The sequence below is a fragment of the Citrobacter sp. MGH110 genome (assembly GCF_001037515.1).
Taxonomy (GTDB): Bacteria; Pseudomonadota; Gammaproteobacteria; order Enterobacterales; family Enterobacteriaceae; genus Citrobacter; species Citrobacter portucalensis.
Genome location: NZ_KQ089830.1, coordinates 2406127 through 2463797, shown reverse-complemented (window position 1 = coordinate 2463797; position 57671 = coordinate 2406127). Strand labels below are relative to the sequence as shown.

Annotated in this window: 55 protein-coding genes and 1 other annotated feature (2 of these 56 only partly in view); of the genes, 25 read left to right on the top strand and 30 right to left on the bottom strand. The window is 53.9% G+C overall.

Features of this window, described 5'->3' with window-relative positions:
- Together acrR and mscK are read left to right on the top strand one after the other, a co-directional pair.
- Nucleotides 1–380 carry the 3' portion of a multidrug efflux transporter transcriptional repressor AcrR gene (acrR, locus tag SK38_RS11725; RefSeq protein ID WP_048235964.1) on the top strand. The gene continues 271 nt to the left of window position 1, outside the view, so the window shows 380 of its 651 coding nt (coding positions 272–651); the start codon falls outside the window, past its left edge; it ends in the stop codon at nt 378–380.
- A gap of 128 nt (nt 381–508) precedes the next feature.
- Nucleotides 509–3874, top strand: coding sequence for a mechanosensitive channel MscK (mscK, locus tag SK38_RS11720; RefSeq protein WP_048235963.1), 3366 nt, complete (start codon nt 509–511; stop codon nt 3872–3874).
- Nucleotides 3875–3949: 75 nt separating this feature from the next.
- On the opposite strand, the gene rsmS is transcribed toward mscK, so the two are convergent.
- Nucleotides 3950–4111, bottom strand: a complete 162-nt coding sequence (gene rsmS, locus SK38_RS24010) for a pleiotropic regulatory protein RsmS (RefSeq protein ID WP_008783967.1) — start codon at nt 4109–4111, stop codon at nt 3950–3952.
- Nucleotides 4112–4125: 14 nt separating this feature from the next.
- A complete protein-coding gene (priC, locus tag SK38_RS11715; protein ID WP_048235962.1) occupies nt 4126–4653 on the bottom strand; it encodes a primosomal replication protein N'' in 528 nt (175 codons plus the stop codon).
- A 69-nt stretch (nt 4654–4722) separates the two neighbouring features.
- On the opposite strand from priC, the gene SK38_RS11710 reads away from it, so the two are divergent.
- The 8 genes from SK38_RS11710 to hemH all read left to right on the top strand — a co-directional run bounded on the left by SK38_RS11710 (nt 4723) and on the right by hemH (nt 12963).
- Nucleotides 4723–5100 (top strand): DUF454 family protein, encoded by a 378-nt coding sequence (locus SK38_RS11710; protein ID WP_008783969.1) that lies wholly within the window; start codon nt 4723–4725, stop codon nt 5098–5100.
- A 193-nt stretch (nt 5101–5293) separates the two neighbouring features.
- Complete coding sequence (gene apt / locus SK38_RS11705) at nt 5294–5845, top strand: adenine phosphoribosyltransferase (RefSeq protein WP_003021759.1); 552 nt, start codon at nt 5294–5296, stop codon at nt 5843–5845.
- A 210-nt stretch (nt 5846–6055) separates the two neighbouring features.
- Nucleotides 6056–7984, top strand: a complete 1929-nt coding sequence (gene dnaX / locus SK38_RS11700; protein ID WP_003831049.1) for a DNA polymerase III subunit gamma/tau — start codon at nt 6056–6058, stop codon at nt 7982–7984.
- Nucleotides 7317–7381, top strand: a sequence feature (DnaX frameshifting element). Its footprint overlaps the gene before it by 65 nt.
- A 57-nt stretch (nt 7985–8041) precedes the next feature.
- Nucleotides 8042–8371 carry a YbaB/EbfC family nucleoid-associated protein gene (locus SK38_RS11695; RefSeq protein WP_003021764.1) on the top strand — a complete coding sequence of 110 codons (330 nt, stop codon included), beginning with the start codon at nt 8042–8044 and terminating at the stop codon, nt 8369–8371.
- Complete coding sequence (recR, locus tag SK38_RS11690; RefSeq protein WP_032942553.1) at nt 8371–8976, top strand: recombination mediator RecR; 606 nt, start codon at nt 8371–8373, stop codon at nt 8974–8976. The genes SK38_RS11695 and recR overlap by 1 nt, the downstream gene beginning before the upstream one ends.
- Before the next feature lie 110 nt (nt 8977–9086).
- Entirely contained in the window at nt 9087–10961 is a 1875-nt protein-coding gene (gene htpG, locus SK38_RS11685) for a molecular chaperone HtpG (protein ID WP_032942554.1), read from the top strand.
- Nucleotides 10962–11192: 231 nt separating this feature from the next.
- Nucleotides 11193–11837 (top strand): adenylate kinase, encoded by a 645-nt coding sequence (adk, locus tag SK38_RS11680; RefSeq protein WP_003021773.1) that lies wholly within the window; start codon nt 11193–11195, stop codon nt 11835–11837.
- 163 nt (nt 11838–12000) lie between these two features.
- Entirely contained in the window at nt 12001–12963 is a 963-nt protein-coding gene (gene hemH / locus SK38_RS11675) for a ferrochelatase (protein ID WP_003831052.1), read from the top strand.
- Here the strand turns inward: hemH and aes are convergent.
- Nucleotides 12960–13919, bottom strand: coding sequence for an acetyl esterase (aes, locus tag SK38_RS11670; protein WP_003831053.1), 960 nt, complete (start codon nt 13917–13919; stop codon nt 12960–12962). The genes hemH and aes overlap by 4 nt on opposite strands.
- 152 nt (nt 13920–14071) lie before the next feature.
- Between aes and gsk the strand changes: the two genes are divergently transcribed.
- Nucleotides 14072–15376 carry an inosine/guanosine kinase gene (gene gsk, locus SK38_RS11665; RefSeq protein WP_003021781.1) on the top strand — a complete coding sequence of 435 codons (1305 nt, stop codon included), beginning with the start codon at nt 14072–14074 and terminating at the stop codon, nt 15374–15376.
- Between the two features lie 45 nt (nt 15377–15421).
- On the opposite strand, the gene ybaL is transcribed toward gsk, so the two are convergent.
- Both ybaL and fsr read right to left on the bottom strand, forming a co-directional pair.
- Nucleotides 15422–17101, bottom strand: coding sequence for a YbaL family putative K(+) efflux transporter (gene ybaL / locus SK38_RS11660; protein ID WP_003021783.1), 1680 nt, complete (start codon nt 17099–17101; stop codon nt 15422–15424).
- A 225-nt stretch (nt 17102–17326) separates the two neighbouring features.
- The gene (fsr, locus tag SK38_RS11655) at nt 17327–18547 is read right to left on the bottom strand and encodes a fosmidomycin MFS transporter (protein ID WP_003021788.1); all 1221 of its coding nucleotides are present in this window, start codon (nt 18545–18547) and stop codon (nt 17327–17329) included.
- 174 nt (nt 18548–18721) lie between these two features.
- Between fsr and ushA the strand changes: the two genes are divergently transcribed.
- Nucleotides 18722–20374, top strand: a complete 1653-nt coding sequence (gene ushA / locus SK38_RS11650; RefSeq protein WP_048235961.1) for a bifunctional UDP-sugar hydrolase/5'-nucleotidase UshA — start codon at nt 18722–18724, stop codon at nt 20372–20374.
- 107 nt (nt 20375–20481) lie between these two features.
- Here the strand turns inward: ushA and ybaK are convergent, their stop codons facing one another.
- From ybaK to SK38_RS11600, 10 genes are all read right to left on the bottom strand, one after another.
- The gene (gene ybaK / locus SK38_RS11645) at nt 20482–20961 is read right to left on the bottom strand and encodes a Cys-tRNA(Pro)/Cys-tRNA(Cys) deacylase YbaK (protein ID WP_003831056.1); all 480 of its coding nucleotides are present in this window, start codon (nt 20959–20961) and stop codon (nt 20482–20484) included.
- A gap of 201 nt (nt 20962–21162) precedes the next feature.
- On the bottom strand, nt 21163–21957 hold the full coding sequence (locus tag SK38_RS11640) for a TraB/GumN family protein (protein ID WP_048235960.1): 795 nt from the start codon (nt 21955–21957) through the stop codon (nt 21163–21165).
- A 153-nt stretch (nt 21958–22110) separates the two neighbouring features.
- Nucleotides 22111–24612, bottom strand: a complete 2502-nt coding sequence (copA, locus tag SK38_RS11635) for a copper-exporting P-type ATPase CopA (protein ID WP_032942557.1) — start codon at nt 24610–24612, stop codon at nt 22111–22113.
- Nucleotides 24613–24759: 147 nt separating this feature from the next.
- Nucleotides 24760–25530 (bottom strand): heme ABC transporter ATP-binding protein, encoded by a 771-nt coding sequence (locus SK38_RS11630; protein ID WP_048235959.1) that lies wholly within the window; start codon nt 25528–25530, stop codon nt 24760–24762.
- A complete protein-coding gene (locus tag SK38_RS11625; RefSeq protein WP_048235958.1) occupies nt 25527–26519 on the bottom strand; it encodes a FecCD family ABC transporter permease in 993 nt (330 codons plus the stop codon). The genes SK38_RS11630 and SK38_RS11625 overlap by 4 nt, the downstream gene beginning before the upstream one ends.
- A gap of 51 nt (nt 26520–26570) precedes the next feature.
- Complete coding sequence (gene chuY, locus SK38_RS11620) at nt 26571–27194, bottom strand: anaerobilin reductase (RefSeq protein WP_048235957.1); 624 nt, start codon at nt 27192–27194, stop codon at nt 26571–26573.
- Nucleotides 27194–27688, bottom strand: a complete 495-nt coding sequence (gene hutX / locus SK38_RS11615) for a heme utilization cystosolic carrier protein HutX (protein WP_032942563.1) — start codon at nt 27686–27688, stop codon at nt 27194–27196. The genes chuY and hutX overlap by 1 nt, the downstream gene beginning before the upstream one ends.
- A gap of 12 nt (nt 27689–27700) precedes the next feature.
- Entirely contained in the window at nt 27701–29038 is a 1338-nt protein-coding gene (gene hutW, locus SK38_RS11610) for a heme anaerobic degradation radical SAM methyltransferase ChuW/HutW (RefSeq protein WP_048235956.1), read from the bottom strand.
- A gap of 18 nt (nt 29039–29056) precedes the next feature.
- Nucleotides 29057–29881, bottom strand: a complete 825-nt coding sequence (locus SK38_RS11605) for a heme/hemin ABC transporter substrate-binding protein (protein WP_048235955.1) — start codon at nt 29879–29881, stop codon at nt 29057–29059.
- A gap of 2 nt (nt 29882–29883) precedes the next feature.
- Nucleotides 29884–32028 carry a TonB-dependent receptor plug domain-containing protein gene (locus SK38_RS11600; RefSeq protein WP_048235954.1) on the bottom strand — a complete coding sequence of 715 codons (2145 nt, stop codon included), beginning with the start codon at nt 32026–32028 and terminating at the stop codon, nt 29884–29886.
- Between the two features lie 290 nt (nt 32029–32318).
- Here SK38_RS11600 and cueR point away from each other — a divergent pair, with 290 nt between their 5' ends.
- Nucleotides 32319–32729, top strand: coding sequence for a Cu(I)-responsive transcriptional regulator (cueR, locus tag SK38_RS11595; protein WP_008783984.1), 411 nt, complete (start codon nt 32319–32321; stop codon nt 32727–32729).
- Here the strand turns inward: cueR and SK38_RS11590 are convergent.
- From SK38_RS11590 to SK38_RS11575, 4 genes are read right to left on the bottom strand one after another with little or no spacing between them, the layout of a single operon-like run.
- The gene (locus SK38_RS11590) at nt 32726–33442 is read right to left on the bottom strand and encodes a DUF3142 domain-containing protein (RefSeq protein ID WP_048235953.1); all 717 of its coding nucleotides are present in this window, start codon (nt 33440–33442) and stop codon (nt 32726–32728) included. The genes cueR and SK38_RS11590 overlap by 4 nt on opposite strands.
- Nucleotides 33412–35556, bottom strand: coding sequence for a PA5441 family protein (locus tag SK38_RS11585; RefSeq protein ID WP_048235952.1), 2145 nt, complete (start codon nt 35554–35556; stop codon nt 33412–33414). The genes SK38_RS11590 and SK38_RS11585 overlap by 31 nt, the downstream gene beginning before the upstream one ends.
- Nucleotides 35557–35575: 19 nt before the next feature.
- Nucleotides 35576–36034: an NfeD family protein gene (locus SK38_RS11580; RefSeq protein WP_048235951.1), complete on the bottom strand. Its 459-nt coding sequence runs from the start codon at nt 36032–36034 to the stop codon at nt 35576–35578.
- Nucleotides 36031–36948 (bottom strand): SPFH domain-containing protein, encoded by a 918-nt coding sequence (locus SK38_RS11575; RefSeq protein WP_003831073.1) that lies wholly within the window; start codon nt 36946–36948, stop codon nt 36031–36033. Before SK38_RS11575 ends, SK38_RS11580 begins: the two co-directional genes overlap by 4 nt.
- 133 nt (nt 36949–37081) lie before the next feature.
- On the opposite strand from SK38_RS11575, the gene fetA reads away from it, so the two are divergent.
- Nucleotides 37082–37759, top strand: coding sequence for an iron efflux ABC transporter ATP-binding subunit FetA (fetA, locus tag SK38_RS11570; RefSeq protein ID WP_048235950.1), 678 nt, complete (start codon nt 37082–37084; stop codon nt 37757–37759).
- Nucleotides 37746–38525: an iron efflux ABC transporter permease subunit FetB gene (fetB, locus tag SK38_RS11565; protein WP_003831075.1), complete on the top strand. Its 780-nt coding sequence runs from the start codon at nt 37746–37748 to the stop codon at nt 38523–38525. Before fetA ends, fetB begins: the two co-directional genes overlap by 14 nt.
- Before the next feature lie 105 nt (nt 38526–38630).
- Here fetB and SK38_RS11560 read toward each other — a convergent pair whose 3' ends face one another.
- The 3 genes from SK38_RS11560 to tesA are packed head-to-tail and all read right to left on the bottom strand — an operon-like array spanning nt 38631 to nt 40969.
- Nucleotides 38631–39485: a co-chaperone YbbN gene (locus SK38_RS11560; RefSeq protein ID WP_032942575.1), complete on the bottom strand. Its 855-nt coding sequence runs from the start codon at nt 39483–39485 to the stop codon at nt 38631–38633.
- 58 nt (nt 39486–39543) lie between these two features.
- Nucleotides 39544–40314 (bottom strand): SDR family oxidoreductase, encoded by a 771-nt coding sequence (locus SK38_RS11555; RefSeq protein ID WP_044699402.1) that lies wholly within the window; start codon nt 40312–40314, stop codon nt 39544–39546.
- A 28-nt stretch (nt 40315–40342) separates the two neighbouring features.
- Nucleotides 40343–40969 carry a multifunctional acyl-CoA thioesterase I/protease I/lysophospholipase L1 gene (gene tesA / locus SK38_RS11550; RefSeq protein ID WP_003021850.1) on the bottom strand — a complete coding sequence of 209 codons (627 nt, stop codon included), beginning with the start codon at nt 40967–40969 and terminating at the stop codon, nt 40343–40345.
- On the opposite strand from tesA, the gene ybbA reads away from it, so the two are divergent.
- From ybbA to SK38_RS11520, 6 genes are all read left to right on the top strand, one after another.
- Nucleotides 40937–41623 (top strand): putative ABC transporter ATP-binding protein YbbA, encoded by a 687-nt coding sequence (gene ybbA, locus SK38_RS11545; protein WP_008783992.1) that lies wholly within the window; start codon nt 40937–40939, stop codon nt 41621–41623. The two genes, tesA and ybbA, sit on opposite strands and share 33 nt — an antisense overlap.
- Nucleotides 41620–44034 carry a putative ABC transporter permease subunit YbbP gene (gene ybbP, locus SK38_RS11540; RefSeq protein WP_048235949.1) on the top strand — a complete coding sequence of 805 codons (2415 nt, stop codon included), beginning with the start codon at nt 41620–41622 and terminating at the stop codon, nt 44032–44034. The genes ybbA and ybbP overlap by 4 nt, the downstream gene beginning before the upstream one ends.
- A 186-nt stretch (nt 44035–44220) precedes the next feature.
- The gene (locus tag SK38_RS11535; protein WP_008783995.1) at nt 44221–45354 is read left to right on the top strand and encodes a porin; all 1134 of its coding nucleotides are present in this window, start codon (nt 44221–44223) and stop codon (nt 45352–45354) included.
- A gap of 260 nt (nt 45355–45614) precedes the next feature.
- Nucleotides 45615–46445, top strand: a complete 831-nt coding sequence (locus tag SK38_RS11530) for a MetQ/NlpA family ABC transporter substrate-binding protein (RefSeq protein WP_048214765.1) — start codon at nt 45615–45617, stop codon at nt 46443–46445.
- Between the two features lie 63 nt (nt 46446–46508).
- Entirely contained in the window at nt 46509–47525 is a 1017-nt protein-coding gene (gene sfbB / locus SK38_RS11525; protein WP_032942581.1) for a virulence-associated ABC transporter ATP-binding protein SfbB, read from the top strand.
- Nucleotides 47518–48177: a methionine ABC transporter permease gene (locus SK38_RS11520; protein WP_003831085.1), complete on the top strand. Its 660-nt coding sequence runs from the start codon at nt 47518–47520 to the stop codon at nt 48175–48177. Before sfbB ends, SK38_RS11520 begins: the two co-directional genes overlap by 8 nt.
- Here the strand turns inward: SK38_RS11520 and mnmH are convergent, their stop codons facing one another.
- The 5 genes from mnmH to ppiB all read right to left on the bottom strand — a co-directional run bounded on the left by mnmH (nt 48178) and on the right by ppiB (nt 52391).
- Nucleotides 48178–49263: a tRNA 2-selenouridine(34) synthase MnmH gene (gene mnmH, locus SK38_RS11515; protein WP_048235948.1), complete on the bottom strand. Its 1086-nt coding sequence runs from the start codon at nt 49261–49263 to the stop codon at nt 48178–48180.
- Nucleotides 49264–49359: 96 nt separating this feature from the next.
- A complete protein-coding gene (gene purK, locus SK38_RS11510; protein WP_048235947.1) occupies nt 49360–50427 on the bottom strand; it encodes a 5-(carboxyamino)imidazole ribonucleotide synthase in 1068 nt (355 codons plus the stop codon).
- Complete coding sequence (gene purE / locus SK38_RS11505; RefSeq protein ID WP_003831107.1) at nt 50424–50933, bottom strand: 5-(carboxyamino)imidazole ribonucleotide mutase; 510 nt, start codon at nt 50931–50933, stop codon at nt 50424–50426. The genes purK and purE overlap by 4 nt, the downstream gene beginning before the upstream one ends.
- A gap of 238 nt (nt 50934–51171) precedes the next feature.
- On the bottom strand, nt 51172–51894 hold the full coding sequence (gene lpxH, locus SK38_RS11500; protein WP_048235946.1) for a UDP-2,3-diacylglucosamine diphosphatase: 723 nt from the start codon (nt 51892–51894) through the stop codon (nt 51172–51174).
- Between the two features lie 2 nt (nt 51895–51896).
- Nucleotides 51897–52391, bottom strand: coding sequence for a peptidylprolyl isomerase B (gene ppiB / locus SK38_RS11495; protein WP_003021875.1), 495 nt, complete (start codon nt 52389–52391; stop codon nt 51897–51899).
- Nucleotides 52392–52564: 173 nt separating this feature from the next.
- Between ppiB and cysS the strand changes: the two genes are divergently transcribed.
- A complete protein-coding gene (gene cysS, locus SK38_RS11490) occupies nt 52565–53950 on the top strand; it encodes a cysteine--tRNA ligase (RefSeq protein WP_048235945.1) in 1386 nt (461 codons plus the stop codon).
- 77 nt (nt 53951–54027) lie between these two features.
- Here the strand turns inward: cysS and SK38_RS11485 are convergent, their stop codons facing one another.
- The 3 genes from SK38_RS11485 to folD all read right to left on the bottom strand — a co-directional run bounded on the left by SK38_RS11485 (nt 54028) and on the right by folD (nt 55758).
- Entirely contained in the window at nt 54028–54552 is a 525-nt protein-coding gene (locus SK38_RS11485; protein WP_048235944.1) for a metal-dependent hydrolase, read from the bottom strand.
- Nucleotides 54553–54677: 125 nt separating this feature from the next.
- On the bottom strand, nt 54678–54890 hold the full coding sequence (ybcJ, locus tag SK38_RS11480; protein ID WP_003831111.1) for a ribosome-associated protein YbcJ: 213 nt from the start codon (nt 54888–54890) through the stop codon (nt 54678–54680).
- Between the two features lies 1 nt (nt 54891).
- A complete protein-coding gene (folD, locus tag SK38_RS11475; protein ID WP_003831112.1) occupies nt 54892–55758 on the bottom strand; it encodes a bifunctional methylenetetrahydrofolate dehydrogenase/methenyltetrahydrofolate cyclohydrolase FolD in 867 nt (288 codons plus the stop codon).
- A 575-nt stretch (nt 55759–56333) separates the two neighbouring features.
- On the opposite strand from folD, the gene fimA reads away from it, so the two are divergent.
- The 3 genes from fimA to fimC form a co-directional block, all read left to right on the top strand.
- Nucleotides 56334–56888 (top strand): type 1 fimbrial major subunit FimA, encoded by a 555-nt coding sequence (gene fimA, locus SK38_RS11470; protein ID WP_032934356.1) that lies wholly within the window; start codon nt 56334–56336, stop codon nt 56886–56888.
- 77 nt (nt 56889–56965) lie between these two features.
- The gene (gene fimI, locus SK38_RS11465) at nt 56966–57499 is read left to right on the top strand and encodes a type 1 fimbrial protein subunit FimI (RefSeq protein ID WP_032942585.1); all 534 of its coding nucleotides are present in this window, start codon (nt 56966–56968) and stop codon (nt 57497–57499) included.
- Nucleotides 57500–57540: 41 nt separating this feature from the next.
- Nucleotides 57541–57671, top strand: the 5' portion of a protein-coding gene (fimC, locus tag SK38_RS11460; protein WP_048235943.1) for a type 1 fimbria chaperone FimC. Its footprint extends 562 nt past the window's final position; 131 of the gene's 693 nt are visible here — the first part of the coding sequence; its start codon is at nt 57541–57543; its stop codon lies off the right edge, out of view.

Genomic DNA, 57671 nt, shown 5'->3' with positions numbered 1-57671 from the left:
AAATTTTAATTTACGTTCTTGAAGCTACCGTGACAGAAGAACGCCGACGTTTGTTGCTGGAAATTATATTCCACAAATGCGAATTTGTCGGGGAAATGGCCTCTGTTCAGTTAGCTCAACGCCATCTTTGTATTGAAAATTACGATCGTATCGAACAAACATTGCGACACTGTATGGATGCCAATATGCTGCCGGAAAACCTGAACACCCGTCGCGTGGCGGTCTTGTTGCGTAGCTATATTACCGGAATCATAGAAAACTGGTTATTTGCCCCCGACTCGTTTGATCTGAAAAAAGAAGCTCGGGAATACGTGGCTGTGCTGCTGGAGATGTGCCTTATGTGCCCAACTCTGCGGCTTGGCGTGGCGGAAATCCACTAAACGTTTTGGGCCTGTACCAGGAATTCTCCTGGTCGTTTTGCCTGCTGCTATTCTACCGGTCACAGCCGTGATATTCTTGCCGCTTGACTATTTTCGGTCACTTTTCCGGTTCAGAAACGTTCATTCTCATGACTATGTTGCAGCTCTATAAACGTTCACAGCATCTTATTGCTATTACCATTCTTTTCTTCATTCTCTTGCTATCTTGCCAGTCGTCTGCTTTTGCGCGGGCGCAACAGAGTGGTGAACTGCCGACGAAAGCGGATATTCAGAGCCAACTGGACGCACTGAGTAAACAAAAAGATCTCTCCGCGCAGGATAAGCTGGTCCAACAGGATCTCATCGATACCATCGCCACGTTGGATAAAATCGATCGCGTGAAAGATGAGACCGTACAGCTTCGCCAGAAAGTTGCCCAGGCACCGGAGAAAATGCGTCAGGCGACGGATGCGCTGAATTCGCTCAGCGATGTCGATAACGACGATGAAACGCGAAAAACGCTGAGTACACTCTCCTTGCGACAGCTTGAGTCGCGCGTGGCACAGGTTTTGGATGACCTGCAAAGTGCGCAAAACGATCTTGCCGCTTATAACAGCCAACTGGTGTCGCTCCAGACGCAGCCAGAGCGTGTGCAGAATGCGATGTACACCGCGTCGCAGCAAATGCAGCAAATTCGTAATCGACTCGATGGCAACAATGTGGGAGAGGCTGCGTTACGCCCCAGCCAGCAGGTGTTGCTGCAGGCACAGCAGGCGCTGCTGAGTGCGCAGATCGACCAACAGCGTAAGAGCCTCGAAGGTAATACTGTTTTGCAGGATACCTTGCAAAAACAACGTGATTACGTAACAGCTAACAGTAACCGGCTTGAACATCAGCTCCAGCTTCTGCAAGAAGCGGTGAACAGCAAACGACTGACGTTAACCGAAAAGACAGCTCAGGAAGCGGTAACGCCGGATGAAGCCGAGCGTATTCAGTCAAATCCGTTAGTGAAGCAGGAACTGGACGTTAACCATCAGCTAAGTCAGCGTCTGATAGCCGCGACCGAAAACGGCAACAACCTGATGCAGCAGAATATCAAAGTCAAAAACTGGCTTGACCGCGCGCTGCAATCCGAACGCAACATTAAAGAACAGATTGCTGTCCTGAAAGGCAGCCTGCTGCTGTCGCGTATTCTGTATCAGCAACAACAAACGCTGCCGTCGGCGGATGAACTTGCCGATATGACCAACCGGATCGCCGATTTGCGTCTGGAACAGTTTGAGATAAACCAGCAGCGTGATGCGCTATTCCAGAACGATGCGTTTGTCGCCAAACTGGAAGAAGGGCACAGCAACGAAGTGAATGGTGAAGTCCATGATGCCCTGCTGCAGGTTGTGGATATGCGCCGTGAACTGTTGGATCAGCTGAACAAGCAGCTGGGCAACCAGTTGATGATGGCAATTAACCTGCAAATCAATCAACAGCAGCTAATGAGCGTGTCGAAGAACCTGAAAGGGATCCTCACGCAGCAAATCTTCTGGGTTAATAGTAACCGTCCGATGGACTGGGACTGGATCAAAGCCTTCCCACAAACGCTAAAAGACCAGTTTAAGTCGATGAAAATCACGGTGAACTGGGAAAAAGCCTGGCCCGCCGTCTTTATTGCGTTCCTGGCGGGGCTGCCACTACTGCTTATTGCCGGGTTAATCCGCTGGCGTTTGAAATGGTTGAAAGAGTATCAGGCGAAATTAGCCGCCGCAGTAGGGAACCTGCGTAATGACAGTCAGCTCAATACACCAAAAGCGATTCTGATCGATCTGATCCGAGCGTTACCTGCGTGCCTGATTATCCTCGCCTTGGGCCTGATTCTGCTTACCATGCAGTTGAATATCAGCGATCTGCTGTGGGCGTTCAGTAAGAAGATGACAGTCTTCTGGCTGGTGTTTGGTCTGTGCTGGAAGGTGCTGGAAAAAGATGGCGTGGCAATTCGTCATTTTGGTATGCCAGCGAAACAGACAAGCCACTGGCGCCGCCAGATCGTGCGTATTAGCCTGGCGCTGTTACCGCTCAACTTCTGGTCGGTCATTGCTGAGCTGTCGCCGCTTAATTTGATGGATGATGTGCTGGGTCAGGTAGTTATTTTCCTCAACCTGCTGCTGATCGCCTTCCTGGTATGGCCAATGTGTCGTGAAAGCTGGCGCGACAAAGAGTCGCATGGCTTGCGTCTGGTTACCATTACTGTCCTCTCAATTATCCCGATTGCATTAATGGTGCTGACGGCGACAGGGTATTTCTACACCACGTTGCGCCTGGCCGGTCGTTGGATTGAAACGGTCTATCTGGTTATCCTTTGGAACCTGCTGTATCAGACGGTACTGCGTGGATTGAGCGTGGCGGCACGTCGTATCGCCTGGCGCCGTGCCTTAGCGCGTCGTCAGAACCTGGTGAAAGAAGGGGCGGAAGGAGCCGAGCCGCAGGAAGAACCGACCATTGCGCTTGAGCAGGTTAACCAGCAAACGCTGCGTATAACAATGCTGGTGATGGTTGCGCTGTTTGGTATTCTGTTCTGGGCAATTTGGTCCGATCTAATTACCGTGTTCAGTTATCTCGATAGCATTACGCTCTGGCATTACAACGGCACCGAAGCGGGAGCTGCGGTGGTGAAAGACGTCACCATGGGCAGCCTGCTGTTTGCGATTATTGCCTCAATGGTCGCGTGGGCGCTGATCCGTAACTTACCCGGCCTGCTGGAAGTGCTGGTGCTGTCGCGACTGAAGATGCGTCAGGGCGCTTCGTATGCGATCACCACGATCCTTAACTACGCGATCATCGCCATCGGCGCGATGACGGTCTTCGGATCGCTCGGTGTTTCATGGGATAAGCTACAGTGGCTGGCAGCAGCCCTGTCGGTTGGTCTTGGTTTTGGCTTGCAGGAAATCTTCGGTAACTTTGTTTCGGGTCTGATTATTCTGTTTGAACGCCCGGTCCGCATCGGCGATACCGTGACTATCGGTACGTTCTCAGGAACGGTCAGCAAGATCCGTATCCGTGCCACCACTATTACCGACTTCGATCGCAAAGAGGTGATCATCCCGAACAAAGCATTTGTGACGGAGCGTTTGATCAACTGGTCGCTTTCCGATACCACCACGCGTCTGGTGATCCGCATCGGCGTGGCCTACGGTTCGGATCTGGATAAAGTGAAGAAAGTGCTGCTGCAGGCGGCGATGGAACACCCGAAAGTGATGCACGATCCAGAGCCTGCGGTGTTCTTTACCGCCTTCGGTGCCAGCACGCTGGATCATGAACTGCGTTTATACGTGCGTGAACTGCGCGATCGTAGCCACACGGTTGATGAACTGAACCGTGCGGTCGATCGTTTGTGCCGTGAAAACGACATTGATATCGCCTTTAACCAGCTCGAAGTGCACCTGCATAACGCGAAAGGTGATACCGTGACCGAGGTTAAGCGTGACATCATTAAAGGTGATGATCCGACGCCTTCGGTAGGTTAATAGAAAAACTCATCAGGCCTGCGAGCTTCGATTCATTCGTAGGCCTGATAAGTGCAACGCTTTCAGGCATTCCAGCTATATCGCGTTTTTTGAACAAGAGAGCTGTTTCTTTTCGTAATCCCGTTTAACAATCTCCAGCGCCTTCAGTACGGTTTCAGGCGCAACCTGATTTTCCTCAAGTAAAACAATCAAATCGACGGCCAGTTTGACCTCGTCCGGGGCGTTCTCTAATGACATAAATTCTCCGGGGATTAACGGGTTAAACGCGCCAGCACGTTTTCTATTCTTGCCAGAGCATGGCGACAGCGCGCCAGTCGCGCCTCGAATGCTTCTACTTCACGATGCAGTTTTTGCTGTTCTTCAAAGCCGGTAGCCTGAGCCAGGCGCTCTTTGCGTTCACGCGTCATTTCAACCAGACGGCGTTCAAATTCCTGATGTTGGACCCGCTTGCGCTGCCAGCGCGCCAGACCTGGAGAAGCGCTGTCCCACTCTCGAAGGGACCAACTGGCGGTTTCACGTGAAATCGCCTCTAACTGTGAGGCAAGGTGTTCCGCAAGCCAGGTGATTTGTGGGAGTTGTTGCTGCTCAACGGCGCGACGCAGGGCAGTAAGATTATCGTCAGCCTCATCCAGACAGGCCAGCAGCAACGTGCTGCGCGTGTGAAACAGATGCCTGTCAAAGCGGGCGCTAAGCGTTGTGTGGTGCGCCAGCGGGGCGCAATGTTGTCGCAAGCGGTTAAGCTGGTTTTCGAGCGTCTGTAACAGCATGGCGGTTTTCACAACAACACTCCGATGAAAATGAGAACCGTTATGCTAAAGTAGCGATTCTCTGTGTTAAGTACTCATATTATGCAACGCATTATTCTAATCATCATTGGCTGGATAGCGGTAGTGCTAGGTACGCTGGGCGTTGTATTGCCTCTGTTGCCGACGACGCCGTTTATACTGCTGGCTGCCTGGTGTTTTGCCCGCTCATCGCCGCGTTTTCACGACTGGTTGCTTTACCGTTCGTGGTTCGGCGGGTATTTGCGCCACTGGCAAAAACACCGTGCGATGCCGCCGGGAGCAAAACCGCGCGCTATTTTGTTGATCCTGGTGACGTTTGGTATTTCACTGTGGCTGGTCAATATGATGTGGGTACGCGGCCTGCTGCTGGTTATTCTCGCCTGTTTACTGATTTTTATGTGGCGGATCCCGGTGATTGATGAAAAACAACAAAAGCAGTAAAGCGCAATAATCGCTGTTGCAATTGTCTCTCACAGCCAGTAAATTCGACCGTTTTCGAGCACAGGCGCAGGTGGTCAAAGGTTAAGCAAGTGTAACCTTGGCTCTTATATAGACACAAAATCATTCAAGATTCGTCGAGGATGAAGTGTTTAGTGCGCCGTGAAGTAATACTGTATTAATCAGGCACAAACTTATGACCGCGACAGCACAGCAGCTTGAGTTTCTCAAAAATAGCATCAAAAGCATCCACGACTACCCAAAACCGGGCATTCTCTTTCGTGATGTCACCAGTTTACTGGAAGACCCGAAAGCCTACGCCCTCAGCATTGAATTGCTGGTTGAACGCTACAAAAATGCGGGTATCACTAAAGTGGTTGGCACCGAAGCGCGTGGCTTCCTGTTTGGCGCGCCGGTAGCGTTGGGTTTGGGCGTCGGCTTTGTTCCGGTACGCAAACCCCGTAAGCTTCCGCGTGAAGTTATTGCTGAGACCTATGAGCTGGAGTACGGCACCGATCAGCTGGAAATCCACGTTGATGCCATCAAACCTGGCGATAAAGTGCTGGTTGTGGACGACCTGCTGGCAACTGGCGGCACGATTGAAGCGACCGTGAAGCTGATCCGCCGTCTGGGTGGTGAAGTTACCGATGCTGCTTTTATCATTAACCTGTTTGATCTGGGCGGCGAACAGCGTCTGGAAAAACAGGGGCTGACCTGTTATAGCCTGGTTCCATTCCCGGGCCACTAATTTAGGGCTATCTTTTTTGCCATTTTGGCCCCGGTCAGTGCTCGAAATCCTCACGTACTGCGTGTACGCTCCGGTTTCTGTGCGCTGCCCGAAACCAAACTGACTGCAACGATAACGCCCGAATATAACGTGTCAACCTCGCCGTCGCTGCGAGGTTGTGTTAGCATTATCCCCCTGTGAATCCACCCTCCAGCCTTTCAGAGCCTGCCAATGAGTTATCAGGTCTTAGCCCGAAAATGGCGCCCACAAACCTTTGCTGACGTCGTCGGCCAGGAACATGTGCTGACGGCACTGGCGAACGGCTTGTCGTTAGGGCGTATTCATCATGCTTATTTGTTTTCCGGCACCCGTGGCGTCGGGAAAACCTCTATCGCCCGCTTACTGGCGAAGGGATTAAACTGTGAAACCGGTATCACCGCTACGCCGTGCGGCGTGTGCGATAATTGCCGGGAAATCGAGCAGGGGCGTTTTGTCGATCTGATTGAAATCGACGCCGCCTCACGCACCAAAGTCGAAGACACCCGTGACCTGCTGGATAACGTCCAGTATGCGCCTGCGCGCGGTCGCTTCAAGGTCTACTTGATCGACGAAGTGCACATGCTGTCGCGCCACAGTTTTAATGCCTTGCTGAAAACGCTCGAAGAGCCGCCCGCGCACGTTAAGTTCCTGTTGGCGACTACCGATCCGCAGAAGCTGCCGGTGACTATCCTGTCGCGCTGTCTGCAATTCCATCTTAAAGCGTTGGATGTCGAACAGATTCGTCATCAGCTTGAGCATATCCTCAAAGAAGAGCATATCGCCCATGAACCACGTGCACTGCAACTGCTGGCTCGCGCCGCGGACGGCAGCCTTCGTGATGCTCTGAGCCTGACCGATCAGGCGATCGCCAGCGGCGATGGTCAGGTCTCGACCGAGGCGGTCAGCACCATGCTCGGCACGCTGGACGACGACCAGGCGCTCTCGCTCGTTGAAGCGGTTGTGGCTGCGGACGGCGAACGCGTTATGGCGCTGGTAAACGACGCCGCCGCGCGCGGTATCGAATGGGAAGCGCTGCTGGTTGAGATGTCGGCTTTGCTGCATCGTATTGCCATGGTTCAGCTTTCGCCTGCCGCGCTCGGCAGCGATATGGCCGCCATTGAACAGCGTATGCGTGAACTGGCGCGAATTGTTCCGCCAACCGATGTGCAGCTTTACTACCAGACTTTGTTAATCGGCCGCAAAGAACTGCCGTATGCACCGGACAGGCGAATGGGCGTCGAAATGACGCTGCTGCGTGCGCTGGCTTTTCATCCGCGCATGCCGCTCCCGGAACCTGAAGTTCCACGACAGTCGTTTGCCCCGGTCGCACCCACTGCGGTGATGACCCCGACGCAGGTGCAGCAGCAGCCTGCGCCTGCACAACAGCAACAGAATGTGCCGCTCTCCGATGCCACCAGTCAGGTGTTGGCGGCGCGTAGTCAGTTGCAACGCGCTCAGGGAGCAACCAAAGCAAAAAAGAGTGAACCGGCAGCCGCTTCCCGCGCGCGGCCGGTGAATAATGCTGCGCTGGAAAGACTGGCTTCGGTGTCGGAACGTGTTCAGGCGCGTCCGGCGGTCTCTGCGCTGGAAAAAGCACCGGCGAAGAAAGAAGCGTATCGCTGGAAAGCGACCAATCCTGTTGCAGAAGTTAAAGAAGTCGTTGCCACGCCGAAAGCGCTGAAAAAAGCGCTTGAGCATGAAAAAACGCCGGAACTGGCGGCAAAGCTTGCGGCTGAAGCCATTGAACGTGACCCGTGGGCCGCCCAGGTGAGTCAGCTCTCGCTGCCTAAACTGGTGGAGCAGGTAGCGCTTAATGCCTGGAAAGAAGAGAATGGCAACGTAGTTTGCCTGCACCTGCGTTCCACGCAGCGGCACCTAAATTCCAGCGGCGCGCAGCAAAAACTGGCTGAAGCACTGAGTTCCTTAACGGGGTCAACGGTTGAATTGACCATCGTTGAAGATGATAATCCAGCGGTGCGTACGCCGCTGGAGTGGCGTCAGGCCATTTATGAAGAGAAACTCGCGCAGGCGCGTGAGTCGATTATTGCGGATAATAACATCCAGACGCTGCGTCGTTTTTTCGATGCGGAGCTGGACGAAGAGAGTATTCGCCCCATTTGATCGTGAGCCTAATGGTTTGACGGTCGTCATCCCTTAACGTGATTGAGAGAGAAGCCTATGTTTGGTAAAGGCGGTCTGGGTAACCTGATGAAACAGGCCCAGCAGATGCAAGAAAAAATGCAGCAGATGCAGGAAGAAGTCGCCAAGCTGGAAGTGACCGGCGAATCTGGCGCGGGTCTGGTAAAAGTGACCATTAACGGCGCGCACAACTGCCGTCGCGTGGAGATCGATCCAAGCTTGCTGGAAGACGACAAAGAGATGCTGGAAGATCTGGTTGCTGCGGCATTCAACGACGCGGCGCGTCGCATTGAAGAGACGCAGAAAGAGAAGATGGCCTCTGTTTCCTCCGGAATGCAGCTGCCGCCTGGCTTTAAGATGCCGTTCTGATGCAAACCAGCCCGCTGTTAACTCAGCTTATGGAAGCACTGCGCTGTCTGCCGGGCGTTGGCCCGAAGTCGGCGCAGCGCATGGCGTTCACGCTGCTTCAGCGCGATCGCAGCGGCGGGATGCGTCTGGCACAGGCGTTAACGAAGGCAATGTCGGAAATCGGCCACTGTGCCGATTGCCGCACCTTCACAGAGCAAGACGTCTGCAACATTTGCTCGAACCCGCGTCGCCAGGAAAACGGTCAGATTTGTGTGGTGGAGAGTCCGGCGGACATCTACGCCATTGAGCAAACCGGGCAGTTTTCCGGACGTTACTTCGTGCTGATGGGACACCTGTCGCCGCTGGACGGTATTGGCCCTGATGATATCGGGCTGGATCGTCTCGAACAGCGACTGGAGTCTGAGCACATCAACGAACTGATCCTGGCGACCAATCCCACGGTCGAAGGAGAGGCGACCGCCAACTATATTGCTGAGCTTTGCATGCAATATGGCGTTGAAGCCAGCCGTATCGCCCATGGCGTTCCGGTAGGCGGCGAGCTGGAAATGGTCGATGGCACCACGCTGTCGCACTCTCTGGCAGGGCGACACAAGATTAAATTCTGAACAAACGGAGGCCGCGACGGCGGCTTCCGCTTGAAATCCTTCCCGCTTGTCCCCATTTCACCCTCAACGTGTTTTTACCATTGAAAATGGCATTGTTGAGGTAGATCTACATGAAAGGACAAGAAACTCGTGGTTTTCAGTCAGAAGTAAAACAACTTCTGCACCTGATGATCCATTCTCTGTATTCCAATAAAGAAATCTTCCTGCGTGAGCTTATCTCTAACGCCTCGGATGCGGCAGACAAGCTGCGTTTCCGCGCCCTGTCTAACCCGGACCTGTATGAAGGCGACGGTGAGCTGCGTGTACGTGTTTCCTTCGATAAAGATAAGCGTACGTTGACCATTGCCGATAACGGCGTGGGGATGAACCGTGATGACGTTATCGATCATCTGGGGACCATTGCGAAATCCGGTACTAAATCTTTCCTCGAATCCATGGGATCCGATCAGGCGAAAGACAGCCAGTTGATCGGCCAGTTCGGGGTGGGTTTCTACTCTGCGTTCATCGTGGCGGACAAAGTCACCGTGCGTACCCGCGCTGCGGGCGATAAGCCGGAAAACGGCGTGTTCTGGGAATCTGCGGGCGAAGGTGAGTACACCGTTGCCGACATCACCAAAGACGATCGCGGCACCGAAATCACCCTGCATCTGCGTGAAGGCGAAGATGAGTTCCTTGATGACTGGCGCGTACGTTCCATCATCAGCAAATATTCCGACCATATCGCGCTGCCGGTAGAGATCGAAAAATCCGAAGAAAAAGACGGCGAGACCGTGGTTTCCTGGGAAAAGATCAACAAAGCGCAGGCGCTGTGGACCCGTAACAAGTCGGAAATCAAAGACGACGAATACAACGAGTTCTACAAGCACATCGCCCACGACTTCACTGACCCGCTGACCTGGAGCCACAACCGTGTGGAAGGTAAGCAGGAGTACACCAGCCTGCTGTACATCCCGTCCCAGGCTCCGTGGGATATGTGGAACCGCGATCACAAGCATGGTCTGAAACTGTACGTCCAGCGTGTGTTTATTATGGACGACGCCGAGCAGTTCATGCCGAACTACCTGCGCTTTGTGCGCGGTCTGATAGATTCCAACGATCTGCCGCTGAACGTTTCCCGTGAGATCCTGCAGGACAGCACCGTCACCCGTAACCTGCGCAGCGCGCTGACCAAACGCGTACTGCAGATGCTGGAAAAACTGGCGAAAGACGACGCGGAAAAATACCAGACCTTCTGGAAACAGTTCGGCCTGGTACTGAAAGAAGGCCCGGCGGAAGATCACGCCAACCAGGAAACGATCGCTAAGCTGATGCGCTTCGCGTCTACGCACACTGACTCCTCCGCACAGACCGTGTCGCTGGAAGACTACGTGTCGCGTATGAAAGAAGGGCAGGAGAAAATCTACTACATCACCGCAGACAGCTATGCGGCAGCGAAGAGCAGCCCGCACCTGGAACTGCTGCGTAAGAAAGGCATCGAAGTGCTGCTGCTTTCTGACCGCATCGATGAGTGGATGATGAACTACCTGACCGAGTTCGACGGTAAGGCATTCCAGTCTGTTGCCAAAGCTGACGAGTCCATCGACAAGCTGGCGGATGAAGTTGATGAATCGGCAAAAGAAGCGGAAAAAGCGCTGACGCCGTTCGTTGAGCGCGTGAAAACCCTGCTGGGCGACCGCGTGAAAGAAGTGCGTCTGACTCACCGTCTGACCGACACGCCAGCCATCGTCACCACCGATGCGGATGAAATGAGCACCCAGATGGCGAAACTGTTTGCCGCTGCGGGCCAGGCCGTACCGGAAGTGAAATATATCTTTGAACTCAACCCGGACCACGTGCTGGTAAAACGCACGGCAGATACCCAGGACGAAGCGCAGTTCAAAGAGTGGGTCGAACTGCTGCTGGATCAGGCGCTGTTTGCTGAGCGCGGCACGCTGGAAGACCCTAACCAGTTCATCCGTCGTATGAACCAGTTGCTGGTGTCCTGATACCCGTAATGTAATGCCGGATGGTGCTAACGCTTATCCGGCCTACAGCATCTCGTAATAGTATGCCGGATACGGTGTTTCCACCGCCATCCGGCATTTTCTCGCCTTATTTTTAATTTTCCCACCGTTAACCGTTTCAGCGCCGGGCGTCTTTCTTGAGCCAATTGCGTGATGGTGGTATCGTTTAGCGCTTTTTAAAAAATATCGACAACCTTTAAGGGGATTTTCGTAATGCGTATCATTCTGCTTGGCGCTCCGGGCGCGGGTAAAGGAACTCAGGCTCAGTTCATCATGGAGAAGTATGGTATTCCGCAAATCTCCACCGGTGATATGCTGCGTGCCGCCGTGAAATCTGGCTCCGAGCTGGGCAAACAAGCGAAAGACATCATGGACGCCGGTAAGCTGGTGACTGATGAGCTGGTGATCGCGCTGGTAAAAGAGCGTATTGCTCAGGAAGACTGCCGTAATGGTTTCCTGCTGGATGGCTTCCCGCGTACTATTCCGCAGGCAGACGCCATGAAAGAAGCGGGCATCAACGTGGACTACGTTCTGGAGTTCGATGTTCCTGACGAACTGATCGTTGACCGTATCGTGGGGCGTCGCGTACACGCTGCTTCTGGCCGCGTTTACCACATCAAATTCAACCCGCCTAAGGTTGAAGGTAAAGACGACGTGACCGGCGAAGAGCTGACCACCCGTAAAGACGATCAAGAAGAAACTGTACGTAAGCGCCTGGTGGAATACCATCAGATGACCGCTCCGCTGATCGGCTACTACTCTAAAGAAGCGCAGGCGGGTAACACCAAATACGCGAAAGTTGACGGCACCCAGGCCGTTGCTGACGTGCGCGCAGCGCTGGAAAAAATCCTCGGCTAATTTTTTCGCGTAATAAACCTCTTATCAGGCCTGCCATTATCGCGTAGGCCTGATAAGCGTAGCGCCATCAGGCAAATTCTCGTCTTACCTCTCACAGCAATTAGTTCTTCTTTATCGCTTTTCCGCTACAATTATCAACAATTTGAATCGATAAGAGGCGGTAATGCGTCAGACGAAAACCGGTATCCTGCTGGCAAACCTCGGCACTCCCGATGCCCCAACCCCCGAAGCCGTTAAGCGCTACCTGCGCCAGTTTTTAAGCGATCCACGCGTAGTTGATACGTCACCTGCACTGTGGTGGCCGCTGCTGCGCGGGGTGATTTTACCGTTGCGTGCGCCACGCGTAGCCAAGCTGTACCAGTCAATCTGGATGGAAGACGGTTCTCCGCTGATGGTTTATAGCAAGGCACAACAGCGGGCGCTGGCAGAACGCCTACCAAATACCCCTGTCGCGCTGGGAATGAGCTACGGTTCGCCGTCGCTTGAAAGCGCGGTCGATGAACTGTTGGCAAGCGGGGTTGAACACATGGTGGTGTTACCGCTGTACCCGCAATATTCCTGTTCGACGGTAGCGGCCGTCTGGGACGAACTGGCGCGTATCTTAGCGCGTAAACGCGGTATTCCTGGCGTTTCATTTATTCGTGATTACGCCGATGACAGCAGCTACATCGATGCGCTGGCGAAGAGTGCCCGGGATTCATTTGCTCAACACGGTGAACCTGATTTGCTGCTGCTCTCCTACCACGGCATTCCGCAGCGTTACGCCGATGAAGGCGATGACTACCCGCAGCGCTGTCGCGATACCACCCGAGAGCTGGTTTCAGCGCTTGGTCTGCCGCCAGAAAAAGTAATGATGACCTTCCAGTCTCGCTTTGGTCGCGAACCGTGGCTGACGCCGTATACCGACGAAACGTTAAAAATGCTGGCGGAGAAAGGGACACAACATATCCAGGTTATGTGTCCGGGCTTCTCGGCAGATTGCCTCGAAACGCTGGAAGAGATAGCGGTACAAAACCGGGAGATTTTCCTCGAAGCTGGCGGTAAGCAATATGAGTATATTCCGGCGCTTAATGCCGCACCGGAACATATCGAAATGATGGTTAAACTGACCGACGCTTACCGTTAAAGCTGGGCTCTGAAGTAACGAGCGCCTTCCCGTAACGCATCGTCGGCGGTTTTCATCATTCGCGAATAGTGCAGGAAGGCGTGCAGCGTACCGGGGTACATTTTGTACTGGCAGGGCTGCTGATGCGCCTGCAACGTCTGGAATAGTAAGCGGCTATCGTCAATCAGCGGATCAAACTCAGCGCCAGCGATAAAACACGGTGGCACGTCACGTGTCAGATCGTTATTAAACAGGCAATAATACGGTGACTCGCGATCGTCAGCGCTACGCAGGTACGCGTTTTCGTACATCTGCAAGTCCTCGCGGGTTAACCCATCCCACGCTCCGCCCATCAGCCGTCGGCTCAGTGAATCCTGCAGGCCGTAAAGCCCATACCACAACAGCACCCCAGCCACCTTGCCGCAGACAATGCGTTTATCCCGCAGCCACAGCGCACTGGCAAGCGCCAGCATGGCTCCGGCGGAATCGCCCGCAAAACCGATATGATTCACATTAAGAGAATAGTCGCCAGCGTGCTGATGAAAATACTGGCAGACGGCGGCAATCTCTTCAATGGCTTGCGGGAAACGGGCTTCCGGCGCAAGTGAATAGTCGATACCAATTACCGTGCACTGCGTATAGCGCGCCAGCAAGCGCATAATACGGTCGTGGGTATCCAGATTACCGAGAATAAAACCGCCGCCGTGCAGATAATACAACGTTGCCAGGCTATGGGGCTGCGGTGAGTAAATACGTGTGGCCACGGGGCCGCATGCGGTAGAAATAACGCATTCACGGGTATTCATCTCTGGGGCATCGGCATTCCACAGCTGCCGTTCATGAATGTAGTGTTGGCGCTGGGCCACGAAGTCATCTGCAGCGGGCCACGGCGGCAGATCGTCGCGATGAAAATTCACCACGCTTTTCATTTCATCCGAAATTCTGTCGAGTACGGGGATCTTGTTTTCCGGCTTCATAAAACGCTCCTTGTGAAGGTGAGTTATTGTAGAAATTAATCCCGTATAAACTGCGATCTCACCGTCTGATATTGAAACTTAGCGCCGCATCGCATGCGTGGCAGGGAATGTGCTACCATGCATCGCTCAGTTAACCACCCGTAAAATCGACCATGAAATTTCCCGGTAAACGCAAATCCAAACACTATTTTCCCGTCAGCGCGCGCGATCCGTTGCTGCAACAAATTCAGCCAGAAAATGAAACCAGCGCAGCCTGGGTGGTAGGTATCGACCAGACGCTGGTGGATATTGAAGCCAAAGTGGATGATGACTTTGTAAAACGTTATGGATTAAGCGCCGGGCATTCTCTGGTGATTGCCGATGATGTCGCAGAAGCGCTCTACCAGGAACTGGTACGTGAAAATTTGATCACCCATCAGTTTGCGGGCGGTACTATCGGTAACACGATGCACAACTACTCTGTGCTGGCGGATGACCGCTCGGTGCTGCTGGGCGTGATGTGCAGCAATATCGAGATTGGCAGCTATGCTTACCGCTATTTATGCAATACCTCCAGCCGTACCGACCTGAATTACCTGCAAGGCGTTAACGGACCGATTGGCCGCTGCTTTACACTGATTGGCGAGTCAGGTGAGCGTACCTTCGCAATCAGCCCTGGGCATATGAATAAGCTACGAGCTGATAGCATCCCTGAATCAGTGATTGCCGGAGCGTCCGCGCTGGTGCTGACGTCCTATCTGGTGCGCTGCGAACCGGGTGAGCCGATGCCGGAAGCGACCATGAAGGCGATTGAATATGCCAAAAAACACAATGTGCCGGTGGTTCTGACCCTGGGCACCAAATTCGTCATTGCCGATAACCCACAGTGGTGGCAGGCATTCCTGAAAGAGCATGTCTCCATTCTGGCGATGAATGAAGAAGAGGCTGAAGCGCTGACCGGCGAAAACGACCCGCTGCTGGCGTCTGACAAGGCGCTGGATTGGGTGGATCTGGTGCTGTGCACGGCGGGTCCGGCGGGTCTGTATATGGCGGGCTTTACGGAAGAAGAAGTGAAACGTAAAACCCAGCATCCTCTGCTCCCTGGTGCTATTGCCGAATTTAACCAGTACGAATTCAGCCGCGCCATGCGCCATAAAGACTGTACCAATCCGCTGCGCGTGTATTCGCACATCGCACCGTATATGGGCGGACCTGAAAAGATAATGAACACCAACGGCGCAGGTGACGGCGCGCTGGCGGCATTGCTGCATGATATTACCGCCAACAGCTATCACCGCAGCAACGTGCCTAACTCCAGCAAGCACAAGTTCACCTGGCTGACCTATTCGTCGTTAGCCCAGGTGTGTAAGTATGCTAATCGCGTGAGTTATCAGGTGCTGAACCAGCATTCACCGCGCTTGACGCGCGGTTTACCGGAACGTGAAGACAGTCTCGAAGAGTCGTACTGGGACCGTTAAATCTTGCATAGGCCGGATAAGCGATAACGCTATCCGGCACGGACATTAACTGGCCGTAGCAACTTCACCTGCAGGCGGCGTTTCAATCAGCTCCAGCATGGTGCGGGCGATTTCACGCTCACCCATGACGACCTGGTTGGCGCCGCGTTCGGTAATATATTCCACCTCATCGTCATAATGCGCGCGGGCGATAATCTCAATCGACGGGCATTTCTCACGTGCAGAAGCGACAATTTCACCCGCTTCATAACCATTGGGAATGGTCAGCAGCAGCCAGCGCGCGCAATCCAGATGCGCCAGATTCATAATCTCTTCGTTGGCGGCATTTCCCAGTACCGCGCGGATCCCACGCTCGCGCAGTTCATCCACCCGGGTACGTGAGGTTTCGATCACCACCAGCGGGATCCCCGCAGCCATCAATTTCTCACCCAGCAGGCTGCCGACGCGACCAAAGCCAACCAGCAAGGCATGGTTGCAGATATCCACCGGAATTTGCTTCTCTTCTTCGATAGCCTCTTCCAGCGTCTGCTCTTCCAGCGTTTCTGTTTTGGCGAGGTATTTTTCTAACACCGCAAACAGCACCGGGTTGAGCATGATGGACAGGATTGCCCCCGCCAGCACCAGATTCTGTCCGGCCTGCGGCAGCAGGTTCAACGCCATTCCCAGACCCGCCAGGATAAAGGCAAATTCACCAATCTGCGCCAGGCTGGTGGCAATGGTGAGCGCCGTGCGTTGGGAGTGACCAAACAGGCGCACCAGGAAATAGGCGGCAAGGGATTTACCAAAGATGATAATCGCCAGCGTGCCCAGTACCGCCAACGGCTGCTGGATCAGAACTAACGGATCGAACAGCATCCCGACGGAGACGAAGAACAGCACGGCGAACGCATCGCGCAGCGGCAGAGTGTCATGCGCCGCACGGTGGCTTAGTTCAGATTCATTCAGCACCATACCGGCGAAGAACGCGCCCAGCGCAAAGGAGACATCGAACAGCTCTACTGCGCCAAAGGCGATACCTAAGGCGAGGGCGAGGACAGAGAGGGTAAACAGTTCGCGTGAACCGGTTGCGGCGCTGCGGGCCATAATCCACGGTACCAGGCGACGACCCACCAGCATCATAATCGCGATAAACGCCACCACCTTCCCGATGGTAATGCCCATATCGACGGCCAGCGAGGCGAAGCCGACGTCTTCTTTTTCCAGCATCCCGGCGACGGCTGGCAGGAGAACCAGCGTCAGCACCATCATCAGATCTTCGACAATCAACCAGCCAATGGCAATTTGCCCGCGCTGGCTGTCAATGAGCTGTCGTTCTTCAAGCGCGCGCAGTAGCACCACGGTACTGGCGGTTGAAAGACACAGACCAAACACGATCCCCACCATCAGCGACCAGCCTAATACGGCTGAAAGCGCCATACCCAGCAGCGTTGCCACTGCTATCTGGGCAATCGCGCCGGGAATGGCGATAGACTTTACCGCCATCAAATCCTTCAATGAAAAGTGCAGCCCCACGCCAAACATCAGCAGAATAACGCCAAGCTCGGCCAGCTCAGGCGCGAGCTTAGTATCAGCAACAAAACCAGGTGTAAATGGACCGGCCAGAACGCCCGCTAACAGATATCCCACCAGAGGAGAAATACGCAGTTTATTGGCAATCATGCCTAATATAAAAGCGAGCACAAGGCCGCCGACAATGGTGGTGATAAGCGGGGTGGCGTGATGCATTCCGTCTCCTTTGGTTGCTGTGATGATCCTGAAAACTCAAACTACGAGTAATAGTTTATGACAATTTTAATGTTTATGTTTATGAATAATTATTGAATTTTGAAGAAAACGGGATTTTAAGCGTAAAAAAGCACGGATCGGAAAAGTACGGTGATATGTGAGAGGTAAAGGCTGATGGCTACTGCAAGTAATGACGGCCAAAATTTACTTTTGGCCGTCAGAAAATCAGGCTTTGTGTCGGTTATCAGGTAAGAATATGGTCAGTATTCCCAGAAGTGGCAGGAAAGCACATATTTTGTAGACCAAATCGATACTGGTATGGTCGGCTATCAGCCCTAGCACCGCGGCTCCCAAGCCGCCCATGCCGAAGGCAAAACCGAAAAATAGCCCAGAAACCATGCCGATACGCCCAGGAAGCAGCTCCTGCGCGTAGACCAAAATAGCAGAAAACGCCGATGCGAGGATAAAACCAATGATCACGGTTAAAATTCCGGTCCATTCCAGCGTTGCGTAGGGTAAAACGAGGGTAAATGGCGCAACGCCGAGGATAGACCCCCAAATAACATATTTTCTGCCAATTTTATCGCCTAATGGTCCGCCAATCACCGTCCCGGCCGCGACGGCAAACAGGAAGGCAAACAGGTGAAACTGGGCGTTTTGTACCGATAATCCGAATTTTTGCATCAGATAAAAGGTGTAATAGCTGCTGATGCTCGCCATATAGAAGTATTTGGAGAAAATCAGCACCAGCAGGATGCTTACCGCTAGCACCACTTTATTGCGCGGTAACGGATTAACGATGGCGACTTTCGGTTTTCCTTTACTCATCCGATGCTGCGCGGCATACCAACGGCTGATTTGCGCCAGGACGACAATCGCTAATAACGCAGCCAGAACAAACCAGGCCACATTACCCTTACCATATGGCGCGATGATGACAGCTGCCAGCAAGGGTCCCAGAGAGCTGCCGAAGTTGCCGCCAACCTGGAAAATTGACTGCGCCAGGCCGTGACGACCGCCGGAGGCCATGCGCGCCACGCGGGACGATTCCGGATGAAATACCGAAGAGCCGGTGCCAACCAGCGCCGCGGCGAGCAGCACCATATGGAAACTACCGGCCATGGCCAGCAAAACAAGTCCGCTCAGCGTGAAGCACATCCCAATGGGCAGCGACCACGGCATCGGGTATTTGTCCGTCCAGTAACCCACCACCGGTTGCAGCAGCGAGGAAGCAAGCTGGAAGGTTAGGGTGATCATCCCGATCTGCATAAACGTTAGCGAGAACTCTGACTGCAATAGCGGATAAATCGCCAGGATCAGCGACTGAATCATATCGTTTAGCAGATGGGAGAGGCTGATCGCTCCTAAAATGCCAAATGAGGTGCGTGCTTTAGCAACCGACGCTGACGCGCCAGCCACAGGCTGGGTTGGTTCACTTATTGCCATAGAAAGTCACTTCTGTTTGGGTTGCGATTATGAGGGTAATCTATTTTGTTATTATTACCTGACTAACATACCTGCGGAAGGTGTTTGAAGGAAGTCTCATTTCTGAAAACATTTTCGACTATTATTTCATATCATTGTAATTTCAGTCGTTGATTTTGGCTCAGGGAGAGAAATATGAAGTTTTTAAAACGGGGCGTGGCGCTGGCGTTATTAGCCGCATTTACGCTGGCAGGTCAGCCTGCACAAGCGTACGAAAAAGATAAAACCTACAAAATTACCATTCTGCATACCAACGATCATCACGGTCACTTCTGGCGCAGCGAATACGGAGAATACGGACTGGCGGCGCAAAAAACGCTGGTGGACAGTATTCGTAAAGAGGTGGCAGAGGAAGGGGGAAGCGTACTGCTGCTTTCCGGTGGCGACATTAATACCGGCGTACCGGAGTCCGATCTGCAGGATGCGGAACCTGATTTTCGTGGGATGAACCTGATTGGCTATGACGCAATGGCGGTCGGAAACCACGAGTTTGATAATCCCATGACCGTACTGCGTCAGCAGGAAAAATGGTCCAAATTTCCGTTTCTCTCGGCCAATATCTATCAGAAAAGCACCGGCGAGCGTCTATTTAAGCCGTGGGCCATCTTTAAGCGCCAGGATTTAAAAATTGCCGTACTCGGTTTAACCACCGACGATACGGCAAAAATAGGCAACCCCGAGTTCTTTACCGATATTGAGTTCCGTAAACCTGCTGATGAAGCCAAACTGGTTATCCAGGAACTGAATATGGGTGAAAAGCCAGACATCATTATCGCGACCACCCATATGGGACATTATGACAACGGCAACCACGGCTCGAATGCCCCTGGCGATGTCGAAATGGCGCGTAGCCTGCCGGCGGGATCGCTGGCGATGATTGTCGGTGGTCACTCGCAGGATCCGGTGTGTATGGCTTCAGAGAACAAGAAGCAGGTTGATTACGTACCGGGTACGCCGTGTGCGCCAGACAAGCAAAATGGGATCTGGATTGTGCAGGCGCACGAGTGGGGGAAATATGTGGGCCGGGCGGACTTTGAGTTCCGTAACGGCGAAATGAAAATGGTCAACTACCAGCTCATTCCCGTCAACCTGAAGAAAAAAGTGACCTGGGACAACGGTAAAAGTGAGCGCGTACTCTATACCCCGGAAATAGCTGAAAATCAGCAAATGCTTTCGTTGCTGACGCCGTTCCAGAATAAAGGTAAAGCGCAGCTCGACGTGAAAATAGGTAGCGTCAATGCGCGCCTCGAAGGCGACCGAAGCAAAGTCCGTTTCGTGCAGACCAACATGGGACATTTGCTGCTGGCTGCGCAAATGGCGCGAACCAGCGCTGATTTTGGCGTGATGAGCGGCGGTGGCATCCGTGATTCCATCGAAGGCGGCGATATCACTTATAAGAGCGTGCTGAAAGTACAGCCGTTCGGAAACATCGTGGTGTATGCCGACATGAGCGGGAAAGAGGTGATTGACTATCTGACCGCCGTGGCGCAAATGAAGCCGGACTCCGGGGCCTATCCACAGTTTGCCAACGTCAGCTTTGTGGCGAAAGACGGCAAGCTTAACGATTTGAAAATCAAAGGCGAATCCGTTGACCCAGCCAAAAACTATCGTATGGCAACGCTAAGCTTCAACGCAACCGGCGGCGATGGCTATCCGCGAATTGATAACAAACCAGTCTATGTGAATACCGGGTTTATTGATGCAGAAGTGCTGAAAGAGTTCGTGCAGAAGAACTCACCGCTGGATGCCAGTGTGTATGAGCCGAAGGGGGAAGTTACCTGGCAGTAACAGGGCGGAGTGCCGGATGGCGGTGCGGGCACCTTATCCGGCCTACAGGTCAGTGCGATTTGTAGGCCTTAAAGCTGCGCGCCATCAGGCAATCATTCTATAACCGCTTAATCGCGGCGTGCGATGTCGGCGAATTTCGCATCCAGAATTTTCGCCAGATCGCCCGCTGCCAGTTCGATATCCAGCCCGCGTTTGCCGCCGGAAACATAAATGGTGTCAAACGTCTGGGCAGGGGCATCAATGAGCGTTGGCAATCTCTTTTTCTGTCCTAATGGGCTGATCCCCCCCACCAGATAACCGGTGGTTCGTTGCGCAACCATTGGATCGGCCATATCGACCTTTTTAGCCCCCAGAGCCTTAGCGACCTTTTTGAGATCCAGTTGACCGGCTACAGGCGTGACCGCAACTGCCAGATGCTTCATATCGCCATTCACGGCAACCAGCAGCGTTTTGTAGACCTGGTCCGCATTCAGACCTAACTTGCGCACCACTTCATCACCAAAGTTCGTCTCGGACGGATCGTGATCGTAGGTGTGGATCTGGAAAGAAATTTTGTTTTTTTCGAGTAATTTAACGGCGGGTGTCATAGCAATTTTCCTGGACCAGACAAAATACGACTCAAGCATACGCCTGATGTCTGTCTAAAAAATAGTACCATCTTGCGCAATAGTATTGGCAGGATGATGACTTTGAGCGACAATCGAACTACACCGATGCTTTAAGCATTGGGATCATAATAATGATGAAATTCCTCTTTGACGGGCCAATAGAAATATTGGCCATTTTTTTTACCGTAACATCTCCGGCAAATTTCCCTCTCCGTACAGATGCAACGCGCCAACGGCCACGACGTAATGACCAGCAGGCATCGCCCTGAGCCGATCGCGCCAGGCTGTGTTGCGTTGATGCATCAATACGTCATACAACGACTGGCTAAAGGTATTGGGAAGCGTCAGTTCGCTATTGCGTGGCGGTGTTTTAAGCCACCAGCCCATCATTTGTTGCAACAATCTGGCATTGGTATGCCAGTGCGTCAGAGTATCGTCCAACAGAGCCAGTCCGTTATCAGGCAACTGACATAACAGCTCGATTTGACTGGGTGCGCCTTCCAACTCGATAACGGGTTTATGCGCTTGTTTTGCCGCTTTCAGCAATTGGTAATCAATCCCGTATTCTGCCCGTAGACCTAACTGCTGTGCCTGTGTCGCCTGTAATACCATGGCGATTTGCCACAACGGCTGAGTAGATAACAGCGATGGGGAAATACCCAGTTCGTTGGTGACTTTACGCAGGTTTTCTAACTGCTCCGGGCTGATACGTTCTTCGAGTGCGGCAAATGTAGGAAGGTTAGCAAACGGCGCGTCGTCACCGGAAACATCCGCTTCGACAATCAGCGCGTCGGCATGGTTGAGTTTTTTGAGTAATTTGGCAGGCAGAGGTGCCATATCGCGACTGCCCATGTGAATACTGCCAATCAGATGAAAATGGCGGTTGCCGGGCAATGAAATGTCGATGGCAGGCCAGGTATAGTGGTTGCCGCGTAGCGCGGTGAAAAATGTTTTTACCCGGTATAACAGATCCATACGACCTCCCTAAGTAGACTTTCATGCTAGCGCGTGGTCCAGGAAGGTGCAATGCGAGAATTGCCGGATGGCGACGCGAAATCTTCTTATCCCGCCTACAATGTTACCTGCACTTTGTAGGCCGGATAAGCGTGAGCGCCATGCGGCAGAGGGTTACTCTTTCGGTTTGAAGCGCAGCAGTCGGTTAGCGTTGCTCACCACAGTAATGGAGGAGAGCGCCATCGCCGCCCCGGCAACGACTGGATTCAGCAGTGTTCCGGTGAACGGCCACAGGATCCCCGCGGCAACGGGAATACCGATGCTGTTATAAATAAACGCGCCGACCAGGTTCTGCTTCATATTACGCAACGTTGCCCGGGAGATAGACAGCGCATCCGCGACGCCCATCAGGCTATGGCGCATCAGCGTAATCGCGGCGGTTTCAATCGCCACATCGCTGCCGCCACCCATGGCAATCCCTACATCGGCCTGAGCCAGCGCAGGTGCATCGTTGATACCGTCACCCACCATGGCAACCTGACGCCCCTGGCTTTGCAGACGTTTAATCGCCTCGGCTTTACCGTCCGGCAGAACACCGGCAATCACCTCATCAATACCGGCTTCTTTGGCAATAGCGTTAGCCGTGGTCGGGTTGTCACCGGTAAGCATCACCAGACGATACCCGTTGCGGTGCAGACGCTGAAGTGCTGCCACGCTGTCGCTACGCAGTGGATCACGCACCGCTAACAGCGCCGCCGCTTTACCATCAATCGCCAACAGGACCGGGGTTGAACCCTGGGATGCCTGAGCGGTGATTTCAGCTTCCATTTCAGTGGTATCTACCTGTTGCTCATTGAGCAGCGCCTGGTTGCCCAGCAGCAGCGTATGACCTTCCGTTTCACCGCTTACGCCTAAACCGCGCAGCGTACGGAAACCATTGACCTGTGGCAGCGTAACATCACCGGCTTTGTCCAGTATCGCTCTGGCCAGCGGGTGGCTGGATCCCTGTTCAAGGGCTGCTGCCAGACGAATTGCCAGTGCTTCATCGGTGTTGCCAAACGTTTTGATGGCGACAACCTGCGGTTTACCTTCAGTCAATGTCCCGGTTTTATCAAATACGACGGTATCAAGCGTACTGGCGCGCTGAAGCGCATCGGCATCACGTACCAGAACCCCAAACTCAGCAGCACGACCCACACCGGAAATAATCGACATTGGTGTAGCCAGGCCCAGCGCACAAGGGCAGGCAATAATCAGTACGGTAGTGGCAATCACCAGCGTATAAACAATTTGTGGTGCCGGCCCGAAGAAATACCAGATTGCCGCACTCACCAGCGCAATGACGACGACGACCGGAACGAACACTGAGGAGATACGGTCGGCTAGTTTACCAATCTCCGGTTTACTGCTTTGCGCCTGGCGCACCATACGAATAATGCGTGACAGCGTGGTATGGCTGCCAACGGCACTGGCGCGGAACAGCACGCTGCCGTCCTGTACGACCGTACCGGCGTGGACGCTATCGCCTTCGCCTTTTTGTTGCGGAATAGGCTCTCCGGTCAGCATGGCTTCATCCAGCCAGGCTTCGCCCTGAGTGATTTCGCCATCTACCGGAACGCGGTCACCGGTGGTCAGGCGCAGCAACATTCCCGCCTGAACGTCTGCCAGCGGCACGTTCTTTTCGCCTTCGTCGGTAACAACACGCGCGGTCGGCGGTGTCAGATCGAGTAATTTTTCCAGTGCTTTGGACGAACGCTGGCGAGCCCGCGCTTCCAGCATGTGCCCGAGGTTAATCAGACCGATAATCATCGCACTGGCTTCATAATAGAGGTGTCGCGCTTCCATCGGGAACCATTGCGGCCAGAGGTTGACGCTCATGGAATAAAGCCATGCCACCCCTGTACCCAGCGCCACCAGCGTATCCATGGTCGCGGTGCCGTTCATCAGGCTTTTCCACGCGTTGCGGTAAAAATGACCGCCCGCGAAAACCATCACGGCAAGCGTTGCCAGACCAATCGTCAGCCACAGGCTGCGGTTGTCGGCAGTGACCATCATGTTTTCGCCAATCATTCCCCATACCATGACAGGGATACCCAACAGCAGCGCGACGGCCGCCTGCCAGCGAAAACGTTTCATGGTTGCTACGGCGGTTTCTTGCTGACGCTCGCGGCGCTTAACATCATCTTCAATGGCTTCTGCACCGTAGCCCGCTTTTTCCACCGCTTTCACTAACTGGTCGGCGGACGCACTGCCCATTACCAGCGCAGTACGTTCCGCCAGGTTTACCCGTGCCTGCGTGACACCCGGTACGCTTTGCAGAGCATCTTGTACGCGGATAACACAGCTGGCGCAGCTCATGCCGTTTAACAGCAACTGTTGGCTGTCATCATCAGCCGTAGCTGCCGGAAGCTCGGAAGGGACCGCTGCCAGTGCTTCCGACGGGATTGATGACTCCGTCAGCGGTTTAGCCTTTGGGTGGCTTAACTCCGCGCCGTAACCGGCTTGTTTGATGGTTTCAATCAGCGCTTCAGCACTGGCGCTCCCGGTGATGTGCGCTTCAGTCACAGTGACATCCGCTTGCTCAACGTCCGGGCGTTGCTCCAGACTTTCTTTAACGCGTTTTACGCAGTGACCACAGGACAAGCCGTCCAGGGTTAGATCGATTGTTTGAGACATAACCAACTCCTTTATTGCAGGATTAACTGACTGTGATAAAGGTTAAACCTTCCATCTGGGGGAAGGTCAAGGGAGTTTTTAGAAAAGGTGCAAAAAGGGCGTAAAGGAAGAAAAACGGGAACGTCAGGTCAGCACGTTCCCGGTCTGTTATTGATTGAGAACGATAAGCGGCGTTCGATGCTGCGGTTCATTCATCACCGTGAGATCGGCGCCGTACAGTGCATTTAGTGACGATTGCTGCAGAACATCCTGCGGACGACCGTTATCAACTATCCTGCCGCGTTCCATCAATACAACGCGGTCAGCATAGCGCGCCGCAAGGTTGAGATCGTGCAGGACGCAGCAGACGCTGAACTGTCGTTCACCTACCAGACGACGCAGCAGACGAAAAAGATGCTGTTGGTGGTGAATATCCAGGGCGGAGGTGGGTTCATCGAGAAACAACCATTTTGGCCTGGGTTCGGGCTCCCAAAGTTGAACCAGCAGACGCGCCAGCTGTACCCGCTGTTGTTCTCCTCCCGACAGATGCCGGTAATCGCGCGCGGCCAGCGCCTGGCAGTCACACAACGTCATGATGTGCTCCGTTTCATCGCCCGTGTTGCGCGTACGATACGGATGCCTGCCCATGCGGATGACCTCCTGCACGCTAAACGGGAAGGCCATATGACTGTTCTGGCGCATCACGGCACGGGTTTTTGCCAGCTCGGTGATTGACCACTCGTTCAGCGGCTTGCCAAACAAGCTACAACGCCCGCTGTGGGGCTGCAGATAGCCCGTAAGCTGGCGAAGCAGCGTCGATTTTCCGGCCCCATTCGGGCCAAGAATCGCGATGATTTCTCCATCAGGTAGCGTCACGGAAACGTCATCGGTCAGTCGTCTGCCCTGAATGTGGTAGACCAGATTTTCAGCGACGATCATGACATCCTCCGGCTACGCAGTATTAACCACAGGAAATACGGTCCACCGATCAGGCTGGTTAACAGACCAACGGGCATTTCGGCAGGCTGAACAAGTGTGCGGGCCAGCGTGTCGGCAATCAGAAGTAAACAGGCGCCGGCCAACGTAGAGCAAGGAATCAACCAGCGATGATCGGCGCCGGTAGTCATTCTGATCAGATGCGGGATCACCAGGCCAATAAAGCCAATCACGCCGCTGACGGAAACGGCAGCGCCAACCAGGAGCGAGCTGAGCAACAGTAACTGCTGGCGCTTACGTTTGACGTTTACGCCGAGGTAATGCGCCTCTTCATCACCCAACTGCAGCAAATTAAGCGTTCCCGCCATACAGACGGTGACTGCAATGGCTGGAAGAACAAACGTGCTGGCAACCAGCAGCGTTGGCCACTGGGCCTGGCCGAGATTCCCCATCATCCACAGCGTAAGTTGACGTAGCTGCTGTTCGTCGCCCACATAGCTCAGCACACCAATAGCCGAACCGCACAGAGCATTGATAGCGATACCTGCTAACAGTAGTTGCATCATTCCGCCGTGGTTATGACGCTGACTTATCAGGAAAATAATCGTGCAGACCACCATGCTGCCCGCGACGGCAAAAATCATCTGCTCATACAACACCAGCACTACGGGGAATGAAAATGGGATAACTATCGCGATGCCGACCATCAGCGCGGAGCCGCTGCTGACGCCAAGCAGGCCGGGATCGGCCATTGGATTGCGAAAAAGTCCCTGCATAATGACCCCTGCCGTAGCCAGCGCAGCACCGACCAAAACGGCCAGCAGTACGCGGGGCAGGCGGATGTTCAACCAGATATCTCGGTATTCGTCGTTGAACAGGGCGCTGAAGCTAATGTTCAACGCCCCCTGGCTGGCACCGAACAGCATCAGAGCGACCAGCAAGAGAGAAAGGCCCGTCAGAATGCTGACGGAAGAAAGCGAGTCCTTAAGCACGCAACGCTCCATAACGTCTTTGCGGCGCGAAGTTTCCGCGCCGCGAGGGGTTTACGCGGGTTTCAGTCCCGGCTCAACTAAACTGTAAATCTGGTTATTGAGTGTCGGCGCCGTGGCCAGTTCGTGAATGTGCCTGGCAACATCCGCGCGCATCACAAAGCCATGACACTCCTCGGCCTGTATGCGTTGCGCCAGACCTGTGGCTTCACCATTCAGCAAACCGCCGGGGCGGAGAATGGCGTAGTCCAGTAGACTGGTTTGTAGCCAGCTTTCAGCCAACGATTTTTCCCGTACGGCCTGGCCAAATGCGGCCCTGGCGCGTGGGGACAAAAAGGGCCAACTGTCGCCACAGCCCAGAGAGGTAACCAGAATCATGCGTTTGATCTCAGCTTTTTCTGCTTCATCAATGATGGTTCTGTGCGCCAGATAATCCTGGGCACCGCCCATGGAGGAGATCACCGTGGCATGCTGACCCGCTGCGCGACAGGCGCAGGCGGTGACCTGGCTGTCGCAGGCGTCGCCAATAAAGACCTGCACACCTTTTTCCTGCAGCCCGGCAGCAACCTGGGGATTGCGAACGACAGCAATCACCGGACGACGCTCCGCCAGTGCGAGCTCCAGCGTTTTCGCGCCGACGCCGCTTCCACCTGCACCAAAAATAAGCCATGGAGCCATCAGGCATGTTCCTTTAAAGATGAAGACAACGTGTGAAAGGCGCTGACCTGTTCGGCCAGCAGCTGTCGATGCTCATCGCGACCGAGGAAAATTTTGAACATAGCGCTGCCCGCCTGGTTGAAGAAGAGAATGGACGCAGTGTCCATTCCCATAAATTTGCGTTCAATCAGGGCAATATGCGTGCAGTTTTCTGCCTTGATATGACCGGTCATGCCTTTTTTGCCGCGCAGGTTGAAGTAACCGTGGCGGTGGAATCCGGAAGGTAATTCACCGGTGAATTCCAGAATGACATCAGCAGTATGGACCAGGGTGGTGACTTTGCCCCATTCGCAGACGGTTTCCCAGACGGTATCAAATTGACTGCCGGAAACCAGCGTTGGGGAAGGGAGGTTTTTCACCACCTCCAGCAATGTAGTGTTGTACTGGGCTGCGATAGCTTCCAGCGTACCGTCCGGCTCAGTTTTCAAAAAATCCTGTAAAGAGACATGGCTCATTATTCACTCCTTTTATGGTTGCTCTACCGCAATGCGCGGCGCGTTAAGTTCCTGAATCAGTTCATCAAGAGACTGCAAAATATTGCTCGCCCAAAAACGCCCTTCATTGGTCAGGCGTACACAGGTGCTGGCATCTCGCGTCAGTCCTGCGTGATGCCATTGGGTCAGTAGCGGGGCCAGTTTTTGTGCATGAGGCGTCAGCTCATCCAGCGGAATGCGGGCCGTCTCAATACCGGCCTGGAGAGTGTGTCGCCACTGGAAACCACGCTCGGCGGTGCGCATCATCATCATTAGCGGTTTTTTTCCGGCGGCGATAGATTCATGCCATGTATTCAGGTTGCGCTCGACCATCCAGGAATAGCCATTGACTGACCCTCCTGCGCCAGAGCCGAATGCCAGACAGTCTGCACCCTGTTTAATCAGCAGGTTGTACAGATTGCGTTCCCGTGTGGTACGCGCCCAGTGGCTGTTGCTGATGCAGCGCCAGCCCGCGCTGTCCATGAAATCGCAGCCCTGAAGATAGAGATCGCGGCGTTCGGCGGGAGAGGGAACGGTAGTGCGCCCGGTTTCAACCGCTTTGCCAAGCGGTGTATTAGGGATCAGATTCAGCGCATAAAGATCTACGCCGTCGAGGCCGATGTCGCGGGCAATCGCCAGATCCTCGCCCCACAGTTTTGCGTCTTGTCCTGGCAGACCAAACAGCAGATCGCACACCACGGCGGCACGATCTCGTTTTACCAGTCCCTGCATAAAGGCCGTCGCGGTCGGGCCGTCCGAAGTACGCGCCATTTTCTTGCGGATTCGGCTGTTAAAAGACTGAATACCGATTGAAAATCTATTGGCGCCAGCGTCAAGGCAGGCATCAATTCGCGCATCGTCAAAATTGAGCACCCGTCCCTCAATGGTGATTTCGCAGTCCGGCGCCAACGGTAGCTTGTCACGCAGCGCGGTAATGATTCTGGCCAGGTCCTGTGCAGACAGCGCAGAAGGCGTACCGCCGCCAAAATAGACGGCGTGAATGGGGGCCGACTGATGTAATGCGCTATCAGCTTCCATCTCTATTTCGCGCAACAGCGCGTTGGTGTAGCGGGCGCAGTTGTCTTCTTCAAATCGGTTTTGATAAAAACCGCAGAAAGTACAATGTGTTGCACAAAAAGGAATATGCAAGTACACCAGCCGTTTACGCGGTGGGGTTGGCTGGCTGATGACCTCCTGCCAGGTCTGTGACAATAGCTCTTTGGCAACCGGGATCGCCCCACGCCAGGGCATCGTGGCGCGGCGATCCTTAAATGGCTGACTTCCCTCGAGCGCAAAATGCGCGGTGAGATCCAGCGAGTGTTCAGTTTTCATTCTTCTTAATAAATCCAGTTAGTGAGGCCAGAATTGCTGGTGTAGGGCTTCAACCGCATCGGCGACGCGTGGTCCCATTCCCAGAATCAGCGCCTGGTCTACCGCCACAATGCGCTGGTTTTTCCAGGCCGCAGTGTGGGTAATACCGGCAATCGCGTTCAGGCGAGCCAGACCGCCATCGACCATTTGCGACGTCACCACGATCACCTCCGGGTTGGCGGCGATCAGTGACTCCGCGCTGTAGCTTTTATACTGCGCATGGGTGGCGACATTTTGTGCGCCTGCGAGGGTCATAATGGCATCGGCAACGCTGCCTTTTCCGGCGATCTGAGGTGCGCTGCCGCCAGCAGAGAGAATGAACATGGCTTTGACCGGCGCGTTTTTCGCCGCCACGCTGTGCTTAATACGCTCCAGACGTTGCTGCAGGCGATTGACTAGCGCCTCACCTTTGTCAGGAATGTGCAGTGTTGTAGCCAGTTCTCGAATGTTGGCGTACATCTGTTCGACGGTGGCCGGTACGCGCGGCAACGTCACGACGTTAACCTTTTGCGCCCGCAACTGATCCAACACGATTTGGGGACCTGCATCCTGCCAGGTGATAAAGCTGTCTGGATGGAGCGACAAAATGCCCTCGCTGCTTAACTGCTTCCAGTAGCCGATATGCGGGAGTGCGGCAGTTTCGGGCGGATACGAGGTGGTTTCATCAACGCCAACCACCCGGTTGCCGACGCCCATGGCGTATACCAGTTCACTAAGCGAGCCGCCCGCCACCACCAGGCGGTCGGCGGACTGGGCACTGAAAACGCAGGCGAGGCTCAGTAAGCCAATCATGAGTTTTTTCATCGTCAGAAATTCCACGCAAAGCCAACGGCGGCATTGAAACCAGCATCTGGAATAGATTCATGTGCGGTTCTGTAACGCTTATCGGTCAGGTTGTTGAGCGCGAGGTTGACCTGATACTGGTCCTGCGGACCGAACTCGGTGTTGAATGCGAGGTTAAGTGTGGCCCAGCCTGGGTAGTTGATTTCCGTGGTGCCGGTACTATCTTTAGCGCTGGACGCCGCGCGGATAAAGGCATCGGACGTCACGTTAGCGACATTCATCAACCAAGTATGTTTCAGGCCGACACGCCCGGTCAGCGTGGGTTCGCCGGTATCCCAGGTTTTTAGGGTATTGCCTTCGTACTGACGGCGAATGAGATTACCGCTCAGGTAAGGTGAAACCGCCCAGCCGTTGTATTCTGCGGTGAGTTCCATGCCCCAGGTTTTGGCCCGATCGATGTTTTCGTAGTAGTAATAGCCGCCCCGTGAAGAGGTGGTATTACCGCTGCAAACGGGTTGGCCTGAACAGGCCAGGCTGGCGATATAGTCTTTGGCTTCGGAGTAATAAATGGCGCCGTCAATCAGCCACATATTCCCTTTATACCGTGCGCCCAGCTCATAGTTATTCGAGTGTTCCGCCTTCAGGTTTGGGTTGCCGTAGGTCACGCTTCCGCCTGCGGACGTCTGCATAAACAGCTGAGTCAGCGTGGGGAAAACATAGCCCTGGGCATATGCTGCCCGGAGTTCAAGATCTTTAAAACCGGAATAGCGTAGGCTGGTTGAGGTCACCAGTTCATCATCGTGTACTGAATTTCCCCCGGTGGAATGCCAGGTGCTGCCGCTGCTTTGCAGGGTTTGCGTATCGTTGCGATTGAGCTTCGAAGACAGCCAGTACTGGCGTGCGCCTACGGTCCAGGTCCAGTCATCGGCAAAGCGCCAGTCGTTTTGCGCGAACAATGAGGTGTTGCTTTGCTCCGCTTCGTTGTATGACAGGGTGCGGGTTTGCGTATCGAAGAAGCCGGTAGCTGCGGTCTGGCGCGTACTGCCGTCCGTGTCCTGTTTGATTTTGTCATGCTGATATTGAGTGCCAATCACCAGCTCGTTGTTCGCGGGAAGGGCGAAATTGCCCTGCAGCGTTACCCCCTGGGTATACTGTTTGTCGTTGGTATTGGTTTGATTGTTTATCGTCAGCGCTTTAATCGCCGGGCTGGGGATTACCTGAGTCGTTTTGACCCGGTTTTCAAATTTGCGCTCTATTGTCTGGGTGTATGCGTCAACATGGATTTTCTTCAGGTAATCCCCGCCAGCCGCGTAGTCGTAGAAAAGACCGATTTTCTCGCGTTCCAGCTTAGGTATTTTGACGCTAAAGTCGTCGAACTGGCCCTCTGGATCGTCAAACCAGGTTTGAGTAGACAGTTTGTAACGATCGAGGGAGAGTCCGATTTTATGGCGATCGAAATTGTAGCCAAGCCACACGCCCTGGCCGTTATTACGGAAATTGGTGTCGGGCAATCTCCCGTCAGGCGTATCGCGGTCCCCCTGGTCGGAATAGCTGCCATTGATGCGGTAGTCAAAGTTTCCGATGCTGCCCCAGGCTGCTGCTGATTCTTCCCATCCTGCCGTTGCCGAGTTATAAACGGCCTTAACGCTGCCGCCGAGAGGCTTATCGCCGCCTTTTTTCGTAATAAAGTTTACGACACCGCCAATCGCCTGCGAACCGTAAAGGACAGAGTAGGGGCCTTTTACTACTTCAATCCGTTCCAGCGCGGATTCGTCAATCAGCAAACCGGCCCCGTAGTTTTGCCCGGCGCGCTGGTAGCTGACAACCTGGCCGTCGATCAAAATCAGCACCCGCGAAGAGGCTTCGCCACGGATACGAATTTGTTTCCGGCCAGCGAGGGCGTTATCGGTGACTTCGACGCCGGGAATATCTTGTAAATCATCAGCAATAGAAACGCTGGTGGAGTTTTGCAGCGTCTGGCGATCGATAACCTGAATAGTTGCCGGGCTATCCCAGAGACTACTTTCAGAGCGGTTAGCCGTGACGATCACCGTATCATCGTCGGGCGCTGAAGCGTGTGTTGTAGAGGTAGCTGCAGAAGCAGCGCCGGACATGCATAATGTCAGGGCTGAAAGAATAAATGGCCTTTGGTTAATCCGTGGCAACATAAGAGAACCTTTATTAAATGTAAATGATCATCATTATCATTCGCATTTGTATATAAAAATGTGTCCCTTTGTTCAATATGAAAGATGCATAACCAATATATCTTTTGATTTGAGTCAATTTTGTACGGTCAATAAATACTGAAATGTGATCTGTATCGGGTATAACAATGTGAATAGAAAGGATTTATTCATCTCTTTGTCGGCTTATAATGTGCAGATTTCTCGGGTAAATGATTACGGCAATCTGGGCTATAATGTGGCTCAGCACCAACAAGCACCGCGGGGGAAATGTGAATATTAGCGATGTTGCGAAAAAAACCGGTTTAACCAGCAAAGCCATTCGCTTTTATGAAGAGAAAGGACTGGTGACGCCGCCGCTGCGTAGTGACAATGGCTATCGCACTTACAACCAACAGCATCTGAATGAACTGACGTTGCTGCGTCAGGCGCGGCAGGTTGGATTTAATCTGGAAGAATGCGGCGAGCTGGTAAACCTGTTTAACGATCCGGCGCGTCACAGCGCGGATGTGAAAAAGCGCACCCTGGAAAAGGTGGCGGATATTGAGCGGCATATCAGTGAGCTGCAGGCCATGCGCTTGCATTTACTGGCGCTGGCGGACAGTTGCCCGGGTGATGACAGCGCTGAATGTCCGATTATGGATAATCTCTCCGGCTGCTGCCATCACAAAGCGAAGGCTTAACGGCGAGAAGGATTAAGCATAAACACCACCGTACCGCGGTACCACGGAGATTTCTCAAGCTGCGCTTCAGCCAGTGGATCTCGGCTACCGTTTTGCACCAGTCCCAGCTTAAATGGAATGCGCAGGCGGCTCAGCGCGGGTAGATACGCCTGATAATTCGTCACCGTGCGACGCCCCTGATAGCTTTGCACCACCAGTTCATCGACCGCCAACGCGTTCAGCGTAGCGACGTCGCCCGTTTTTGCCCAATCCAGTAGTCCGGTTACCCCTAGCGCAAACTCGGCCGGGAGCTGTTGGCGCAGTTGCTGCAGAAAGCGGGCGTAGTCGGTCAGTTGATGGGTCGCTGCGTCAAAATCAACCTGCAGGCCGACGACGTTATTCCCGGCGGTCTGCCAGCGCTGCATCAACCGTATGATACGCGCCGGGATCTCTTCCGGTACGTCGAGGGTTGTAAAGCGTACAGTCAGCCAGATTGAGGGAAAAGACAGACGACTGACCGGCAGTCCGAGGCGCTGGAACACCACGTTACCGGAACGAACCAGTACCTCGCCCTGGTGCAGATAAACCGTTTGCGCGTCTTTCAGCTCGTAACTGGCTTTCACCCCAGACCACAGCCAGAAGGCTGAATGTTCACGGGCGGCGACGATATCCGCCGCCTGTGCCTGGCCGAGAAGCAGTGCGGTTACCAGTAATATTTGAGTTTTTGCGCCCACGGGCTTCCCGGATACTGCGTTTTCAGTTGGGTGAACCAGCCCTTACGCTGCAATTTGTCCACGTCTTCTCCGCCACATTCGTTAGCGCCTGATGGCGCATAGCACATGATGGCGCGATACAGCGCGAAGCTCTTATCTTCGACTTCCGCGGTGGGTGAGGTGATTACCTGCTGGTAGTAGCTCTGTCTGTCGAACTGGCCGAACGGTTTCTTACGCGAAATAGCTGATTCAAGCACGTCGTTGCCAGCGCTGTTTTTCCACAGGTCGACATGTGTTTGCGTGGTGCGGAAGAATTCGCCAAGGCAGTTCAGCGCGTGAGCATCATCCGCTTTTTTGCTCAATACCGTTACCGTTTCATTGAGGCTGCGGCACGTATAACCCGCCTGCGCCGTGTCGCCATTCCAGTCGAATATGCTCAGGTTAACGTCAGCAAACGCTTCGCCAATGACCGGTGATGTAATCGCGCTGGCCAGTTTTCTGTCAGTAAGCCAGTCGCTAAAACGATTCTCTGTAAGATCCCGCACCAGCAGCGTATGCAACGCAATGGTACGCTCTTCGTTATTCGGGCCATGAACGGCCTGCTGGCGCAGCAGTTCTGGCGTGGCCTGCGTTTTCAGCACCTGCGAGCGAAAGCGCAGGTTGGTCACCGCGCTATTCGGTGCGAAAACTGCCGCCACGTCGCCGCTATATACCAGCGTCGCAGTGAGCTTAGCCTGCACATATTGCTGCTGTTCGTTATCCTGGCTGAGTTTTAACAACTGCTGCCAAAAATCGCGCGCCTCGGCCCATTTCTTCTGGCCCATCAACGCTTCGCCGTACAGCACCTGTTCGCTGAAGGTGAGGGTATCGTGAGCGGCAAGTTTCTGCGCTGGCGTAACTGCCTGAATAATTGCCGCATAGTTGCCCGTTGCCAGCCACAGATTCAGTTGCAGATCGCGCCATAGCGGCAGTTTTTGGCTCTGTTCAAACACCGGTTTGCTGGCGTCGAGCTGTGCCTGCGTCAGCGTGGGTTTGCTGTTGTTATCCAGGCGCAGCGCGCGTAGCAGTTCGATGTAGCTGACTCGCGGCGCGTCGGGGAAGGCCTCAACGACGGACTGGTCGTAGAACGCCATGCCATAGACATTATCGTATTCGATGACATTTTCGCGCAGTTGCCGTGCGTCAGCCGACTGCTTTAGCGTCTGTTCATACAACCCGGCCAGCTGCGGCCATGACTGTAAATACCAGTTGATGCGACGCAACATGCCTCGTGAAGAGTCAGCGTAGAGTCCTTGGGGAAAACGCTGCAGATAGGCCTGCGCCAACTCTTGAGCCTGAGTGGCATCCTCGCGATTAATTTTCGCAATATCAAAATCGCCGTACTCGCCCACGCTGTTCTGACTGCTCTTGTTCAACGCCGTGCGCATCAGCATGTATTGCGCGGTCTCTGCCAGCCACGGACGGTCGCTTGTAGCAAGCTGAGTGAAATCCCGTTCGGCACTGGCATAATCACCGGCATAGAAACTGGCGGCTGCTGCCAGATAGCTTTTATAGGGCAGAGCTTGAGAATCTGCCGGGAAGGTGGCAAGAGAAGACTCAATTTGCTCGCGGGTTGCTCCGGAAAGCAGTCCTGTACGCGCCTGGGCTAAGGCCTGACGCTGTTCCGCTGTTAATGTGGAATCGGCCAAGAGCGCGGCAAAAAAGGCGCTAACGCTCTCGGCGTTATTCGAAACATGACGGTTCTCTAGCTCAGCGTCATTGATGTTTATTTCGTCGGCGCTAATGTTCAGCTCGGCCATCTGTCGGGAGAGAGGGCTGTCCGCGGCGGATGCCTGAGCTGCCGCTGTTTGCGGGGCAGCCTCATCCCATTGCGGGTGATAGGCAAAATAGAAATCGCGGGAGCGAGTGATGTCTGCGGGCATCGACTGCACGGGCAGAGCAAATGATTTTTCCTGGCTCAGCAGCCGCAGCAGGTTGTCGCGGCTGTCGTTTTCAGGGTTAAAGGTCGGCGTTCCCTTCAGCAGGCAGCTGTCGTCGCTCCATTTGCAGTCTTCCATATCGAACGAAGCGAATGCCTGCGGGGCGGCGGTCAGCAATGTGCAAAGGGCAAAGGCAAGGGGTGTCTTCCTGACCATAGTCTTATTTCCTGTCTTTTTAGTGTGATACCGCTTTTATAATCAGGGTGATTCCCTCAACGGCAATGACTTCAACCTGCGTTCCGGCGCTCAAATCGTCACGGGCGCTAACGGGCCAGGAACTGTCGCCGACGCGCATATGTCCGCGACCATTGACCAGGTTAGTTTCCAGAGTAAATCGACGGCCAACTAACTGTTGTCCACGTTGGTTAAGATGGCTATCGGCCGGCTGCTGTTCCTGAACGCGTCTTGCCAGCCACTTCCACCACAGCCAGGCCGCCAGCAGGGTGAGGGCAGCGAACATTGCCCCCTGCCACGCCCAGTCTAGTGGAACGAGCCAGATGACCAGACCGGTAATCACCGCTGCCACGCCGCTCCACAGCAGATAGCCGTTGCCGCCCAGCATCTCGGCGGCCAGTAACAGACCACCGAGGCTGAGCCAGAAGATATGCGGGTGCACCAGAATCATCGCTATCATGATTTTTTCCGCTCGCTGGCGCTGTCCTTAACCAGTTCGGCGATCCCGGCAATGGAACCCATCAGGCTGCTGGCATCCAGCGGCATCATCACCACTTTGCTGTTATTCGACGAGCCGATATGCTGCAGCGCTTCGGTGTATTTCTGAGCCACGAAGTAGTTCACGGCCTGAATATCCCCGGCGGCAATGGCTTCAGACACCATCTGTGTTGCGCGGGCTTCTGCTTCTGCGGAACGTTCACGCGCTTCAGCCTGTAAAAATGCGGACTGACGTTCACCTTCCGCGATGAGGATTTTCGACTGCTTCTCACCTTCGGCCTTAACGATTTCTGCCTGACGGATCCCTTCGGCTTCAAGAATGTAGGCGCGCTTGGTACGTTCGGCTTTCATTTGCGCGTTCATGGCGTCGATAAGTTCTGCCGGAGGACGCACGTCGCGGATCTCAATACGGGTGATTTTGATGCCCCAGGGATTGGTGGCCTCATCAACGATATGCAGCAGGCGCGTGTTGATGTTGTCGCGCTGGGAGAGCATTTCATCGAGCTCCATCGAGCCGAGAACAGTACGAATGTTGGTCATGGTCAGGTTGATGATCGCCAGTTCCAGGTTGCTGACTTCATACGCGGCTTTCGGCGCGTCGATCACCTGAATGAAGCACACAGCATCAATCGAGACGTTGGCGTTATCTTTGGAGATGACTTCCTGAGAGGGGATATCAAGCACCTGTTCCATCATATTGATCTTACGACCAATGCGGTCCATGAACGGTACAACAAGGCTTAAACCCGGTTGCAGGGTTTTGGTGTAACGACCAAAACGCTCTACCGTCCACTGATATCCCTGCGGGACGATTTTGACGCCTGCGCCGACGATCACCAGCGCGACAAAAATAAGAATAGGAATAAAAATGAGCATTGATGAAACCTCCTGTTGTGCTGTCCTTTACTGCCTCATTAGTCAAATTATACCCGATTTATCAAGGTGGGCTCCCCTATAATAAATTACAGGGATAGACTATCTGCACGAAAGATGTAAAAAGGGATTAGTAATGGAAGAAAGCAGCATTCTGCTTCAGTTAAAAAATGTCGCGTGGCAGGCAGGGGCGACGCAGGTTCTTAATAACATCTGTTTTGATCTCCGCGCCGGAGAATTTAAGCTGATTACCGGCCAGTCCGGCTGCGGTAAAAGCACGTTACTCAAGATTGTGGCGTCGTTAATAAGTCCGACTGGTGGTGAGATTCTCTTTGAGGGTAAAGAGATAAATACCCTCAAGCCGGAAACGTATCGCCAGCAGGTCTCTTATTGCGCGCAAACGCCCGCTTTGTTTGGTGACACCGTTTACGACAATCTCATTTTCCCCTGGCAAATTCGCGACAAACGTCCGGATCCGGATGTGTTTCTGGCCGATCTGGCCCGCTTTGAGTTACCCGAGACGATCCTCAAAAAAAATATCAATGAGCTATCCGGCGGCGAAAAGCAGCGCGTCTCGTTAATTCGTAATTTGCAGTTTCTGCCGAAAATTCTGCTGCTTGATGAAATCACCAGCGCGCTGGATGAATCCAACAAGCGTAATGTGAACGAATTAATTCACCACTATGTTCGCGATAAGAATATTGCTGTGCTGTGGGTGACGCATGACAAAGATGAAATTGATCATGCGGATAACGTCATAACCCTTCAACCGCACGCCGGTGAAATGCAGGAAGTAAGTAATGAACGAGCATAATATTACCAATGAATCCCTGGCGTTAGCGATGATGCTGGTGGTGGTCGCGATACTGATCAGCAACAAAGAAAAGCTGGCGCTGGAAAAAGATATTCTCTGGAGCGTTTGCCGGGCAGTGGTTCAGCTTATTATCGTGGGCTACGTGCTGAAATATATTTTCGGCGTCAACCATAGCATTCTGACCTTATTGATGGTGCTGTTTATCTGCTTTAACGCGGCCTATAACGCGCAAAAACGCAGTAAATATATTGATAAAGCTTTTCTCTCGTCGTTTATTGCTATTACGGTGGGAGCGGGGCTAACGCTTTCGGTACTGGTTCTTTCAGGCTCTATCGAGTTCACGCCGATGCAGGTCATCCCGATCTCCGGCATGATTGCAGGCAATGCGATGGTGGCGGTGGGGCTGTGTTACAACAATTTGGGGCAGAGGTTTAACAGCGAGCAGCAGCAAATTCAGGAAAAACTCAGCCTCGGCGCAACGCCGAAGGTGGCTTCTGCACCGCTTATTCGCGACAGCATTCGCGCCTCGCTGATCCCGACGATTGATTCAGCGAAGACCGTGGGGCTGGTGAGTTTACCGGGAATGATGTCAGGATTGATCTTTGCAGGTATTGACCCGGTAAAAGCGATTAAGTATCAGATTATGGTGACGTTTATGCTGCTATCAACCGCCAGTCTGTCGACCATTATCGCCTGCTACTTAACCTATCGAAAATTCTATAATTCGCGCCACCAATTAGTGGTAACGCATTTGAAGAAGACGTGATGTGATGCCGTATGGCGGCTACCGCCATATCCGGCCGACGGGAATGAGGTGTTGGTTGTGTTTGTAGGCCCGATAAGCGTAGCGCCATCGGGCATGATGAACCAATTAGTACAACAGCGCGTACAGCTGGCGGCGATACTTCGAGGCCAGCGCATCACCGGTACCCAGTGCGGCAAGGATCTCCTGGAAAGTCTTACGTGCCTGACCATCGGCAGCCGTAAGATCTTTCTTCAGGTGGCTGAACAGTAATTCCAGCGATTCCTCGTTACGTCCGACCTGGTGCAATTGAATAGCCAACTGCGTTGCCAGCGCCGCATCCTGTGGATTGCTGGCGACCTGCTGCTGCAACTGTTGGATTTCCGGTGTATCAGCGGCCTGCTTCAGTAATTCGATCTGTGCGATAAGCCCTTGATAGCGGGTGTCCTGATCCTGCAACGGAATGGTTTTCAGCACCGCTTCGGCTTCGTCAGAACGGTTCAGGGCGATTTGCGTTTCCGCCAGCAGCAGACCGATTTCGCTGCTCTGGTTGGAGATCTGCCAGGCTTCTTTCAGCAGCGGCAGCGCATCCGCGTGATTACCGGCTTCGATGAATTCGATAGCCTGGCGTGCTTTCAGCTCTTCTTCGCTCGGCAGCACTTTCTCCAGCAGCGCGCGAATAACCTCTTCCGGTTGCGGGCCCTGGAATCCATCTACCGGCTGACCGTTCTGGAACAGATAAACCGTAGGGATCGCGCGCAGACCAAACTGGGAGGCGATCATCTGCTCGGCGTCGCAGTCCAGCTTAGCGAGAATAAACTGACCGTTATACTGGGCGGCAAGGTTCTCCAGCACCGGCGTTAATTGCAGACAATGCTGGCTGCGCTCAGACCAAAAATAGAACAGGACCGGCGTGGTCATCGACTGTTCGAGGGTCTGCTGTAGGTTCGATTCGTTAATGTTAACAATATTCTGTGTGGACATGGAGTTACTCTCTTTTGTCGATTTCTTGTTACATGGGGGCTGACGCGCGAGCTTCAACTCAACCCTGTAAAATTTTGTCCATTATGCGGCCTGGCAACAGGCGTTTAAGCAGCATCACTGCCCAGGTCACCAGCGTAACCGGATAACGTAGCTTTGGTTTATCGCTCTCAAACGCGTGACGCACTTTGGCGACAACCGCTTCTGGTCCCAGCGTAAAACGCGCGGCAATGCCGGGATTTTCAACGGGAGCATCGCTCTGGGTCTGGTTGACGTTTTCGGTAAAGCGGGTACGGATGGGGCCAGGTTCAATCAGGCTGATCTTAATCCCGCTGTGGCGCAGTTCCATACGCAGTGCGTCGGACCAGGCTTCCAGTGCATATTTGCTGGCGGCATAGGCGCCGCGTCCCGGCGTTGAGATCAATCCCATTACCGAGGAGGTCATCACGATGCGCCCTTCGCCGTGGGGTAACATGGCAGGTAACAGGCGCATGGTAAGCTGATGTGCGCCAAAGAAGTTGGCGGAAAACTGCTGTTCCATCTGTTCACGGCTGATGGTGGGCAGTGGACCATAGACACCGTATCCGGCGTTGTTAAAGATCCCATATAAACGATTATCGGTCAGGGCGATCACTTCGTCGGCGGCGCGATCCACGCTCTCGGGTGAATCCAGATCCAGCAATACGCCGGTGAATCCCATACTGTTCATACGCGCGACATCGTCAGGTTTGCGGCAGCCTGCCAGAATTTGAAAACCCTGGCGCTTTAGCTCAAGCGCGCTTTCCAGACCGATTCCGCTGGAACATCCTGTTATTAAGACCGATTTTTGCATAACTTTACCTGTCAGGATCTCCGTTGTTTTACGAGTCGTGATTTACTAGAGGTGTGAGATGTTGCGCCATCCAGTCGGCGATAAACGGCTGGGCGTCACGGTTAGGATGAATACCATCATCCTGCATCCACTGGGGTTTCAGATAAACCTCTTCCATGAAAAATGGCAGCAGAGGGATATCAAACTCTTTGGCGAGCTTTGGATAAATCGCGCTAAAGGTTTCATTATAACGGCGACCGTAGTTTGCCGGCAGACGAATTTGCATCAGCAGTGGTTCGGCATTTGCCGCTTTCACGTCCTGCAAAATCGTGCGCAGGGTTTGTTCGGTTTGCGCAGGCGCGAAGCCGCGCAGGCCGTCGTTGCCGCCAAGTTCGACCAGCACCCAGCGCGGCTGGTGCTGCTTGAGTAATGCAGGCAGACGGGCCAGGCCCTGCTGCGAGGTGTCGCCGCTAATGCTGGCATTCACCACTGGCGTTTTGGTTTGCCATTTATCATTAAGTAGCGCAGGCCACGCGGCGCTGGCGGACATTCGGTATCCGGCGCTCAGGCTGTCACCCAGAATTAATAACGTGTCCGCTGCGGCGGCGCGGAAAGTTAACAGGACCAGGAACAGGAAAGGCCAATGCCAGCGGAAAACATTGTTGAAGTTCATCATCTTAAGAAATCCGTCGGTCAGGGTGATCATGAGCTATCCATCCTTACCGGAGTTGAACTGGTTGTCAAACGCGCCGAGACCATTGCGTTGATTGGCGAGTCGGGATCGGGGAAATCCACGCTGCTGGCGATTCTCGCCGGGCTTGACGATGGCACCAGCGGTGAAGTCAGCCTGGTGGGGCAGGCGCTGCACACCATGGACGAAGAAGCCCGGGCGCAGCTGCGGGCGCGGCACGTGGGTTTTGTCTTCCAGTCATTCATGTTAATTCCGACCCTCAACGCGCTGGAAAACGTCGAACTGCCCGCGCTGTTGCGCGGCGAAAATAGCGGAAAAAGTCGTGACGGGGCAAAAACGCTGTTGGAACAACTGGGACTGGGAAAACGTCTTGATCATCTTCCGGCCCAGCTTTCCGGCGGGGAGCAGCAGCGCGTGGCGCTGGCGCGAGCGTTTAACGGGCGTCCGGATGTGCTGTTTGCCGATGAGCCGACAGGCAACCTCGATCGCCAGACCGGAGACAAAATAGCCGACCTGCTGTTTTCTCTGAACCGGGAACACGGCACCACCCTGATTCTGGTGACGCATGACCCGCAGTTGGCGGCGCGTTGCGACAGGCGCTTACGTCTGGTGAATGGACAGTTGCAGGAGGAGGCATGATTGCACGCTGGTTCTGGCGCGAATGGCGCTCGCCTTCATTACTGATTGTCTGGCTGGCACTAAGCCTGGCGGTAGCCTGTGTGCTGGCGCTGGGCAATATCAGCGATCGTATGGAAAAAGGGCTGAGCCAGCAAAGCCGTGAGTTTATGGCGGGCGATCGGTCGCTACAAAGTTCGCGTACCGTGCCGAAAGCGTGGATTGACGAGGCGCGACAGCGTGGCCTGAAGGTGGGCGAACAGCTCACCTTTGCCACCATGACTTTTGCCCGGGATACGCCGCAGCTGGCGAACGTCAAAGCGGTAGATGATGTGTATCCGATGTACGGCACGCTGCAAACCAACCCGCCGGGACTGAAACCGCAGCCGGGCTCGGTGCTGCTGGCCCCACGTCTGATGGCGCTACTCAACTTAAAAGTCGGTGATTCCATCGACGTTGGCGATGCCACGCTGCGTATTGCCGGGGAGGTGGTGCAGGAGCCGGACTCTGGTTTTAATCCGTTCCAGATAGCACCGCGTCTGATGATGAACATGGCGGATGTCGAAAAAACGGCGGCGGTCCAGCCGGGAAGCCGCGTGACCTGGCGCTATAAATTTGGCGGGACGCCATCGCAACTGGAAGCCTATGAAAAGTGGCTGCTGCCACAGTTAAAGCCTGAACAGCGCTGGTATGGGCTGGAGCAGGATGAAGGGGCGCTGGGGAAATCACTTGAGCGTTCGCAACAGTTCTTGCTGCTTTCGGCGCTGTTAACGCTGTTGCTGGCGGTCGCCGCGGTTGCCGTGGCTATGAGCCATTATTGCCGCAGCCGTTACGATCTGGTGGCTATTCTGAAAACGCTCGGTGCGGGCAGAGCGCAACTGCGCAGGCTGATTGTTGGTCAATGGCTGATGGTGCTGGCGCTGTCTGGCGTGACCGGCGGACTATTCGGACTGTTATTCGAGCGCGTGCTGGTGCTGCTGCTCAAGCCGGTTCTGCCTGGAGAACTACCGCCTGCCAGCCCCTGGCCGTGGTTATGGGCACTAGGCACCATGACGGTGATTTCGCTATTGGTGGGGTTACGCCCTTACCGCCTGCTGCTGGCAACGCAGCCGCTGCGGGTGCTGCGCCGTGACGTGGTGGCAAACGTCTGGCCCCTGAAGTTTTATTTGCCGGTGGTCGTGATAGTCGTGATTGCACTGCTTGCTGGACTGATGGGCGGAAGTCCACTGCTGTGGGCGGTACTGGCTGGTGCGGTGGTACTGGCGCTGTTGTGCGGGGTGCTCGGCTGGATGCTGCTCAACGTGCTGCGTGGTCTGACGCTCTCCTCACTGCCGCTGCGTTTGGCGGTCAGTCGACTGTTACGCCAGCCGTGGTCAACGCTCAGCCAGCTATCGGCATTTTCGCTTTCCTTTATGCTGCTGGCGTTGTTACTGGTGCTGCGCGGCGATCTGCTCGACCGCTGGCAGCAGCAAATGCCGCCGGAAAGTCCGAACTATTATCTGATTAACATTGCCACCGAGCAGGTGGTTCCGCTGAAGGCTTTCCTGTCCGAGCATCAGGTGATCCCGGAATCGTTCTATCCGATTGTGCGGGCGCGTCTGACGGAGATCAATGAGAAGCCGACCGAAGGCAATCAGGATGAGGCGCTGAACCGCGAGCTTAACCTGACCTGGCAGGATACCCGACCGGATCATAACCCGATAACCGCCGGAAGTTGGCCGCCAAAAGCGGGCGAAGTGTCGATGGAAGAGGGGTTAGCGAAACGGCTGAACGTCAAACTCGGCGATCGGGTGACTTTTATGGGCGATACCCAGGATTTCAGCGCCACGGTCAGCAGTCTGCGCAAAGTGGACTGGGAAAGCCTGCGGCCCAACTTCTTCTTTATCTTCCCCTCCGGCGCGCTGGATGCTCAGCCGCAAAGCTGGTTAACCAGCTTTCGCTGGGAGAACGGCAACGGCATGTTGACGCAGCTTAACCGCGAATTCCCGACCATCAGCCTGCTGGATATTGGCGCCATCCTCAAACAGGTGAGCCAGGTGCTGGATCAGGTGAGCCGCGCACTGGAGGTGATGGTGGTACTGGTCACCGCCTGTGGCATGCTGCTGCTATTGGCGCAGGTTCAGGTGGGGATGCGTCAACGTCATCAGGAGTTGGTGGTCTGGCGCACGCTGGGAGCCGGTAAGAAGCTGCTGCGTACCACGCTGTGGTGCGAGTTCGCCATGCTCGGGATGGTTGCCGGACTGGTGGCGGCCATCGGTGCGGAAACAGCGTTGGCGGTACTGCAAACCAAAGTGTTTGATTTCCCGTGGGAGCCAGACTGGCGACTGTGGGTAGTATTACCATTTAGTGGAGCATTGCTGCTCTCTTTATGCGGCGGATGGCTCGGTTCACGTCTGCTAAAAGGTAAAGCGCTGTTCCGTCAGTTCAGTAGTTAATTCATATTCGTGATGATTACGCACCGGTTTTAAAATCGGTGCGTCTTTTTTTCTATGTAGCACAAATTGATAACTCCTTGATATTTAACAGCACAGAACAATAAAAACCCAACAACACGAGAGTATTAATAAACGTTAATATTTGTGTGCTGAATAATTGGCAGGCTATCTATCAAGGTATAAATAATGACTATAAAAAAAACAGCGCTGGCGGTATCGATCGGCGCAGCAGTGGCATTAACGACTTTCGCTTCACAGGCGGAAATCACGGTCCTGAAACAAGATCCGCAGGCGGGCAACCCGCTGAGCCGTCTTAACTTCACCGTCGGCGGCAGTATTCGTCCGCAGTTCCAGAATATGGCCGGTGACGATGGTAAGAATGGCTACAAACGTAATGGCTTCGATGGCGGTACACGTTTCCGCTTTGCCGCTGACTACTATCTGTTTGATGATATTAGTTGGGTGAGCTACTACGAGCTGGGCGTTAACTTCCCGGCGATGTTCAACTGGGATAACCACTACGCTGACGGTGCCAACGATACCACGCGTCGTATGTTGTACACTGGTCTGAAGAGTGCAACCTGGGGTACGCTGACCTTCGGTCAACAAAACAGCATTTACTATGATGTAGTCGGTGCGAAAACGGATATCTGGGACTACGACATGATCGGTCAGGCGCCAGGTAACGGTATCAATGGCGACTATGATGGTTCCTATCGTACGCGCAAATCTCTGAAGTATAAGAATACCGTTGGTGATGTGGATCTCTACGCCTCTTATCTGTTCAGTGATGATTACAATCCGAACAACGGTCTGCGCTACAAGCGTAAAGGCGGCGGCTCACTGGGTGTGGATTATCACATTACCGATGACCTGACCTGGGGTACGGCGTGGAACTACACTCGCGCGGAAATGCGTGGCAACACCAGCAAAACCTACGATCAAAACATCGTCGGTACCGCGCTGAGCTGGAAACCGGACAACTGGACCTTCTCGATGGGCGGCGGTTGGTATCAAAACTTCATGACCACCAAAAAAGTCTCTGTTAACGACTACTTTGCCGGTGACGCCTGGGGTCTGGAATACTTCGCCGGTTACACCTTCCCGGTGGGTCAATATGCGCTGAAATCCGTTCAGCCTTACTTTATGGGCGACCGTATTGAGTACGTGAATGGCCGTAACTACCTGCGTACCGACAACGGCGTAGGGATCAGCTTCCAGCTGGATTACGGTTTCCGTGTTGATTACGAACACGTCTTTACCTCCAGCACCGACAATCTGGGTGACATGAACCTGGTTCGTCTGCGTTACGACTTCTAATCGACGCCTGCCGCCCGATATGCTTGCGTTTATCGGGCCTAAGAAAGCTGTTGTAGGCCGGATAAGGCACTTGTGCCGACATCCGGCTTTTTCATACCTTCTCACATTTAAAAACATACTCTGCAACATCATGAAATAATTTCAAGGACAGCGGGTTGTGATCTGTGTCATGTTAGAAATCTGCCTGTTATCAGGCCAACGAGAACAACGCCGCATGAACGGCGTGAGACATGACACCACAACGTTAAAATGGAGAAAATATGGGATTGCGTCAGAGTTTACGCGTCGCGACCGGGGCGCTGTTACTGGCCTGCGGCTTACAATTTGCTCATGCGAACAGTGACCCGCACACAATCGTGTTTGGCGTCGCGCCTGGGCCATACGGTGATATGGTGAAACAGGCCATTGCCCCCACGCTGAAAGAGAAAGGCTATAAGGTAGTGGTGCGCGAATTCAGCGATTACGTGCAGCCAAACATGGCGCTCTCCAACGGTAGCATTGATGCTAACCTGTTCCAGCATTCGCTCTATTTTGACAAATTCACCGCCGATAAAGGCCTGAAGCTGAGCAAGCTGATTGTGGTCCCGACGGCCGGGATGGGGTTTTACTCACATAAAATCAAAAGCCTGGATGAGTTGAAAAAAGGGGATGTGATCACGCTTTCCAACGATCCCACCAACCTGGCTCGCGGTCTGCGTTTTCTGCAGTCTATTGGCCTTATCACCATCAAAGACAATATTGATCCAACGAAAGCCTCCGAGCGCGATATCGCCAGCAATCCCAAAGGGCTGGTGTTTAAACCGCTGGAAGCGGCACAGCTGCCGCGCACTTTGGACGGTGTGACCGGCGCGCTGGTCAACGGTAACTTTGCCGTGGCGGCAAAACTGGATCTTTCCAGCGCCATCAAGCAAGAGCACCTGGACGAAAATCTGAAAAATATCATCGCGGTACGCAGTGAAGATGCGGATAAACCGTTCGCGAAAGATATTGTTGAGGCGGTGAAATCTCCGGCATATCGCGCGGTGATCGACGATCCGCAAAATATCTACAGCGCCTTCCAGAAACCGGAATGGATGTCGACAGCCCAATAATCGCTGCGCACAAGGGTTAACAGGGGCAGCGACGACTGCCCTTTTCGCATTTCTGAGGTGGCTATGATTGAGATTGAGAAAGTTTGCGTGGATTTTAGCGCAGGCCGTGGACCATCAACCCGGGCGGTTGATGACGTTAGCTTGCGCATTGGCGCAGGTGAGATATTTGGCATTGTCGGGACCAGCGGCGCGGGGAAAAGTACGCTGCTGCGCACCCTGAACGCCTTAACGCGTCCGAGCCAGGGAAGCGTGAAGGTGAACGGCGTAGAAATTTCCGCGCTGGAAGGGGGGCATCTACGTAAAGCACGTCAGCGTATCGGTATGATTTTTCAACATTTTAACCTGATGCATACCCGTACCGTGGCGCAAAACGTCGCCTTTAGTCTGAAGGCTGCCGGATGGGAGCGCAGTAAAATTGGTCCGCGCGTGAGCGAAATCCTGGCGCTGGTGGGGCTGTCCGACAAGGCGAACCGCTTTCCGGTTCAGCTCAGCGGTGGGCAAAAGCAGCGTGTGGGTATTGCCCGCGCGATTGCCAATCACCCGGATGTGCTGCTGTGTGATGAACCTACCTCGGCGCTGGACCTCGAAACCTCAGCCACGATTCTGGCGTTGCTTAAGCAGATCAACCAACAGTTGGGGATCACGATCGTGCTGATCACTCACGAGATGAACGTGATCAAATCGATTTGCGATCGCGTGGCGGTAATGTCCGGCGGCAAGGTGGTGGAGTCTGGTGAGGTGTTTGACGTTTTTGCTCACCCGCAGCACGCGTTCACGCAGCAGCTGGTGTCGCATACCCTCAATTTGACGCTGCCCGAGCGTCTGCGCCAGCATCTGCCTGGTCAGTTGCTAAAAATTCTGTTCATCGGCGATTCGGCGGAACAGCCGGTGTTGTCAGAAGTCGCGGTTAAATTTGGCGTGGCGGTGAACATTCTGCACGGCAAAATTGAATATATTGGCGAACGTGCGCTGGGGATTCTGGTCGTGCAACTGACCGCGCCGCATAACCCTTCAGCGGTGGAAGTCGCCGTGGAACATATTCGTCAACGTACTGCACAGGTGGAGGTGATTCGTGGATGATTTATTGCCTGATTTGACGCTGGCGTTTAATGAAACTTTCCAGATGCTGAGCATCTCTACGGTGCTGGCAATTATTGGTGGTCTGCCGCTCGGTTTTCTGATTTTCGTCACCGATCGGCATTTATTCTGGCAAAACCGTTTTGTGTATCTGCTCAGCTCCGTGCTGGTGAATATCATTCGTTCGGTACCGTTTGTGATCCTGCTGGTTCTGCTGCTGCCGCTAACCCAGTTTTTGCTCGGGAATACCATTGGCCCTATTGCGGCGTCGGTCCCGCTCTCGGTGGCGGCAATCGCTTTCTATGCCCGTCTGGTTGATAGCGCGTTACGTGAAGTCGATAAAGGCATTATTGAAGCGGCGGAAGCGTTTGGCGCCAGCCCGATGCGCATCATCTGCACCGTTCTGTTACCTGAAGCGAGCGCGGGTCTGCTGCGTGGGTTGACTATAACGCTGGTGAGTCTGATCGGTTACTCCGCGATGGCCGGGATCGTTGGCGGCGGTGGAGTCGGCGACCTGGCGATTCGCTTTGGTTATTACCGCTACGAAACCCAGGTCATGATCGTCACCGTGGTGGCGCTGATTATTTTGGTGCAGGTTGTTCAGGTGCTGGGTGACTGGCTGGCAAAACGCGCAGATAAGCGCGACAGACACTGATCACTGTGCGTTAAGCCACTCGGCAACGTCCTGCCATGTGCCGCGAAAAACGATTTTCGCGGCTTTCTTTTCCAGCTGATAACGATACATCGGGTCGTAATACTCATTGAGCAACGGCACCAGCCAGCCCATATGGGCGTCGGTGCTGCCCGTTGCCTGCTGTTCGCGCAGAGCCTCGTCGAGCAGGGTGGTCAGCTCGGCAAAACGTTGTAAACCCAGACGACGGCGGATAGCAAACAGGCCGTGGTGCAGATACTCGCTGTACTCCTGCCAGCCCTGGCTCTCGCCATAAGCGTGGGTAAAATCGTGGTGCATCTTCACGAAATACTCTTCGCGTAGTCGCTCCAGACGACGCTCAAAAGGATCGTCCACCACCGCAATTGATGCCTGGGTCATGCGCTCGCGCAGGCATTCGGGCAGATGATTAGCCCCGATCATGCGGCCTTCATCTTCCAGTACCCACAGACGTAAATCCTGACGGCTATCGGTTTTGAGCATTTCAACCGCCAGCAGGTTTTCAAAACTCGCCTGACTCAATTGAGGTTCAACGGTGCGCCCAAACGAGGAGCCGCGATGGTGCGCCAGACCTTCGAGATCCACACCGTTTGGCTGCTGTTGCACCAGCTGCGTTTTACCGTTCCCGGTACAGCCGCCAATTAAGACGATCGGCTTTTGCACTAATTCTTCAGTCAGCTGTATCACTGCCTGGCGCAGGGCTTTGTAACCGCCTTTAATCAGCGGATAGTCAATGCCGGACTCATGCAGCCACTGCTGCACAATATGCGAACGCTGACCGCCACGCGCGCAGCATAAATAGCCTGCAGGATTTTGACGGCAGGCGTCCTGCCAGGCCTGCATTCTCTGTTGGCGGGTTTCACCCGAGACCAGTTGATGACCAAGCGCAAGGGCAGCTTCAGGTCCTTGGCGTTTGTAACAGGTCCCGACGGCGGCACGTTCGTCATCGTTCATTAAGGGAAGGTTGATTGCGCCCGGCATTGCGCCTTGCTGAAATTCGACGGGGGCGCGTACATCGATTAAAGGCGTACCGGCGAGCAAAATTGCGCGGTAGTCCGTTCCATCGTTCATGTTTGATCCTGAAAATACAAAACAGCAATGGAGGGGATTTTACGCGCCAGAGGAGGGGCCGGGGAAGGATAAAATCAACTCCCCGGCATTATTGGCTTATTTCAGCTTTGACTGCGCCCAGATAATACCGCTGGCATATTCCGGCGGCAGCAGGGGGATAAGCGCTTCCAGCGTTGCGCTAAGGCGCGCGGTATCGCTGTCGCTCAGATTCAGGTGACCCACCTTACGCCCTTCACGCACCTCTTTGTCATACCAGTGCAGATGCACCAGCGGCAGCTTCAGCCAGTCGTAGTTCAGGTCGCTACCAATCAGGTTTACCATCACCGAAGGGTGGTTCACCACCGGCGTCGGTAATGGCAGGTTGGTAATGGCACGTAGATGCAACTCAAACTGGCTGATGCTGGCGCCGTTTTGCGTCCAGTGGCCACTGTTGTGCACGCGCGGAGCCAGTTCGTTAATCAGCAGACCTTCCGGGGTGATGAAACACTCCATCGCCATCACGCCGACATAGCCCAGCTCCTTCATGATGGCAGAGAGCATTGCTTCGGCCTGTTCCTGCTGTCTGGCGTTAGCCTGCGGGAATACCACGCTGGTGCGCAGAATGCCGTCCTGATGCAGGTTATGGGTCAGCGGATAGAAAACGGTGCTGCCGTCGTGCGCACGAGCGCCAACCAGTGAGACTTCACCGGAGAAATTGATTCCCCGCTCGACGATGCACTCGCCGTAGCAGTCGTCCGGCAGTTGCTCAGTTTCATTTGCGCGCAAGCGCCACTGTCCACGTCCATCGTAGCCGCCGACGCGACGTTTCACGATCGCCAGCTCGCCAAGTTTGTCGAATACCGCAGACCATTCGCTTTTATCTGCCAGCAGCTGCCACGGCGCGGTCGCCAGACCGAGCTTGTCAAAAAGCTGCTTTTGCGTCAGACGGTCGGCAATAATCGGGAAGACGTCGCGGTTAACAAACGCCGGGTGGCGTGCCAGTTCGCGGGTGAGTGCCGTTTCCGGCCAGCGCTCAATCTCAGCGGTGATCACGCTTTGCTGAAAAGGGACCGCAGCCGGTTCAGCGTCCAGCCCGACGGGCCAGACCGCTATGCCCAGTGGCTCACCGGCCTGGCGCAGCATGCGCCCTAGCTGTCCGTTGCCAAGTACGCAGACCTGCTTCATGCGACACCTCGCGGGTCCGGGTTCTCCAGCACCTCATCGGTTTGCGCTTTGCGCCAGTCGTTCAGACGCTGGTGTAATGCTTTGTCGTGTGTTGCCAGAATTTGTGCTGCCAGCAGGGCCGCATTTGCCGCACCCGCTTTGCCGATCGCCAGCGTGCCGACCGGAATACCGCGCGGCATTTGAACGATAGAGTAGAGGCTATCTACGCCGCTCAGCGCTGCGCTTTGCACCGGAACACCGAGGACAGGCACCAGCGTTTTCGCCGCAATCATGCCAGGCAAATGCGCTGCGCCACCGGCCCCGGCAATAATCACCTGATAGCCGTTCTCTTCAGCGCTTTCGGCGAAGCTAAACAGTTTGTCTGGGGTGCGGTGGGCGGAGACGACTTCAACATGATGCGGAACGTCCAGGATTTCGAAGATTTCGGCGGCGAACTGCATGGTAGCCCAGTCGCTTTTGGACCCCATCACGATGGCGACACGCGCCGGATTATTGCGGGAAGACATGCGTCTGAAAACTCCTGTGGTGCACTACACTCGACTTTTGAGGCCACAGAGAATAGCATAATTCACCGCCAAGGAAAACGATTGCGCGCTTTGCACTTCACTCTTCAAGCTGCCTCTTTGTTGGCTGCATCTGCTCACCCCAGTCACTTACTTTTGTAAGCTCCAGGGAACTCACAGATTTGCCGCTTTGATGCAACTCGAATAGTTTTGTGTAAAGAGGAACTGGGTATCTGCAGAATTAAAACGGAAAGGCGATCAGTTCAACGTCGTCAGGGGTGACTTTGATCATCGAACCTTCGGTGTGCCATGCGCCTAATACCACGCGGAAAGCGGGTTGCTCATTGGCCGTAAGTTTGTGGACGGCAGGGCGGTGGGTATGGCCGTGAATTAACCACTGAACCTGATGTTTTTCCATCTCGCTAATCACGGCCTGCTGATTCACATCCATGATTTCCAGCGATTTGGTGGTGTTGGCTGCTTTGCTGTTGGCACGCATTTTCGCAGCGATTCGCTGGCGAACGAACAGCGGCAGAGCGAGGAACAGCTTCTGTAACCAGGGTTGATGCACTTTGGCGCGAAATGCCTGATAGCCTGCGTCGTCGGTGCATAAGGTGTCGCCATGCATGATCAGCACCTTGCGGCCATACAGGTCGAGCTCTTTTTCTTCGGGAAGCAAGGTCATGCCGCTCGCACGGGCAAAACGTTTACCGAGCAGAAAATCACGGTTACCGTGAATAAAAAAGCAGGGAACGCCGGAATCAGTCAGTGATTTTATCGCCGTGGCCATTTCACGATGCAGCGGATTAGGATCGTCGTCACCAATCCAGGCTTCAAACAGGTCGCCAAGAATATATAGCGCATCGGCCTTTCGCGCATCACCGGCTAAAAAACGCAGAAAACCGGCGGTGATCGCCGGTTCTTCTGTGCAGAGGTGAAGATCTGCAATAAACAGTGTCGCCACGATTACTCGCTGACGGTCACGTTTTCGATGATAACGTCTTCTTTTGGCACATCCTGATGCATACCGCTGCGACCAGTGGAAACGCCTTTGATTTTATCAACCACGTCCATGCCTTCAACAACTTCAGCGAACACGCAGTAACCCCAACCCTGCATGCTTTCGCCGGAGAAGTTCAGGAAGTCGTTGTCTGCAACGTTGATGAAGAACTGTGCGGTTGCAGAGTGCGGAGCCTGAGTACGCGCCATCGCCAGCGTACCACGGGTGTTTTTCAGACCGTTGTTTGCTTCGTTTTTGATCGCTTCTTTCGTGGCTTTTTGCTTCATGCCTGGCTCGAAACCGCCGCCCTGGATCATGAAACCGTTAATAACACGGTGGAAAATGGTGTTGTTGTAAAAACCTTCGCGGCAGTAGTCCAGGAAGTTTTTAACTGTTTCAGGCGCTTTATCATCAAACGTTTTGATTACGATATCGCCGTGATTAGTGTGGAAAGTAACCATTTTTGCATCCTGTTCCGATAGATTGGTGCTTCGACCCCGTCAAGGGTCAGAGTTAGGGGTGTGTTATAGCATAACCGCAAGCTGCGATCACCTCGCAAAGTGTGCTGCTTCCGGTCTAAATTATGGGTATTATACAGACTTTACTATCCACACACGTCTACACGGAATCTTCGATGTTAAAAATCTTTAATACACTGACGCGCCAAAAAGAGGAATTCAAACCTATTCATGCCGGGGAAGTCGGCATGTACGTGTGTGGTATTACCGTTTACGATCTCTGTCATATTGGCCACGGACGTACCTTCGTTTCTTTCGACGTCGTTGCGCGTTATCTGCGCTTCCTCGGCTATAATCTGAAGTATGTGCGCAACATTACCGATATCGATGACAAAATCATCAAACGCGCGAATGAAAACGGCGAAAGCTTTGTGGCGTTGGTCGACAGAATGATCGCGGAAATGCACAGCGATTTCGATGCGCTGAATATTCTGCGCCCGGATCTGGAACCGCGTGCTACGCACCATATCGCTGAAATTATCGAAATCACTGAACAACTGATTGCCAAAGGTCACGCTTACGTTGCCGATAACGGCGACGTGATGTTCGACGTGCCGACTGACCCGAACTACGGCCAGCTGTCGCGCCAGGATCTGGATCAGCTGCAGGCAGGCGCACGCGTTGACGTGGTTGATGTGAAACGCAACCCGATGGACTTCGTGCTGTGGAAAATGTCCAAAGAAGGCGAGCCGAGCTGGCCGTCTCCATGGGGCGCGGGCCGTCCGGGCTGGCACATCGAATGTTCGGCGATGAACTGCAAACAACTGGGCAACCATTTCGATATTCACGGCGGCGGTTCGGACCTGATGTTCCCGCACCATGAAAACGAAATCGCTCAGTCCACCTGTGCACATGACGGTGAGTACGTTAATTACTGGATGCACTCAGGGATGGTGATGGTTGACCGCGAGAAAATGTCCAAATCGCTGGGCAACTTCTTTACCGTTCGCGACGTGCTGAAATACTACGACGCCGAAACCATCCGTTACTTCCTGATGTCCGGTCATTACCGTAGCCAGTTAAACTACAGCGAAGAGAACCTCAAGCAGGCGCGTTCTGCGCTGGAGCGTCTGTATACCGCGCTGCGTGGCACCGACAAATCCGTTGCGCCAGCCGGTGGCGAAGCCTTTGAAGCGCGCTTTATTGAAGCGATGGACGATGACTTCAACACCCCGGAAGCCTACTCCGTGCTGTTTGATATGGCACGTGAGGTTAACCGTCTGAAGGGGGAAGATATGGCGGCGGCTAACGGCATGGCTGCGCATCTGCGTAAGCTTTCCAGCGTACTGGGCCTGCTGGAACAGGATCCAGAAGCGTTCCTGCAAAGTGGTGCGCAGGCGGATGACGGTGAAGTTGCTGAAATTGAAGCGTTAATCCAACAGCGTCTGGATGCCCGTAAGGCGAAAGACTGGGCGGCAGCTGATGCCGCGCGTGACCGTCTCAACGAGATGGGCATCGTGCTGGAAGACGGCCCGCAGGGTACCACCTGGCGTCGTAAGTAACTCTGTAATGCCCGGTGGCGCTTACGCTTACCGGGCCGTGTAGGCCGGATAAGACGCAGCGCGTCGCATCCGGCAGATTAATGTTTCCGATACCACCACAGCACACCCATCATTACGATTCCCGGCAGCCATACCCACATCAACTCCGACATGATCACCTGATGCCCGTACGGTGTGGCATAGCGTGATAGCGCAAACGGGGCGACTTTAATCACCTGCCACGGCGCGAAGAAGCGTTCATCCGACCACGGCCACAGCCAGCCAACGCCTTTGCCGCCGGTAGTGACAGAATCCAGCAGACTGTGCGACAGCAGTGATACCGTCAGGAATAGCCAGCAGCGAATCAATCCCGCCTTAAACCATCGTCGGCCAATCAACACGCAGAGCAGCGGTACCACGAAGGCGAACAGCAGTGAGTGGGTAAAACCGCGGTGACCAAACACGTTGCCGTAGGCGACGCCAAGTTTAAATGACAACACGTCGGCATCTGGCAGCATGGCCAGAACGACGCCAGCAAACAGTAATCGTGGGGGGATGACTTTAAGTCCGAGACCTAAGCCTAAACAGAGCGGAACGGCCGCGTGGGTAACGATAGTGGGCATGATGATCGCTTCGTGTGGAAAAACAACATGCTATCAGTTCACTGTGAAGTGGGGATGAAGTCATTATCTGAAAACGAGAGGGGGAAGTGGCCGGATACGGTGTTAACCTCATCCGGCACTTAGGGTCACGCCACGACGTTAATGCTGTGGCCTTCAAAGCTGACGGTCTGTCCGGCAACGATTTTGCAGCGTTTACGCGTTTCAACAACGCCATCGACCTTCACTAACCCTTCGCCAATAGCAATTTTTGCCTGGGCGCCGCTTTCGCTCCAGCCTTCCAGCTTCAGCAAATCGCAGAGTTCAACGTGTGGGTGTTTACCCAGTGAAAATGTGGCCATCTTAAACGTCCTTTACATCATGATATTCAACACACGCCTGCAGCGTGTTTTCGATAAGTGTGGCGACCGTCATTGGGCCTACGCCGCCGGGGACCGGCGTGATATATGACGCTCGTGCGGCCGCATCGTCAAAGACCACATCGCCAACAACCTTACCATTCTCCAGACGGTTGATGCCGACATCAATCACAATCGCACCTTCTTTGATCCACTCACCAGGAATAAAGCCCGGTTTACCGACGGCAACAATCAGCAGGTCAGCATTTTCTACGTGGCGGCGCAGATCTTTGGTGAATCGGTGGGTGACGGTGGTGGTGCACCCAGCCAGCAGTAGCTCCATACTCATTGGGCGACCGACAATATTCGAGGCACCAATGACCACGGCATTCAGACCGTAGGTATCGATGTTGTAACGCTCAAGCAGGGTAACAATACCGCGCGGAGTACATGGGCGCAGGCGCGGCGCGCGCTGGCACAGGCGACCGACGTTATACGGGTGGAAACCGTCAACGTCTTTATCTGGCGCAATACGTTCCAGCACTTTCACGTTGTCGATACCCGCCGGCAACGGCAGTTGTACCAGGATACCGTCGATGGTGGTATCTGCATTGAGCGTATCGATCAGCTCAAGAAGCTCCGCCTCGCTGGTGGTTTCAGGCAGGTCATAGGAGCGGGAGACAAACCCCACTTCGTCACAGGCTTTGCGTTTACTCGCAACATAAATCTGCGAAGCCGGGTTGCTACCTACCAGCACAACAGCCAGGCCTGGGGCGCGTAATCCAGCCGCTAAACGCGCCTGAACTTTTTGAGCAACCTCAGAGCGCACCTGCTGCGCAATCGTTTTACCGTCAATAATCTTTGCTGCCATCAGAGAGAGAATTCCGTCTGTTACGTTAAACCGAAGGGGATGTCACTATTTTGTCAGAAGCGGGGCGTGCTGTCAGTTTTCGTTTGCGTTTTTACGTGCGATAACGGGTGTCATGGTCAGAGAATGGGAGCAGCACAGAGGCTGAAGTCTCCCAGGTAATTAATGAGCATGCGAATTAAAATTAACGTGAATGAAACAATTCATCACCCTGGTGTTATCAGGGGTAATGCGCCATAAACCAGTCTGTTACGTACCTTTATGGAAGCATTTAAGTAATATTCACCCAGATTTTTCTTAGGTCCCAATAAGAATTTGCCAGGGTCAATAAAAGGATTTGCAGGTATTTTTCATTAATTGAAATGTTTAATTTAACCCTGTGACGAATAGTCATATTCGCGAAGATTAATTAGTGAATCAAATACTCAGGAGAGTTGGGGTAAAAGGTTAGCTAATTCTCTTGCGATATATATCTTTACAGGATGCAGAGATAATTAGCCTGACATTTAATGTCGATAATGATTCAAACGGATCCCGCAGGATGCCGGAGCCGGATGTGTGTAATTCAAGGGAAATCCATGAAACGTAAATTAATGACCTCTTCTGTTATTGCCAGCCTGATGTTAGTTGCAGGTGCAGCGGTTGCAGCCGATCCGGTAAGCGTTAGCGGCGGTACTGTGCATTTTGAAGGTGAACTGGTCAATGCAGCCTGTGCAGTCAGTACTCAGTCATCCGATCAGGTTGTCACCTTAGGCCAATATCGTACCGCCAGTTTTACCGCAGTTGGCGATACAACGGCGCAAATTCCGTTCTCCATCGTGCTGAACGACTGTGACCCGAAAGTTGCCGCAACCGCAGCCGTGGCTTTCTCTGGTCAATCCGATATCACCAACAACAACCTGCTGGCTGTCACTTCTGCAGACAACGGTACCACTGCCAGCGGTGTCGGGATTGAAATTCTGGACAATACGTCCACCGCGCTGAAGCCGGATGGAGCCACCTTCTCTACCGCTCAGGCACTGGTAGAAGGGACCAACACCCTGCGTTTCTCTGCGCGTTATAAAGCCACAGCCACCAGCGCTACGCCGGGTCAGGCAAATGCCGACGCAACGTTCATCATGAAGTACGAATAAGCCGTTTTGATTTGTGCAAGGATGCAGTACGCCTCACTGGATGAGGCAATTTCCGGGGATGATGAAGGATGCGGCAGATGATAGGGAAAGGTGTGGCGCTGGCGGGAATGCTGTGCGTACTGCCTGTGTTTGCACATACGGTAATACTGGAAAGTGGCCGCCTTCACTTACGGGGGCAGCTCGTCAATGGTGCCTGTACGGTCGCTACCGACAGCCAAAATTTGCGGGTGCAAATGGGGCAGTATCGCACCAATGCTTTCTCCGGGACGGGAAGCTTTGCCTCTACCAGCGTACCGTTTTCACTGCGCTTAACGTCATGCAGCTCCGATGTTTATGACCACGTTGGGATTGCGTTTGCAGGTGTGACGCCAGCGGAAGATCCGCAGGTTTTTCTTGCCAGTGGCGATGCGTCTGCGGCTTCGGGGATCGGTCTGGCGTTATTTGATGAGCGCCAACGGCAAATTATTCCGAATGCACTGCCGCTTCATTATGCGCCGATTATAACGCAAGAGATGACGTTTCATTTTACTGCTCGTTATCGGGCTGTCTCGGAAAATATAACGCCGGGAACGCTTCGTTCAGACGTGTGGTTTACGTTGGTTTATCCCTGATTTATTTCCCAACGATAATCACACCAAAGGTATTTGTAGCTATGTTTAATTATCTAAAATCAGGTTTTATCCTTTTACTGGTCTTATTTCCTGTTGCCAGTGTTCAGGCTGCCGGAGGCATTGCATTAGGCGCTACCCGCGTTATTTATCCAGCTGATGCCAAACAAACGTC

Bases quoted from the DNA above. Each gene is read 5' to 3' on its own strand.
- mscK (WP_048235963.1), top strand. From the start codon at position 509: ATGACTATGTTGCAGCTCTATAAACGTTCACAGCATCTTATTGCTATT.
- rsmS (WP_008783967.1), bottom strand. From the start codon at position 4,111: ATGTCATTAGAGAACGCCCCGGACGAGGTCAAACTGGCCGTCGATTTG.
- SK38_RS11710 (WP_008783969.1), top strand. From the start codon at position 4,723: ATGCAACGCATTATTCTAATCATCATTGGCTGGATAGCGGTAGTGCTA.
- apt (WP_003021759.1), top strand. From the start codon at position 5,294: ATGACCGCGACAGCACAGCAGCTTGAGTTTCTCAAAAATAGCATCAAA.
- dnaX (WP_003831049.1), top strand. From the start codon at position 6,056: ATGAGTTATCAGGTCTTAGCCCGAAAATGGCGCCCACAAACCTTTGCT.
- SK38_RS11695 (WP_003021764.1), top strand. From the start codon at position 8,042: ATGTTTGGTAAAGGCGGTCTGGGTAACCTGATGAAACAGGCCCAGCAG.
- recR (WP_032942553.1), top strand. From the start codon at position 8,371: ATGCAAACCAGCCCGCTGTTAACTCAGCTTATGGAAGCACTGCGCTGT.
- htpG (WP_032942554.1), top strand. From the start codon at position 9,087: ATGAAAGGACAAGAAACTCGTGGTTTTCAGTCAGAAGTAAAACAACTT.
- adk (WP_003021773.1), top strand. From the start codon at position 11,193: ATGCGTATCATTCTGCTTGGCGCTCCGGGCGCGGGTAAAGGAACTCAG.
- hemH (WP_003831052.1), top strand. From the start codon at position 12,001: ATGCGTCAGACGAAAACCGGTATCCTGCTGGCAAACCTCGGCACTCCC.
- aes (WP_003831053.1), bottom strand. From the start codon at position 13,919: ATGAAGCCGGAAAACAAGATCCCCGTACTCGACAGAATTTCGGATGAA.
- gsk (WP_003021781.1), top strand. From the start codon at position 14,072: ATGAAATTTCCCGGTAAACGCAAATCCAAACACTATTTTCCCGTCAGC.
- ybaL (WP_003021783.1), bottom strand. From the start codon at position 17,101: ATGCATCACGCCACCCCGCTTATCACCACCATTGTCGGCGGCCTTGTG.
- fsr (WP_003021788.1), bottom strand. From the start codon at position 18,547: ATGGCAATAAGTGAACCAACCCAGCCTGTGGCTGGCGCGTCAGCGTCG.
- ushA (WP_048235961.1), top strand. From the start codon at position 18,722: ATGAAGTTTTTAAAACGGGGCGTGGCGCTGGCGTTATTAGCCGCATTT.
- ybaK (WP_003831056.1), bottom strand. From the start codon at position 20,961: ATGACACCCGCCGTTAAATTACTCGAAAAAAACAAAATTTCTTTCCAG.
- SK38_RS11640 (WP_048235960.1), bottom strand. From the start codon at position 21,957: ATGGATCTGTTATACCGGGTAAAAACATTTTTCACCGCGCTACGCGGC.
- copA (WP_032942557.1), bottom strand. From the start codon at position 24,612: ATGTCTCAAACAATCGATCTAACCCTGGACGGCTTGTCCTGTGGTCAC.
- SK38_RS11630 (WP_048235959.1), bottom strand. From the start codon at position 25,530: ATGATCGTCGCTGAAAATCTGGTCTACCACATTCAGGGCAGACGACTG.
- chuY (WP_048235957.1), bottom strand. From the start codon at position 27,194: ATGGCTCCATGGCTTATTTTTGGTGCAGGTGGAAGCGGCGTCGGCGCG.
- hutX (WP_032942563.1), bottom strand. From the start codon at position 27,688: ATGAGCCATGTCTCTTTACAGGATTTTTTGAAAACTGAGCCGGACGGT.
- hutW (WP_048235956.1), bottom strand. From the start codon at position 29,038: ATGAAAACTGAACACTCGCTGGATCTCACCGCGCATTTTGCGCTCGAG.
- SK38_RS11605 (WP_048235955.1), bottom strand. From the start codon at position 29,881: ATGAAAAAACTCATGATTGGCTTACTGAGCCTCGCCTGCGTTTTCAGT.
- SK38_RS11600 (WP_048235954.1), bottom strand. From the start codon at position 32,028: ATGTTGCCACGGATTAACCAAAGGCCATTTATTCTTTCAGCCCTGACA.
- SK38_RS11585 (WP_048235952.1), bottom strand. From the start codon at position 35,556: ATGGTCAGGAAGACACCCCTTGCCTTTGCCCTTTGCACATTGCTGACC.
- SK38_RS11580 (WP_048235951.1), bottom strand. From the start codon at position 36,034: ATGATAGCGATGATTCTGGTGCACCCGCATATCTTCTGGCTCAGCCTC.
- SK38_RS11575 (WP_003831073.1), bottom strand. From the start codon at position 36,948: ATGCTCATTTTTATTCCTATTCTTATTTTTGTCGCGCTGGTGATCGTC.
- fetA (WP_048235950.1), top strand. From the start codon at position 37,082: ATGGAAGAAAGCAGCATTCTGCTTCAGTTAAAAAATGTCGCGTGGCAG.
- fetB (WP_003831075.1), top strand. From the start codon at position 37,746: ATGAACGAGCATAATATTACCAATGAATCCCTGGCGTTAGCGATGATG.
- SK38_RS11560 (WP_032942575.1), bottom strand. From the start codon at position 39,485: ATGTCCACACAGAATATTGTTAACATTAACGAATCGAACCTACAGCAG.
- SK38_RS11555 (WP_044699402.1), bottom strand. From the start codon at position 40,314: ATGCAAAAATCGGTCTTAATAACAGGATGTTCCAGCGGAATCGGTCTG.
- ybbA (WP_008783992.1), top strand. From the start codon at position 40,937: ATGCCAGCGGAAAACATTGTTGAAGTTCATCATCTTAAGAAATCCGTC.
- tesA (WP_003021850.1), bottom strand. From the start codon at position 40,969: ATGATGAACTTCAACAATGTTTTCCGCTGGCATTGGCCTTTCCTGTTC.
- ybbP (WP_048235949.1), top strand. From the start codon at position 41,620: ATGATTGCACGCTGGTTCTGGCGCGAATGGCGCTCGCCTTCATTACTG.
- SK38_RS11535 (WP_008783995.1), top strand. From the start codon at position 44,221: ATGACTATAAAAAAAACAGCGCTGGCGGTATCGATCGGCGCAGCAGTG.
- SK38_RS11530 (WP_048214765.1), top strand. From the start codon at position 45,615: ATGGGATTGCGTCAGAGTTTACGCGTCGCGACCGGGGCGCTGTTACTG.
- sfbB (WP_032942581.1), top strand. From the start codon at position 46,509: ATGATTGAGATTGAGAAAGTTTGCGTGGATTTTAGCGCAGGCCGTGGA.
- mnmH (WP_048235948.1), bottom strand. From the start codon at position 49,263: ATGAACGATGGAACGGACTACCGCGCAATTTTGCTCGCCGGTACGCCT.
- purK (WP_048235947.1), bottom strand. From the start codon at position 50,427: ATGAAGCAGGTCTGCGTACTTGGCAACGGACAGCTAGGGCGCATGCTG.
- purE (WP_003831107.1), bottom strand. From the start codon at position 50,933: ATGTCTTCCCGCAATAATCCGGCGCGTGTCGCCATCGTGATGGGGTCC.
- ppiB (WP_003021875.1), bottom strand. From the start codon at position 52,391: ATGGTTACTTTCCACACTAATCACGGCGATATCGTAATCAAAACGTTT.
- cysS (WP_048235945.1), top strand. From the start codon at position 52,565: ATGTTAAAAATCTTTAATACACTGACGCGCCAAAAAGAGGAATTCAAA.
- SK38_RS11485 (WP_048235944.1), bottom strand. From the start codon at position 54,552: ATGCCCACTATCGTTACCCACGCGGCCGTTCCGCTCTGTTTAGGCTTA.
- ybcJ (WP_003831111.1), bottom strand. From the start codon at position 54,890: ATGGCCACATTTTCACTGGGTAAACACCCACACGTTGAACTCTGCGAT.
- folD (WP_003831112.1), bottom strand. From the start codon at position 55,758: ATGGCAGCAAAGATTATTGACGGTAAAACGATTGCGCAGCAGGTGCGC.
- fimA (WP_032934356.1), top strand. From the start codon at position 56,334: ATGAAACGTAAATTAATGACCTCTTCTGTTATTGCCAGCCTGATGTTA.
- fimI (WP_032942585.1), top strand. From the start codon at position 56,966: ATGATAGGGAAAGGTGTGGCGCTGGCGGGAATGCTGTGCGTACTGCCT.